This is a genomic window from Ciceribacter sp. L1K22 (assembly GCF_017599385.1).
Lineage (GTDB): Bacteria > Pseudomonadota > Alphaproteobacteria > Rhizobiales > Rhizobiaceae > Allorhizobium.
Genome location: NZ_JAGFPK010000001.1, coordinates 1,295,035 through 1,351,910 on the forward strand (window position 1 = coordinate 1,295,035; position 56,876 = coordinate 1,351,910).

General features: G+C 63.2%; 54 protein-coding genes and 1 riboswitch (1 of these 55 running past the window's edge). Of the genes, 26 read left to right on the top strand and 28 right to left on the bottom strand.

Annotated features, from left to right (window positions below; translation table 11 throughout):
* The 6 genes from J5J09_RS06505 to J5J09_RS06530 form a co-directional block, all read right to left on the bottom strand.
* On the bottom strand, positions 1–579 hold the full coding sequence (locus tag J5J09_RS06505; protein WP_208548864.1) for a hypothetical protein: 579 nt from the start codon (positions 577–579) through the stop codon (positions 1–3).
* A 139-nt stretch (positions 580–718) separates the two neighbouring features.
* Positions 719–2,305: an MBL fold metallo-hydrolase gene (locus tag J5J09_RS06510; protein WP_208553169.1), complete on the bottom strand. Its 1,587-nt coding sequence runs from the start codon at positions 2,303–2,305 to the stop codon at positions 719–721.
* Positions 2,306–2,462: 157 nt separating this feature from the next.
* On the bottom strand, positions 2,463–4,358 hold the full coding sequence (locus J5J09_RS06515) for a peptidoglycan-binding protein (protein ID WP_208548865.1): 1,896 nt from the start codon (positions 4,356–4,358) through the stop codon (positions 2,463–2,465).
* A gap of 15 nt (positions 4,359–4,373) precedes the next feature.
* Entirely contained in the window at positions 4,374–5,282 is a 909-nt protein-coding gene (locus J5J09_RS06520) for a hypothetical protein (RefSeq protein WP_208548866.1), read from the bottom strand.
* A gap of 134 nt (positions 5,283–5,416) precedes the next feature.
* The gene (locus tag J5J09_RS06525; RefSeq protein WP_208548867.1) at positions 5,417–5,758 is read right to left on the bottom strand and encodes a DMT family protein; all 342 of its coding nucleotides are present in this window, start codon (positions 5,756–5,758) and stop codon (positions 5,417–5,419) included.
* 103 nt (positions 5,759–5,861) lie between these two features.
* Positions 5,862–6,875: a DUF2336 domain-containing protein gene (locus J5J09_RS06530; protein WP_208548868.1), complete on the bottom strand. Its 1,014-nt coding sequence runs from the start codon at positions 6,873–6,875 to the stop codon at positions 5,862–5,864.
* A 390-nt stretch (positions 6,876–7,265) separates the two neighbouring features.
* On the opposite strand from J5J09_RS06530, the gene J5J09_RS06535 reads away from it, so the two are divergent.
* Positions 7,266–7,472: a hypothetical protein gene (locus tag J5J09_RS06535; RefSeq protein WP_208553630.1), complete on the top strand. Its 207-nt coding sequence runs from the start codon at positions 7,266–7,268 to the stop codon at positions 7,470–7,472.
* Positions 7,473–7,494: 22 nt separating this feature from the next.
* Here the strand turns inward: J5J09_RS06535 and J5J09_RS06540 are convergent, their stop codons facing one another.
* The 4 genes from J5J09_RS06540 to J5J09_RS06555 all read right to left on the bottom strand — a co-directional run bounded on the left by J5J09_RS06540 (position 7,495) and on the right by J5J09_RS06555 (position 12,244).
* A complete protein-coding gene (locus tag J5J09_RS06540) occupies positions 7,495–8,052 on the bottom strand; it encodes a DUF1254 domain-containing protein (protein ID WP_208548869.1) in 558 nt (185 codons plus the stop codon).
* A complete protein-coding gene (locus J5J09_RS06545; protein WP_208548870.1) occupies positions 8,045–8,632 on the bottom strand; it encodes a DUF1214 domain-containing protein in 588 nt (195 codons plus the stop codon). The genes J5J09_RS06540 and J5J09_RS06545 overlap by 8 nt, the downstream gene beginning before the upstream one ends.
* Positions 8,633–8,715: 83 nt before the next feature.
* Positions 8,716–9,912, bottom strand: a complete 1,197-nt coding sequence (locus tag J5J09_RS06550; RefSeq protein WP_210387942.1) for a GGDEF domain-containing protein — start codon at positions 9,910–9,912, stop codon at positions 8,716–8,718.
* A 148-nt stretch (positions 9,913–10,060) separates the two neighbouring features.
* Entirely contained in the window at positions 10,061–12,244 is a 2,184-nt protein-coding gene (locus tag J5J09_RS06555; RefSeq protein ID WP_210387943.1) for a PBP1A family penicillin-binding protein, read from the bottom strand.
* Positions 12,245–12,387: 143 nt separating this feature from the next.
* Here J5J09_RS06555 and J5J09_RS06560 point away from each other — a divergent pair, with 143 nt between their 5' ends.
* Positions 12,388–12,864: a YcgN family cysteine cluster protein gene (locus J5J09_RS06560; protein WP_208548872.1), complete on the top strand. Its 477-nt coding sequence runs from the start codon at positions 12,388–12,390 to the stop codon at positions 12,862–12,864.
* 197 nt (positions 12,865–13,061) lie between these two features.
* On the top strand, positions 13,062–14,978 hold the full coding sequence (locus J5J09_RS06565) for an EAL domain-containing protein (RefSeq protein WP_208548873.1): 1,917 nt from the start codon (positions 13,062–13,064) through the stop codon (positions 14,976–14,978).
* Positions 14,979–15,198: 220 nt separating this feature from the next.
* Here the strand turns inward: J5J09_RS06565 and J5J09_RS06570 are convergent, their stop codons facing one another.
* A complete protein-coding gene (locus J5J09_RS06570; RefSeq protein ID WP_208548874.1) occupies positions 15,199–15,810 on the bottom strand; it encodes a TetR/AcrR family transcriptional regulator in 612 nt (203 codons plus the stop codon).
* A gap of 160 nt (positions 15,811–15,970) precedes the next feature.
* On the opposite strand from J5J09_RS06570, the gene J5J09_RS06575 reads away from it, so the two are divergent.
* Positions 15,971–16,732 carry an SDR family oxidoreductase gene (locus J5J09_RS06575; protein WP_208548875.1) on the top strand — a complete coding sequence of 254 codons (762 nt, stop codon included), beginning with the start codon at positions 15,971–15,973 and terminating at the stop codon, positions 16,730–16,732.
* A 48-nt stretch (positions 16,733–16,780) separates the two neighbouring features.
* Here the strand turns inward: J5J09_RS06575 and J5J09_RS06580 are convergent, their stop codons facing one another.
* The 5 genes from J5J09_RS06580 to J5J09_RS06600 form a co-directional block, all read right to left on the bottom strand.
* Positions 16,781–17,239 (bottom strand): DoxX family protein, encoded by a 459-nt coding sequence (locus J5J09_RS06580; RefSeq protein WP_246745924.1) that lies wholly within the window; start codon positions 17,237–17,239, stop codon positions 16,781–16,783.
* Between the two features lie 10 nt (positions 17,240–17,249).
* Positions 17,250–18,026, bottom strand: a complete 777-nt coding sequence (locus J5J09_RS06585; protein WP_208548877.1) for a DNA-binding domain-containing protein — start codon at positions 18,024–18,026, stop codon at positions 17,250–17,252.
* Positions 18,027–18,030: 4 nt separating this feature from the next.
* Positions 18,031–18,885: a DUF692 domain-containing protein gene (locus tag J5J09_RS06590; protein WP_208548878.1), complete on the bottom strand. Its 855-nt coding sequence runs from the start codon at positions 18,883–18,885 to the stop codon at positions 18,031–18,033.
* A 235-nt stretch (positions 18,886–19,120) separates the two neighbouring features.
* Positions 19,121–19,390: a DUF2282 domain-containing protein gene (locus J5J09_RS06595; protein WP_208548879.1), complete on the bottom strand. Its 270-nt coding sequence runs from the start codon at positions 19,388–19,390 to the stop codon at positions 19,121–19,123.
* A gap of 59 nt (positions 19,391–19,449) precedes the next feature.
* The gene (locus J5J09_RS06600; RefSeq protein WP_208548880.1) at positions 19,450–19,722 is read right to left on the bottom strand and encodes a DUF2282 domain-containing protein; all 273 of its coding nucleotides are present in this window, start codon (positions 19,720–19,722) and stop codon (positions 19,450–19,452) included.
* A 225-nt stretch (positions 19,723–19,947) separates the two neighbouring features.
* Here J5J09_RS06600 and J5J09_RS06605 point away from each other — a divergent pair, with 225 nt between their 5' ends.
* Together J5J09_RS06605 and J5J09_RS06610 are read left to right on the top strand one after the other, a co-directional pair.
* A complete protein-coding gene (locus tag J5J09_RS06605; RefSeq protein ID WP_208548881.1) occupies positions 19,948–20,499 on the top strand; it encodes a sigma-70 family RNA polymerase sigma factor in 552 nt (183 codons plus the stop codon).
* Positions 20,496–21,131 (top strand): DUF1109 domain-containing protein, encoded by a 636-nt coding sequence (locus tag J5J09_RS06610; protein ID WP_208548882.1) that lies wholly within the window; start codon positions 20,496–20,498, stop codon positions 21,129–21,131. Before J5J09_RS06605 ends, J5J09_RS06610 begins: the two co-directional genes overlap by 4 nt.
* 7 nt (positions 21,132–21,138) lie before the next feature.
* Here J5J09_RS06610 and J5J09_RS06615 read toward each other — a convergent pair whose 3' ends face one another.
* The 4 genes from J5J09_RS06615 to J5J09_RS06630 all read right to left on the bottom strand — a co-directional run bounded on the left by J5J09_RS06615 (position 21,139) and on the right by J5J09_RS06630 (position 25,657).
* The gene (locus tag J5J09_RS06615; protein ID WP_208548883.1) at positions 21,139–22,200 is read right to left on the bottom strand and encodes an iron ABC transporter permease; all 1,062 of its coding nucleotides are present in this window, start codon (positions 22,198–22,200) and stop codon (positions 21,139–21,141) included.
* The gene (locus J5J09_RS06620) at positions 22,200–23,153 is read right to left on the bottom strand and encodes an ABC transporter substrate-binding protein (protein ID WP_208548884.1); all 954 of its coding nucleotides are present in this window, start codon (positions 23,151–23,153) and stop codon (positions 22,200–22,202) included. The genes J5J09_RS06615 and J5J09_RS06620 overlap by 1 nt, the downstream gene beginning before the upstream one ends.
* Positions 23,153–23,983: an ABC transporter ATP-binding protein gene (locus tag J5J09_RS06625; RefSeq protein WP_208548885.1), complete on the bottom strand. Its 831-nt coding sequence runs from the start codon at positions 23,981–23,983 to the stop codon at positions 23,153–23,155. The genes J5J09_RS06620 and J5J09_RS06625 overlap by 1 nt, the downstream gene beginning before the upstream one ends.
* A gap of 108 nt (positions 23,984–24,091) precedes the next feature.
* Positions 24,092–24,311, bottom strand: a riboswitch (cobalamin riboswitch).
* A gap of 137 nt (positions 24,312–24,448) precedes the next feature.
* Positions 24,449–25,657 (bottom strand): flagellin, encoded by a 1,209-nt coding sequence (locus J5J09_RS06630; protein WP_208548886.1) that lies wholly within the window; start codon positions 25,655–25,657, stop codon positions 24,449–24,451.
* Positions 25,658–25,958: 301 nt separating this feature from the next.
* Between J5J09_RS06630 and J5J09_RS06635 the strand changes: the two genes are divergently transcribed.
* On the top strand, positions 25,959–26,540 hold the full coding sequence (locus J5J09_RS06635) for a DUF1349 domain-containing protein (protein WP_208548887.1): 582 nt from the start codon (positions 25,959–25,961) through the stop codon (positions 26,538–26,540).
* Between the two features lie 54 nt (positions 26,541–26,594).
* On the opposite strand, the gene J5J09_RS06640 is transcribed toward J5J09_RS06635, so the two are convergent.
* A complete protein-coding gene (locus tag J5J09_RS06640) occupies positions 26,595–27,593 on the bottom strand; it encodes a GH25 family lysozyme (RefSeq protein WP_208548888.1) in 999 nt (332 codons plus the stop codon).
* A 177-nt stretch (positions 27,594–27,770) separates the two neighbouring features.
* Positions 27,771–27,965, bottom strand: coding sequence for an antitoxin MazE-like protein (locus J5J09_RS06645; RefSeq protein WP_208548889.1), 195 nt, complete (start codon positions 27,963–27,965; stop codon positions 27,771–27,773).
* Positions 27,966–28,118: 153 nt separating this feature from the next.
* Between J5J09_RS06645 and J5J09_RS06650 the strand changes: the two genes are divergently transcribed.
* The 4 genes from J5J09_RS06650 (at position 28,119) to J5J09_RS23000 (ending at position 30,481) form a co-directional block, all read left to right on the top strand.
* On the top strand, positions 28,119–28,367 hold the full coding sequence (locus J5J09_RS06650) for a type II toxin-antitoxin system Phd/YefM family antitoxin (RefSeq protein WP_208548890.1): 249 nt from the start codon (positions 28,119–28,121) through the stop codon (positions 28,365–28,367).
* On the top strand, positions 28,357–28,647 hold the full coding sequence (locus tag J5J09_RS06655) for a type II toxin-antitoxin system RelE/ParE family toxin (protein ID WP_208548891.1): 291 nt from the start codon (positions 28,357–28,359) through the stop codon (positions 28,645–28,647). The genes J5J09_RS06650 and J5J09_RS06655 overlap by 11 nt, the downstream gene beginning before the upstream one ends.
* Positions 28,648–28,895: 248 nt before the next feature.
* Entirely contained in the window at positions 28,896–29,657 is a 762-nt protein-coding gene (locus J5J09_RS06660) for a hypothetical protein (RefSeq protein ID WP_208548892.1), read from the top strand.
* A gap of 50 nt (positions 29,658–29,707) precedes the next feature.
* Positions 29,708–30,481, top strand: coding sequence for an RES family NAD+ phosphorylase (locus J5J09_RS23000; RefSeq protein ID WP_208548893.1), 774 nt, complete (start codon positions 29,708–29,710; stop codon positions 30,479–30,481).
* 302 nt (positions 30,482–30,783) lie between these two features.
* Here the strand turns inward: J5J09_RS23000 and J5J09_RS06670 are convergent, their stop codons facing one another.
* Positions 30,784–31,761, bottom strand: coding sequence for a glycosyltransferase family 2 protein (locus J5J09_RS06670; RefSeq protein ID WP_208548894.1), 978 nt, complete (start codon positions 31,759–31,761; stop codon positions 30,784–30,786).
* A 263-nt stretch (positions 31,762–32,024) separates the two neighbouring features.
* Here J5J09_RS06670 and J5J09_RS06675 point away from each other — a divergent pair, with 263 nt between their 5' ends.
* Entirely contained in the window at positions 32,025–33,503 is a 1,479-nt protein-coding gene (locus J5J09_RS06675) for a hypothetical protein (RefSeq protein WP_208548895.1), read from the top strand.
* 5 nt (positions 33,504–33,508) lie between these two features.
* On the opposite strand, the gene J5J09_RS06680 is transcribed toward J5J09_RS06675, so the two are convergent.
* The 3 genes from J5J09_RS06680 to J5J09_RS06690 all read right to left on the bottom strand — a co-directional run bounded on the left by J5J09_RS06680 (position 33,509) and on the right by J5J09_RS06690 (position 35,544).
* Positions 33,509–34,159 (bottom strand): exopolysaccharide biosynthesis protein, encoded by a 651-nt coding sequence (locus J5J09_RS06680; protein WP_208548896.1) that lies wholly within the window; start codon positions 34,157–34,159, stop codon positions 33,509–33,511.
* Complete coding sequence (locus J5J09_RS06685; protein ID WP_208548897.1) at positions 34,146–34,625, bottom strand: DUF305 domain-containing protein; 480 nt, start codon at positions 34,623–34,625, stop codon at positions 34,146–34,148. The genes J5J09_RS06680 and J5J09_RS06685 overlap by 14 nt, the downstream gene beginning before the upstream one ends.
* A 310-nt stretch (positions 34,626–34,935) precedes the next feature.
* On the bottom strand, positions 34,936–35,544 hold the full coding sequence (locus J5J09_RS06690) for a LysE/ArgO family amino acid transporter (protein ID WP_208548898.1): 609 nt from the start codon (positions 35,542–35,544) through the stop codon (positions 34,936–34,938).
* A 256-nt stretch (positions 35,545–35,800) separates the two neighbouring features.
* On the opposite strand from J5J09_RS06690, the gene J5J09_RS06695 reads away from it, so the two are divergent.
* The 6 genes from J5J09_RS06695 to J5J09_RS06720 all read left to right on the top strand — a co-directional run bounded on the left by J5J09_RS06695 (position 35,801) and on the right by J5J09_RS06720 (position 42,457).
* Positions 35,801–36,697 (top strand): LysR family transcriptional regulator ArgP, encoded by an 897-nt coding sequence (locus J5J09_RS06695; RefSeq protein ID WP_208548899.1) that lies wholly within the window; start codon positions 35,801–35,803, stop codon positions 36,695–36,697.
* Between the two features lie 569 nt (positions 36,698–37,266).
* On the top strand, positions 37,267–37,596 hold the full coding sequence (locus J5J09_RS06700; RefSeq protein ID WP_208548900.1) for a metalloregulator ArsR/SmtB family transcription factor: 330 nt from the start codon (positions 37,267–37,269) through the stop codon (positions 37,594–37,596).
* Complete coding sequence (locus tag J5J09_RS06705) at positions 37,593–38,087, top strand: SRPBCC domain-containing protein (RefSeq protein ID WP_208548901.1); 495 nt, start codon at positions 37,593–37,595, stop codon at positions 38,085–38,087. The genes J5J09_RS06700 and J5J09_RS06705 overlap by 4 nt, the downstream gene beginning before the upstream one ends.
* Before the next feature lie 31 nt (positions 38,088–38,118).
* Positions 38,119–38,535 (top strand): GFA family protein, encoded by a 417-nt coding sequence (locus tag J5J09_RS06710; protein ID WP_208548902.1) that lies wholly within the window; start codon positions 38,119–38,121, stop codon positions 38,533–38,535.
* Positions 38,536–38,665: 130 nt separating this feature from the next.
* Entirely contained in the window at positions 38,666–40,654 is a 1,989-nt protein-coding gene (locus J5J09_RS06715) for a calcium-binding protein (RefSeq protein WP_208548903.1), read from the top strand.
* A 459-nt stretch (positions 40,655–41,113) separates the two neighbouring features.
* Positions 41,114–42,457: a hypothetical protein gene (locus J5J09_RS06720; protein ID WP_208548904.1), complete on the top strand. Its 1,344-nt coding sequence runs from the start codon at positions 41,114–41,116 to the stop codon at positions 42,455–42,457.
* 44 nt (positions 42,458–42,501) lie between these two features.
* Here J5J09_RS06720 and J5J09_RS06725 read toward each other — a convergent pair whose 3' ends face one another.
* Positions 42,502–43,248 carry a hypothetical protein gene (locus J5J09_RS06725; protein WP_208548905.1) on the bottom strand — a complete coding sequence of 249 codons (747 nt, stop codon included), beginning with the start codon at positions 43,246–43,248 and terminating at the stop codon, positions 42,502–42,504.
* A gap of 642 nt (positions 43,249–43,890) precedes the next feature.
* Between J5J09_RS06725 and J5J09_RS22940 the strand changes: the two genes are divergently transcribed.
* A complete protein-coding gene (locus tag J5J09_RS22940; protein WP_208548906.1) occupies positions 43,891–45,249 on the top strand; it encodes a calcium-binding protein in 1,359 nt (452 codons plus the stop codon).
* A gap of 326 nt (positions 45,250–45,575) precedes the next feature.
* Positions 45,576–46,946, top strand: a complete 1,371-nt coding sequence (locus tag J5J09_RS06735; RefSeq protein WP_208548907.1) for a PRC-barrel domain-containing protein — start codon at positions 45,576–45,578, stop codon at positions 46,944–46,946.
* 193 nt (positions 46,947–47,139) lie between these two features.
* Here the strand turns inward: J5J09_RS06735 and J5J09_RS06740 are convergent, their stop codons facing one another.
* The gene (locus tag J5J09_RS06740) at positions 47,140–47,508 is read right to left on the bottom strand and encodes a hypothetical protein (protein WP_208548908.1); all 369 of its coding nucleotides are present in this window, start codon (positions 47,506–47,508) and stop codon (positions 47,140–47,142) included.
* Between the two features lie 222 nt (positions 47,509–47,730).
* On the opposite strand from J5J09_RS06740, the gene J5J09_RS06745 reads away from it, so the two are divergent.
* The 6 genes from J5J09_RS06745 to J5J09_RS06770 form a co-directional block, all read left to right on the top strand.
* Positions 47,731–49,014 carry a calcium-binding protein gene (locus J5J09_RS06745; protein WP_208548909.1) on the top strand — a complete coding sequence of 428 codons (1,284 nt, stop codon included), beginning with the start codon at positions 47,731–47,733 and terminating at the stop codon, positions 49,012–49,014.
* Between the two features lie 147 nt (positions 49,015–49,161).
* A complete protein-coding gene (locus J5J09_RS06750; RefSeq protein WP_208548910.1) occupies positions 49,162–50,907 on the top strand; it encodes a calcium-binding protein in 1,746 nt (581 codons plus the stop codon).
* A 146-nt stretch (positions 50,908–51,053) separates the two neighbouring features.
* Positions 51,054–52,799, top strand: coding sequence for a calcium-binding protein (locus J5J09_RS06755; RefSeq protein WP_246745795.1), 1,746 nt, complete (start codon positions 51,054–51,056; stop codon positions 52,797–52,799).
* 356 nt (positions 52,800–53,155) lie between these two features.
* Positions 53,156–54,682 carry a calcium-binding protein gene (locus J5J09_RS06760; RefSeq protein ID WP_208548911.1) on the top strand — a complete coding sequence of 509 codons (1,527 nt, stop codon included), beginning with the start codon at positions 53,156–53,158 and terminating at the stop codon, positions 54,680–54,682.
* A gap of 133 nt (positions 54,683–54,815) precedes the next feature.
* The gene (locus tag J5J09_RS06765; protein ID WP_208548912.1) at positions 54,816–56,504 is read left to right on the top strand and encodes a calcium-binding protein; all 1,689 of its coding nucleotides are present in this window, start codon (positions 54,816–54,818) and stop codon (positions 56,502–56,504) included.
* 186 nt (positions 56,505–56,690) lie between these two features.
* Positions 56,691–56,876, top strand: the 5' end (the start) of a protein-coding gene (locus J5J09_RS06770) for a calcium-binding protein (RefSeq protein ID WP_208548913.1). 1,824 nt of this gene lie beyond the right edge of the window; only the first 186 of its 2,010 coding nucleotides appear in the window; it begins with the start codon at positions 56,691–56,693; its stop codon lies beyond the right edge, outside the window.

Consider the following 56,876-nt stretch of genomic DNA (forward strand, 5'->3'; position numbering starts at 1 on the left):
TTAGCGGGCCACGACGGCGGTCAGCAGTGCGGTGGGTGTCTTGTCGGCTGAGCACATATCGTTGTCAGCCGGCCGCACGCCGAAGTGAAGCCCCTCGTCGGTCAGGGCGAGGAGGTCGTGATCTTCTCCGCAGTCTGCCACAGGCCGCCATGCGGCACAGCCGGTTTCGGAAATGTCGGCCTCGAGGTTCAAGGTCAGTCCGCAGTCGGCCATACCCATAGCGGCGGCGATCTCGGGCACCGGGGTCAGCAGGGTAAGATGCTTCCAGTCCTCATTGAACACCGTGTGGAAAGCGCCGGGCACGGCCCCGGAGGGGTTTTTCACGGTGTATTCGCCACCGGTTCGGAACTGGAAGGTGCGCTGTGTCATGCCCGGATCAAGCGCATGTATGAAGGTCAGGCTCCACCGACCATCGGCAAAGACGAATTCGCGCGTGCCGTAGCCGCCATACCACTGTTCGACGGCGGGGCTCTGGAAGGTGCCGTTCAGCGCCTGAAGCGCGGCAACGGCGGTTGAGTCAGCCTTGGCCGGCGTGACAACGGCCAAGGCGGATGCGACTGCGAGAACAAGGAATTTCATGGGGTAATACCTTCTCCTGTGCCGACGCCCCCTATGGGCGCCGATACCCCATGACGATTGGCCAACGGCGCATTTCTACATCCAGCCAGTCGGCAATCGCGCTGATGCGGATTTTTTTGCTCCGGTTGGCCGAAGGGCGCTATTCCGACAGCGCCCGGCGCATGCGCCTCAGGATCACGCCGCGCTGCCGGTCGTCGGCCGCCTCCATCAGGTCGTGCTGCAGATCCAGCACCAGCGACTGGAACTCGTTGTGCCAGTCGCGGCTGCCCATCAGCATCGGCTCGATCCGGGGGGCAGGTGCCTCGCTCACCAGAACCGGCTTGCCGTTCTTCGCGAGCCGGTAGCAGGAATCGAGCCTCGGCGGGATCACCTGTCCTTCCATCAGGAAATCCGCGAGCCTGGCGGCAAGCCCCGCGATCTGCGGCTCTTCGCCATGCACCAGAAAAATGCCGCCGCTGATCGGGCTTCGCGCCCGGACCCAGTCGGTCAGCTCCTCCGCATCCGCATGGCCGGAATAGACATCGAGCGTGCGGATGCGGGCCCGCACGTTGATCTCCTCGCCCTGGATGCGCACCGTCGATGCCCCCTCGGCCAGAATGCGCCCCAGCGTACCGGCCGCCTGGTAACCCACCAGCAGAACCGTGCCTTCCTCCCGCCAGAGCCAGTTTTTCAACCGATGCCGGATCCGGCCCGCATCGCACATGCCGCTCGCCGCGATGACGATGTGGAACTCGCGAATATGATCGACCGACTTCGACTGCTCCACCGTCTCCGTGAACCGCAGATTGCGTGAGCGGAAGGCGCGCGCCAGCTGCTCGCCGTTTTCCAGGTCGCGGGCATGCCGCAGGAAGATCTCGCTGGCGCGGGTGGCAAGCGGAGAATCGATGATGACAGGGCAATGCGGGATCTGCCCCTCCTGCATCAGGAACATGAGGTCCGCCACCAGCTCCTGCGTGCGCTCCACCGCGAAGGAGGGGATCAGCAGCGCTCCGCCGGGCCTGTAGGCGCCGTCCACCTCCCGTTTCAGCGCCTTCAGCCGCGCGGCATCGTCCAGTTCCTCGCGCTCGGTATTGCCATAGGTGCTTTCGGTGATCACGTAATCGACCGCGCTCGGCCCTTCCGGCTCATATTGCAGCAGCTTGTGATGCGGGCCGATATCGCCGGAAAACGCAAGCCGCACCGGCGTGCCATGGCCCGCCTCCATCTCGATCGAGGCCGAGCCCAGCAGATGCCCGGCATTCCACAAGCGAAAGCGGATACCGTCGGCCGCCTCCTGCCAGACCTTCAGCTCCACCGGCCGCATCAGCGTCGCGGTCCGCGCCGCGTCCGCCGCGTCGTAGATCGGCTCCACCGTCTTGCGGCCGCGATGGGCGTTGCGCCGGTTGAGCGTTTCCACTTCCATTTCCTGGATATGCGCCGAATCCGGTAGCATTACCGAGCAGAGATCGATCGTACCGCGCGTCGCGAAGATCGGCCCGTCGAACCCGGCCTTGACAAGTTTCGGCAACAGCCCCGAATGGTCGATATGCGCGTGCGTCAGGATGACGGCGTCGATCCGTCGGGGATCGAACGGGAAGGCGCGGTAATTGAGCTCCTTCTCGCTCTTCGACCCTTGGAACATGCCGCAGTCGACAAGCACGCGGCTCTCCCCCAGCGTCACAAGGTGACACGACCCGGTAACGGTCCCCGCCGCTCCGTGGAAACTGATGGACGGCTGTTCCGGCATATGAAGTGTCATGACATCCTCCCGCGATCTTTTTTTAATTCTGGATCACAGGTTTACGCCCGCCGGCGAGTGAGGTCGAGTGCGGCGGGGGATGAGATAGATCGCGTCGGGGTCGGTCGCTTGTCCAGTCGCCGCGCAAGGCTTCGGGAGGCTGCGGTCAGCCGATACGGTCGGCGGCCAGTCCTTTGACGAGCTTTTGCTGTACCTTGGCCGTCGCTTCCGCCTTTGTCACGACGCCGTCCTTGTTGACGTCCAAGCCGTCGTTTTGCGTGTATTGCTTCGTCCCCTGGACAAAGAGCGCGTAGCTTTCCGGTTTGCCGATGGCGGCTGGCCAGAGGACCGCCATATAGACGTCAGACAGCGATGCCAGATTGCGACCGGCGGCGACCCGCCGAAAATACTTCTCGACCCATTTGAGCTGTTCGGTCGCGGTCATTGCCGCCAGGGCGGCCGTCGATGTGCCGAGATCTTCCGCGGTGCTTCCCATGAACTGGATAAGACCCGTCGCTCCGCTTCCGGCAGCGTTTTTCTTGTCCGGCGCAAAGGTTTCGCCCGTCTCGAAGGCCATGACGGCCATGAGGTGATCGGGATCGATGTGAAGCCGTTCGCATAGGTCAAGCACAGTCTCGTTGAAATTGGGGTGCTTCGCCGTCACCTGGCCCCAAGCGATCTGGCGTCCGACCGAGCCTTTGGTAACGCTATAGCCGGGATTTCCGGAAATCGCCGAATCGAACTCGAACTGAGGTAGTTCGAACCCCAGCGCGCCGGCTGTTTCGGCGCCAACAATTCCGTCCACGGAGCCCCGCGTCTTGATCTGGAACTCCTTGATCGCATTGAAAGTCTCGGGTCCGAAATCACCATCGACGCCAACATCGGCGCCCCGAGCCTTGAGACTTGCCTGTAACTTCTTCACCAGAGCCCCCTCGCTACCGAAGCGGAGGATGACGGACTTGCCCTTGCAGCGATTGATGATCATCTGCTGGACTTCGGCGGCGTCGAACAAAACGTACTCGGTACTGCCGTATTCCTGCGAGAGGCCGCGCCTGAAAGGAGCGATGAACTTCTTCCAGGGGCCGCGTTCGCTGCCCTCTGTTCCTTTGGTCACGAGCCCAGCGATCGTCTGGCATCCCGCCGAGGAAAATTTCGCATCCGGAATCTTGCCATCCGGTCCCATGCCGAAGGCGCAGTGGATGTTGTCGCCGGCACCCTCGGTCACCGTCCAGGGGTCGTTCCCGTCATAGTCGAGATCGTCTCCGGTTCGCTGGAGCGTGATGAAGCAGCTCTGCCGCAACGCCCAGTGCCCGCTCGCACCCTCCGAAAACTTGTGCCAGCCGGGGATGTATTTCTTGTATCGCCCGCGCCCCAACTGGTTGACATCCTTACCACCCTTGGAAACAGCGCCTGCCACAACGCTTCGATACGGCACCGTCGAGCCGGGAAAGAGAGCGAGGCCCTTTCCCGGTTTCCACAAGCCAATCGTGCAGTTCATCGTGGTGTAGTTAAGTTCGCGCATTTCCAGCGCGTGGCCGGGGCCGAAATCCGTGCCGGAATAGTCGACGGGACGGCATCCTCGTATTCCGAAGACGACGATCCCCGCCGTCGGCAATGGAAACTGGGATCGCTTCCAAAGCGCGATCAGATGCGCTTCGGTCAGTGTCAGCGGTCCGCCGGCCACGGCGGGAGGCGGAGGAGCGGTGATGTCCTCTGGCGCGACCACCGGTTCAGACGGGACGGGCTCCGTCGCCACCTCTTCTTCCGACGATTGGGCGAGTATGGCCTCGATTTCCTTCTGAAGCGCTTCAGCATCCTCCGCAGGACTGGGCGGCTGACTGGTCCCGCCGTCGATTAGCTTGCGCAACGCCGCAACTTCATCGCTGAGTTCGAACAGTGACAGAAGCGCGAACCGGTCCAATGCCTTGTTAACACGTGCCGCGAGAACCTCGAGTTTCTCCATGGTTTGCGTGTCGTTGGCCGCTCGGGCGCGATTGTACTGGCTCTGGAGGTCGTCGAGCATGGAGTAGAGCTGCCGTTCAAGCGTCAGTTTGTCTGTCATGGCAAGCGACCTTCGTTATTGGGAGCGGGCGATCTCGGCAGTGATGGCGGCTTCGCGCAGCTTGATGGACTGGCTGAGAAGAGCGGTGGCGGAAAGTTGTGTTGGGCTACGGGCAGCCTGAACGGCGGCATCCATCGCCAACAGCGTTTGATCCAGCATCACCACCCATGCGGCCAGTTCCCTGCGAAACTGCAGCAGGTCGTCCCGTGCCGCCGGATTGATCCCAATGCCGGTTGCCAAGGATGTTCCGGAGTTGGCGCGAACGACGATTCGGTAAATGTCCTGGCTTCCTTCGCGCAGCCTCACCAGCAGGGCACGCATATGCGGATATTGCGCGATGAGGCGCGAACGAAATTCGGCGTAGGTTTGCAGCTTGAGAATCTCGTCGAAGGCGGGACTGAGCTGGCGCGCGATCGTCATGGCGGCGCCACAGGCAGCACACAGATCCTTCATCGCCTCGACGAGGTTGGAGCCGGCAGCTCCGGTTGCTGCGAGCGTTGCACTGCTGTCTCGAATAAGGGTTCCCGTGCTGTCAAGCGTAGTTGCGATCTCCGTGACGCGCGCCCGCACGAGGTTGGCGCCTTCGCCATTCGCAAGCCCAAGTAGAACCTTGTTGTAATCCCTGACCGCTCTTAAACTGGAGCGCAGCGAGGCGGTTGCGGGTGCGTCGCCCGTTTCGAGGTAGTAACGGGCAAGGTCGGGATGAAACTCGCGGATATCGAGCTTTTCGGAAAACGCCCGCTGCATGACGGTGCGTTCGGCGGTGGACAGTCGGTCGAGGACCCGTTCACCCTGGGCGTGCTGCGCATCGAATGCTTGATCGTAGAAGCCGAATTCCGTAAATCCCGGCGTGCATGATGCAAGCGATGACAAGCACAGCCACGCGGCCACACATCGAGCGACATTGCCCCATATCGATGCCACGCCCCATCCTCCCGCACGACACCTCACAACGCGAGCATCATGCTCGCAGCAATTCAAGGTAGCATATAGGCCGGCGTTTGTCGCGTGTAAAATTCAAAGCGCCTATTGTTGAGGTTGCGGCTTTTGCCGTCTCCTCACCCCCGAAACACGAAAGCGGCCCCCGCCGCGATCAGGCAGAAGCCGATCACGTGGTTGATGGTCAGCGCTTCCTTCAGCCAGAACACCGAGAAGCCGGCGAACACCACGAGCGTGATCACTTCCTGCATCGTCTTCAGCTGTGCCGTTGTGTAGACCGCGCTGCCCATGCGGTTGGCGGGCACGGCAAGGCAGTATTCGAAGAAGGCGATGCCCCAGCTGACGAGGATGGCGAGCGCGATCGCCGATCCCTTGTGCTTCAGGTGGCCGTACCACGCAAACGTCATGAACACGTTGGAGGCAATCAGCATCAGGGGCGGGAGAATCATGTTGGCGGACATGCGGCGGGATTCCTGGAAGGGGGAGGGAAAACGCCGCATAGCACCGAAGCTTCACGCCGGAAAGATGGCGTTCGTCAAACGCCATCGATAGTCGGCCGCGCCGCTAGCCGCGACGCTGCCGCAGAACCACCCGGGCGTGTTCGTCGCCGGCAAGTCTCGCTGCCGCACGCTTGGCGGGAGACGTGGCCATCGGCTGCGCGTCCTCGGCGGGCAGGGAAGGTGCAGCGCCCTCCTTCGGGAACGTGTAGCTGTCGGCCTTGCGCCAGGCCTCGATCCGTTCCTCGCACTCGACCGGGTCGAGCTCCGCGACCAGGTTGATGGCACGGTTGCGGATGCCCTCGCGGGCGGAGAGTTGCGGATAGAGATCGGTGAGCACCGACACTGTCTCCTCCGGCTCCATGCCGAGACCGACCAGGGTGACGGCCAGCTGCCGGCCGGAAATGTCGAGCAGGATGCGTTCGGCCAGCCACCGGCTGGCGGACAGCGCATCGGAGAGCGTCGAGGCAAAAAGCCCCGTCTCCCGGTTGCGCGCGAAGCGGACGAGAAGCGCCTCCTGCATCGGCGTGACGGTCAGGAGACCGAGGCGGTCGCTGGACGGCCGGGCAAGCTGGTTGGCAAGCGACTTGATCGTCTGCCGCAACACCTCCTCGCGTGCCTGCCGCGCCGTTTCGACGTCGGCGGCAGGCGTCGGCCGCACCTTCACGGACGCGACGGGCGGGATGGCGGCGGCGTCCGCTTGCGGCACAGGTCGCGCCTTTTCCGGCCGACGCTCGTGGCGCAGGTCGACGAGCGCGTCGATCACCTTTGGCGAGAGGTTTTCGCGCCGGACGATGGCGCGCGCATGGGCGAGCCCTTGGGTCTTCGCGACCATGATCAGGAGGTCGTCGGACAGGCACGGAGAAGAGGCGAGAAAGGGTGCGGCCACCGAGATCGGCTGGCTGGCGATGAACAGCGCCACCGCCTCCGGCATGTTGGCGCATTGTGAGAGGGCCGCGACCGCCTGGCGGCGCGCCTCGTCGCTCGAGGCCTGGAACAGCGGGGTAAAGAGCTCCGCGAACTGCCGCAATTCGGATTTGGTCGGATGCGTGAGGCTTTCGAAACCGGTGACGGTCGCCATCAACACCACATCCTTTCTGCGGCCACCCGAGGGCCGTTCAAGTTCACGAAACTCATCACTCACGACTGAACCTGCGTCTACGCGATACACTTGCCGCATCTTGGACCAAATTTATTAGCAAGCTGTTAACTATCCTGTGGCGATATGGTCTTGCCGGTGATTCGTGCGGACTTGCGCGATCATGCCGGCGTTGCGAACGTAGAGTCCGCGTGCCCGGTGTTCATGAGGGCAGCTTTGTTTCCCTCCCCGGTCACGCGTCGAGAAAGGCGCAGATGCCCCCGCCGTGCCATGCCGCCGTCAGGCCGCACGGGGATGTGCCAGCCCCGTTGGAACCGGGGCAGGATGAGATCACTGTCTCTTCATCCGTCTCGCAACAGACAGGAGACGCGTATGGCGGAAGTTGTAATGCTCAAGGACAGGAAACCCCGCTCGGTCAGGCGCGAGCGTGTCGATGGCGCGGGGGCGGATATTCTCTTGTTCACCGGTATCCGATACGAACGAACCGCCGTGGGCGCGCCCGTCGATCGTCGTCTGCCGGCGGTGGCGAAGCTGCCTGCTCAGTTGCCGGCTCCCGGTCAGGATCCCTGGTCGGTCTGATTGTTGTTCTCGCGTGTTGGCGTCAGTCGATCCTGAGCGACACGCAGCCTGCCTCCGCGAGAAAGGCGGCGGCACCCGCCTCCAGGCTGGCCTGGGGTGCCAGCGTGCGAAGCACGGCGTAGCCGGCCTGTGTCGGAAGCTCGACGATGATGGCGCTTGCCAGCCCGTCCGGCGGTGCCTTTCTCAGCCGCGCGACCTGCACCGGCGAGGCCACCACGACATCCAGCACCCCGTCGAGCGAGGTCCTGTCGTTCATCGAGAAAACCTCGTTGGATGACCGGTCGTAGATCGCCAGCGACCAGAAGCCGGCATTGGCAGGCGAAACCAGCCGTGCCGCGCGCTCCGTGGTGTCGAAATGGCAGACCGCCGTCTTCACGAAGGGATCGAGGTTGGAAAGCCCGATGCGGTCCGGGCTGTCGTCCAGCAGGTGAAAGCGGTTCGCCGCACCTTCGGCGCGCACCCGCGTATAAGCGTCCTTGCCGGTAAAGTGCGGCAGCGCCAGAATGATCACGATGTGCAGCACCGCCGCCCCGACAAGGCCGGTCACGATCGCCATCAGGATCTGCGCGAGCCTATTCATCGCCGCACCCGATCGCCGCGACGCTCGGCATCTCGAAACCGATGAGGCCCGAATTGCCCGACGCCGGCGTATCGAACAATGTCATCACCAGCTGGAAACCGCCGGTATCGGGCAGCGCAATCCAGTTCATCGGCTGCGCCGTCGGCGAGATTGTGATGTCGAACAGGCCGTCGCCATCGCGCAGCACGGTGAGCGAATTGATCGCGCCCGGCAGACCCGCCGGCGTCTGCAAGGGCAGGCCACCGGCATCGGCGGCATAGAGCGTCCACAGCCGTGCCGGCGGCGATGCGCCGCGAATTCGGTAGCTGCAGGTGCCGGTCAGCCGCTGGCCGCTGTCATCGGTGCGGGCCGTGAAGATCAGTCCCTCTGCGGACCCGTAAAGCAGTCGCCCGGCGCGCGCGCGGTGCGATTTGGCATAGGGGTCGGCGCTGGCAAGCTGCGCTTCCGGAAAGGCGCTCCAGACCCCGACGCGCACCGCGCCCATGCCCGCCGACGCGTTGAGCGCCGAAAGCGTCACGCCGATGCCGCCGCCAAAGGCGATGGCAAGGGCAAGGGCAACGAGCAGGGGAACACGAAACACGGGTCGATTCGATCCTCGAAAGGCTTTTGTCGAGGCGTAACACTGATTCCGCGATCAGGGGAAGGGGACGCGGCGGCTGTCCCCTACGCCGCGGCCGTCACGCCCTTTGCCATCGGCTCCGCCATCCATGTGCCGTTGCGGCCGCCGGCCTTGACAGAGTAGAGCGCCCGGTCGGCCGCCTCGACGAGTTCACCGAGCGCCTTGTCGTCGGTAGCAGAGCCGCAGGCTATGCCAATCGAGACGGTGACGCGTCCGCGTCCGTCGCGGATGTGGTCGTGCGGGATCGCCAGGTTGAACACCGCCGCGCGCAACCGCTCGGCGATGTAGCGGGCGTGGCCCGGCTCGATCGCCGGCAGGATCGCCAGGAATTCCTCGCCGCCATGGCGTCCGAGATGCAGGTGCCCGTCCAGCTCCGCCCGCATCGTTTCCGCCACGCGCACGAGGCAGTCGTCCCCGGCCGCGTGGCCGTAGCCGTCGTTGTAGCTCTTGAAATGGTCGATATCGATCAACAGCAGTGCACAGCGATCGAGATCGTCTGCTTCCGCGCCGGCTCGCATGCTGGCGATCGAGACGCTGGTGCCGCGGCGGTTCGGCAGGCCTGTCAGCGGGTCGGTGACCGACAACTGCTCAAGTTCGCCGTTGCGGCGCTTCAGTTCGCGCTTCAGCATCTCGTTCTCGTGCATTTGCACGAAGGCGATCAGCCGTTCGGCCTCCAACTGGTGACAGGCGATCAAGGTCAGCATCATCGCCGGCACGTAGACGGTCATGTGGAACACCAGGAACGAGGTGTAGAACCCGTGCAGGAACCAGATGCAGCTATAGTTGACGACGAAGGTCACGAGGCTCGCCGCGAGCGCGGTGACGAAAGGCGGGCGTGCGCCGATCGTCACGACCATCTGGAAGATGACAGCGGCATAATAGTAGTGCAGGGCTGCCTCGCTGTTGCTGTGTATGAGGATCACGCACCAAGCGATGTTGCCGATGATGGAGACCCCGATCGCCGCATACTCCTTGTGGCGTATCGGCCGGTCCTGGTGCAGGAAGGCGAGCAGAACCAGCGCGAGCGGCAGGACGACGCCGAAGCGCAGGAGAAGGGAAAGCTCCGTGACATCCGATAGCAGCAGGGCATCGACGACCGCGTAGCTCATGTAGAACAGGCCGATGATCACGACGTTGGCGATCAGCACCTGCGTTCGCACGGGGTTTCGGTACCGGTCGAAGGCGGCAGCCTGTTCGGGGCTGAGCGTCGGACGGGCATCGAGGCCAAACCAGTTCTTCATGGATCATCCCTGGGATCGCGTGCGTCGGGGGCGTGATGCCCGTGCGGTTCTTGTGCGGCGCCAGAAGTTAAGTTTGGATTAATAAAACGGGTCGATTCACCCCAAAATTGGGGTGAACACTAAAATTGTATATTGGGGAGCGGTCGCCTCAGGGTTTCGCGAGGCTGGCGGTCGTCTGAAGATCGACGGCGAGCGGCGCGGCATCTTTCAGCATGCGCTGGATGTCACGCAGGATCCGGGTCGATTCGGCCGAGAGCGATCGCGGACGCACGAGCTCGGGAATGGTCTTCGCGTCCGTCTTTCCCTTCTCCGCCTTGGCGATCGCCTGCGGGCGGGTGCCGGTCGGCAGAGGGTTTTCGATGCCGGGGATGGCCCGAAGCTCGATGCCCTGGTGGGCGTAGTCCATCAGCGTCTTGAAGGTCATCGCCGGCAGCGATCCGCCTGTCATGTTGGCGGTCGAGGTGTAGTCGTCATTGCCGAACCAGACGGCGGTCGTGTAGTTGCCGGTGAAACCGACGAACCAGGCGTCGCGATAGGCCTGTGTCGTGCCGGTCTTGCCGCCGGTGACGATGCCGTTGTCGAGCGCGGCACGGCGCGCCGTGCCGTTGACCGGAATGGTCACCAGGATGCGGTTCATCGACGACATCGCCTGCTCGGACAACACACGCTCCGCCGGCGGCTCGTCCCGCTCGAAATCGTAGAGCACCTTGCCGGAATAGTTCATTATCTGCGCGATGCCATGGCGTCGCGACTGCATGCCGCCGGCCGGAAACACCGCATAGCCCGTCGCCTGGTCGAGAACGGTCAGCTCGGACGTGCCGAGCGGGATCGTCTTGTCCTTGCGGATCGGGGTCTCCACGCCCATGCGTTTGGTCATGTCGACGATCGCGTCGAGACCCAGCTCATCCTTGGCTAGCCGCACCGGCACGGTGTTGATCGACTTGGCGAGCGCCGTCATCAGCGTCACACGGCCGGAATAGGAGCGGCCGTAGTTCTGTGGCGACCAGCCGCGCCAGGTCACGGGTCCATCGACGACGGTTGTTTCCGGCGTCATGCCCTTTTCCATGGCGGCGGCATAGGTGTAGACCTTGAACGACGAGCCCGGCTGACGCAGCGCCTTCGTTGCGCGGTTGAACTGGCTCTCGCCATAGTCGCGGCCACCGACCATGGCGCGCACAGCCCCGCCATTCTCGATCATCACGAGCGCGCCCTGGCGCACCTTGTAGCCTTCGCCATATTCCCGAAGGCTGGATTCGACGGCCGCTTCGGCCGCGTGTTGCAGTCCCATGTCGATCGTTGTGCGCACGACCAGCGTGTGGTCCGGAAAGCGGTAGGCCAGCCGCTGAACCTCGTCGAAGGCCCAGTCGAGGAAGAAGTCCGGCGCCTCCGCCTCGTCGCGGTCGATGACGGTTGCCGGGTTGCGCCTGGCGGCGATCACCTGGCCCTCGGTCATCAGCCCGCCCTGCACCATGTTGGTCAGCACCACGTTGGCGCGGGCACGCGCGGCCGGCAGGTTGACGTGCGGCGCATATTTGGCCGGCGCCTTGAAGAGGCCGGCGAGGATCGCCGATTCCGCCAGCGTCACCTCGGTGAGCGGCTTGCCGAAATAAAATTGCGAGGCGGCCGCCGCGCCGAACGTGCCGCCGCCCATATAGGCGCGGTCGAGATAAAGGGTGAGGATTTCCTTCTTCGACAGATTGGCTTCCAGCCAGAGCGAGAGGAAGGCTTCCTTGATCTTGCGCTCCAGCGAACGTTCGTTGGTCAGGAACAGGTTCTTGGCAAGCTGCTGCGAAATCGTCGAGCCGCCCTGCACGACGCCGCCGGCTCTCGCGTTTTCGCTCATGGCGCGCGCAAGGCCCATGAAGTCGATCCCGAAATGCTCGAAGAAGCGCCGGTCCTCGGTCGCCAGGACCGCCTTGATGAAATGATCGGGCAATTCGTCGATCGGAACGGAGTTCTCGTGGATGATGCCGCGATGGCCGATGACGTTCCCCTGGCGGTCGAGGAAGGTAACGGCGAAGTCGCCGCGGTTGCGCCAGTCCTTTTTCGTTTCCTCAAAGGCCGGCAGGGCGAGCGCCAGCAGCAGGACAGCACCGGCGGTGCCGAGCGTCATGCCTTCGCCGAGAACCTCGAAGAACAGCTTCTTCCAGCCGCGCACGCGGAAGCGGCGGAAGAAAATGGTGATGTCCTCCCACATGTCGACCGCCCGGAAACCCGCGTTCCACAACGTCGAGTCGATCCAGCTGTCGATCCGCAGCAGGTAATGGCGTTTCAGCCTCGGCTTCTCTTCCGGCTTGTCGGTATTCTGCACGCTAAAACCAGCCCTGCCCAACGCTGTGCTTGACGCCGGGCCTTCGAGAGGCCAGTTGTGGCCTGCGCTGCGAGGATCGGCATTTGCTGATAAATGGTCGATTTGCGCTTAGGAAACAAGGAAAAACCGGTGCGAAGCTTGCGTTCCGTGCCGAAAGGTAAACGATGACGGGCGAACCGTTCTGGAAGACCAAGGCTTTGGCCGAGATGAGCGACACCGAATGGGAGTCGCTGTGCGACGGCTGCGGCCTCTGCTGCCTCAACAAGCTTGAGGACTGGGACACCGGCGATGTCGTCTTCACCTCTGTCGCCTGCAAGCTGCTCGACGGGGAAAGCTGTCGTTGCAAGGACTACGACAACCGCATGGCGACAGTTCCGGACTGCATCCGTCTCACGATAGAGAGCGTCGAGACCATCCACTGGCTTCCGCCCACCTGCGCCTACCGCCTCATCCGCGACGGCGAGGATCTCTACTGGTGGCACTATCTGGTCTCTGGCGACCGCGACACGGTGCATCAGGCCGGCATCTCCGCCCAGGGGCGGACGGTGTCGGAGGAAGAGGTCGACGTCGAGGACTTCGAGGACTATGTCGTCGACTGGCCCCTGACCGTCGGCCTCGACCCGAAAGCGGCCCGCGGGTGATGACATGACGCGGCCTCTCGCGTTGAATATTGTCAAGTAAAACACCCCGTAAAGCGTCCTCCCCGATTAAGCCCCCATTAATCGCGAGCATTTAAAACGTTTCAGTACATTGTATCCGGTGCGGGGGCTCGGTTTCGTTGACCAATTTTTACTTCGTTCCCTCGGTTTCATCTTGGTAAGGTCGGGAGGGACGGAACGTGCTGCGATTTATCGAGACCTACGGCAAGGCCTGGCGCGATCCGGTGCGCCGGCAGGCTCTTGCCGACGCCTACGTGCCGATCGTCCGCGGCTTCCTCCTGCCGGGCTGCGCCTACTACGTCTTCGTCACCTGGGGGCATTGGCGCGATGAAACCGGACGCGAACTTGCGATCCTGGGCGGCATCAGCGCGCTGACCGCGCTTGCCTACTGGCTGATGCGCCAGTCCGTCCTGGGTCGTCCGAAGGTCAGCCTCGGCGTGCTGGAGGCCTGCGGCGTCCTCACCAACGTCCTCATGTATTCCAATGTGCTCGCCTACATGCTGCTGCATTTCGAGCCGTCCAAGCTCATCTACTTTGTCCTGATGGCGGTGGTGTTCTCGACCTCTGGTGTCACCTTGCGGGGAACGCTCTTCAGCATCGTGCTGTCGATCGGCTCGCTGTTCTGGTTTGCCGGCGGTGCGGATCAGGAAACGCGCGAGCAATTTGTCTTCATCGGCATCGCCACCTCGTTCGCCGCTTTCGGCATGGCCTCGCTGCTGCGCAAGGCGATCCTGAAGCAGATCGAGGCACGTCTTGCCGCCGACGAAATGGCGGCCAGGGCCCAGGCGCTCGCCCGTACCGACATGCTGACCGCTCTGCCCAATCGCCGCTCCATGTTCGCCGAGCTCGATGGTCTGGTCGCGTCCGGCAAGCCGCTCTGGCTCGGCATCGTCGATCTCGACGGCTTCAAGTCGATCAACGACGTCTATGGCCACCTGATCGGTGACCGCCTGCTTGGCGCCGTCGTCGAGCGGCTGGCGGAGGAAGCCTCGAAGGGCGACATCCTGCTTGGCCGCATCGGCGGCGACGAGTTCGCGATCATCGTTCCCGGCGACCGTCCGGCGGCCGAGATCGAGGCGCTCGGCGACGCCATGATCGGACGTCTGGCGCTGCCGTTCCAGATTTCGCTGCTGTCGCTGTCCGTCGGCGCCTCCGCCGGCTTTGCCCATTTCCCCTCGATGGGAGCCTCCGGCGCCCAGCTCTACGAGCGCGCCGATTATGCGCTCTACAAGGCAAAGGCGCATCGTCGCGGCCGCACCGTGCTGTTCGACAGCGACGAGGACGAGGAGATGAAGGAGAACGTGGCGATGGAGCGGGCGCTGCGCGAGCATGATCTGAACGCCGAGCTCTACCTTCTCCTGCAGCCGCAATACTCCCTGCGGGAAAACGCCATCACCGGCTTCGAGGCGCTGGCCCGCTGGCGGTGCGACGGCCTTGGCGAGGTCCAGCCGGACAAGTTCATCCGCATCGCCGAGCGCTCCGGCCTCATGCGTCGGGTCACCGACATCCTGTTTGCCAAGGGGCTCGATACGCTCGCCAGGCTGCCTGCCGACATGAGCCTGTCGTTCAATCTTTCAGCCCGCGATCTCGTCGATCGCTCTGTGGCCGCAGGTCTCCTGCGCATGATCGCGGCGCGCGGCATCGCCGCCGATCGGGTGGAGTTCGAGATCACCGAAACCGCCGTGATGGCCGACCTGCCGCTCGCCCGCCTGATCCTCGAAGACCTGAGCGCCGCCGGCTGCCGGATCGCGCTTGACGATTTCGGTTCCGGCTATTCGAGTTTCCGCTATATCGACCAGTTGCCGCTCAACAAGGTGAAGGTCGACAAGAGCTTCGTCCGCCAGGTCGCCCACAGCGTCACCTCGCGCGAGATCGTTGCGGGCGTCATCGCGCTCTGCCAGCGCCTCGGCCTGCGCAGCGTGCTGGAAGGGGTGGAGACCGACGCCGAACTCGCCGTCGTCCTGCCGCTCGAACCGGATCTCATCCAGGGCTACTATTTCGGCCGCCCGATGACCGCCGACGAAGCCGTCGCCGTCTCCGCGACGCAAGGGGTGCGCAACGCGGATAACCGGTCGGCGAGCGCGGCTGCGGTTTGACTGTCGACCGACTTCCGCTAGACTTCAGGTCGATCTTTTGTGGGGTCAAAGATTTGGAGGAAGCGCAATGATCGATTTCACGACGACGACTGGCTTCTACAATCAGGTCGGGTTTGTCTTCCTGGCGATCTCGGTGGTCGTTTTCGTTGTCTACTACGCTCGCCGCCGACACAACTGACGGTCATCGCGGAGCAGTCTCCCGCCTGTCCCCCTGAGAAGTTCAGCCCCTCCCTGACCCGTCACCCGGCCCGCCACCCGGCCATGTCGCCAGCGCCTGCTCGGCGACGGCCTGCAGCTTTTCCCGGCTGAAACCGGCCTTGGCCTGAACGGCCAGCCCATGCACCATCGCCAGCAGGAAGGCTGCCAGCGCCTCCGGATCGGCGCTGTCAGGCAGATCGCCCTCCGCCTTCGCCCGTTCGAACCGCTGCCGCAATTCCGCCTCGCCGACCGCGCGGGCATCGATCAGCGCCTGCCGCACCGGCTCCGCCTCGTCCGATCCGGCGAGCAGCCCGTTGATGCCGAGGCATCCCGGATGCGTCTGGAAACGGGTGTGCAGGTCGATCGCGCTGTGCAGGATGAAGGACGCCACCTCGCGGGAGGTCTTCTGTGCATGCGCCTTCGGAATGAAGTCGAGATAGCGTTCGTAGTAATGGTCAAGCGCCCGGCGGAACATCGCTTCCTTGTTGCCGAACGCCGAATAAAGGGCAGGGCGCTCCACGCCGGTCGCCTCCGTGAGGTCGGCATAGGACGCGCCCTCGTAGCCCTTGCGCCAGAAGACACACGTCACCGCGTCGAGTGCCTTGTCCACGTCGAATTCCCTGGGACGCCCCATCAGTCCGCTCCGATCAATTTCATAACGACCATTAATAAACCGCTTGACAGCCTTTGTCCACATTCCGTAACACTCATTACGTAATGACCGTTATGAAATTGAAGCGCGACTGCCGACGTCCCGTCCGGCGGCGCTGAACGGTCTCTCTGAAAGGATACCCATGTCTCAGCAGTTCAAGGGCAAGGTCGCCCTCGTCACAGGCGGCTCGCGTGGCCTTGGCGCCACCATCGCCGAAACGCTGGCCGGCTATGGTGCGGATGTTGCGATCAGCTACGCCGCCTCCGCCGAAAAGGCCCAGGCGGTGGTCGAAAAACTCAAGGCGAAAGGCGTGCGCGCCATCGCGATCAAGAGCGACCAGTCCGATCCCGCATCCGCCCGACCGCTGATCGATGCCGTCATCGCGGAGTTCGGCCGCCTCGACATCCTCGTCAATAATGCTGGCGTCGCCATCCAGGGCCATATGGTCGACGACCCCGACCTTGACTGGCAGGCCTATGATCGCAACTGGCAGGTCAATGTCACGGGCACGATCGCCAACACCCGTGCGGCGGCGTCGAAGCTTTCCGATGGCGGCCGCGTCATCTTCATCGGCTCGCGGCTCGGCTCCGTCGTCCCATTCCCCGGTGTCGCCGACTATGCGGCCACCAAGACCGCGCTCGTCGGTTATGCCCGCGGCATCGCTCGCGAACTCGGGCCCCGCAACATCACCGTCAACGTCGTGCAGCCGGGCATCATGCCGACCGACATGGCGGCGGAGGTGGCGGGCGAACTGCCGAACCGCGACGCCATCCTCGACATGCATCCGATCCGCCGCATCGCCACGCTGGAGGAAGTCGCCGAAACCGTCGCCTTCCTCGCCGGTCCGCACGCCGGCTACATCACCGGCTCCACCATCGACATCGCCGGGGGCATTGGAACCTGAGGCTTGAAACAAGACGGCGCGATCGTTTTCCGATCGCGCCGCACACTCTCAAACCCCCATCCGCTTCCAGATCAGATGATCCAGCGACAGCCGCCCCGGTCCCTTGGCGATGACGATCAGCAGGCAGGCGGCCCAGGTGCCGTGGGTGGGCCAGGCATCGGGATAGACGAAGATCTGGATCACCAGCGTCATCCCGAGCAGCGCCAGCGCCGAAAGCCGGCTGGCGAAGCCGATGACGAGCAGCATCGGGAACAGATGTTCCGCTATCGTCGCGAGATGCGCCGACAGCCAGGGCGAGAGCAGCGGCAGCCGGTATTCGTTTTCGAACAGGAAAAGCGCGCTGTCGGATACAGACCAGCCGTCGAGCTTGGTCTGGCCGGAGCGCCAGAACACGCCGGCGATCGAAAGCCGCGCCACGAGCGCCACAAGATCGTGCGGGATACGCTCGAGCAGTGCCCGTCCCGATGCGAGATTGCGGGTAAGCGGGCGGTCGGGCAGGGCGCCCATGGTGTGGTCGTCATGCATCATGGTCGTCCTCCGGGAGTATGGCGGTAAAGGCGCCGGTGGTCAGCAGACCGGCAAGGTTTCGGGTCAGATCGAATTGTTCGGTCTCGGCCATCGCTAGCGTCGCCGCCATGCCGAGCGGTTCCCCCTCGGCAAGCGCCGACAGAAAGGTCGCCCCGCCCGGCGGCAGGCGGTGAACCTCGACCAGCATGGCCGGGCGGACGACGAGGGCGTCCTCGCCGATCCATGTCTCGACCGTGTGCGGCGTGCCGCCTTCGGCGTTCATCGCCCAGATCGTCACGACCGGGTGGGGCGAGCGCAGGACGGCGGTGGAGGGATGCGGCTGAAGCCTTATGTCGCCCAGCCTTTCCGGCGGGATCGCGGCCAGCCGTTCCGGAACAAGCGGCGCGGCATCGGTGGCGTGGTAGGCGCGGCTTCGCGCTGCCTCCAGCCGGATCACGTCAGGCAGATAAGGCAAGCCCGCGACCGGCTCGAACCCGGCGACGAAGTCCGCGAAGCCGTCGCCATAGGTCAGAAGCAGCGGCGAGCGCGGCGGATCGGCTGCCACGTATTCGCCGGCCATGGCGGCGAAGAAGTCCGCGCCGACGATCCGCTCCGTTGCGGGAAAGCGCGAGGCGAGCGCGCCGGTCAGCCCGACGCGCACATTGTTGCGATAGACGCCGAACCGGCGCTCGGGGCGGGGCGCGGTCCAGCTTGTCAGGCCCTCGGGCACCGGGCTTTCCCGGTCGGTGAGGGCGGCGGCGAAACGCTCTTGCGTGGCGGTCGACATGGCGTCACGCGGCCCGGCTTTGCGCGGCGCGGGCAAGGATCGCGCCGGCGGCTTCCGCTTCGGATCTTAGAATTGGCCAGTCCGGAACGTCATTGTCCCATTCGATCAGCGTCGCCACCGGTCCGGTTCGGGCGATCACCTCGTCATAGAGCGCCCAGACAGGGTCCTTGACCGGCGTGTCATGGCTGTCGATCAAAAGCGGCGCGCCGGCATCGTCCACCGTCTCGGAATGGCCGCTCAGATGGATTTCGCGCACCGCCTCCAGCGGGAATTGCGCCAGATAGGCGCGCGGGTCGAGATTGTGGTTGGTCGAGGCGACGAACACGTTGTTGACGTCGAGCAGCAGCCCGCAGCCGGTGCGGCCCACGATCTCGCGCAGGAACGCGGTTTCCTCGATCGTGCTTTCCTCGAACACCAGATAGGTGGCGGGATTTTCAAGCAGCATCTGCCGCCCGAGTGTGTCTTGCACCTCGCTGACATGCGCGGCGACGCGGGCAAGCGTCTCCTCGGTATAGGGCAACGGCAGGAGGTCGTTGAGAAACACCTCGCCATGGCTGGACCAGGCCAGATGTTCCGAAAAGCTTTCCGGCTCGTAGCGGTCGCAGAGTGTCTTCAGCCGAAGAAGATGGTCACGGTCGAGCGGCTGCATCGCCCCGATCGACAGGCCGACGCCGTGGACGGACAGCGCATAGTCTTCCCGTAGTCGGGCAAGCTTGCCATGCGGTGGGCCGCCGGCCCCCATGTAGTTTTCCGCATGCACCTCGAAGAAGCCGACCGGCTGCGGGCCGGCGTCGATGCTCGTAAAATGCTCCGGCTTGAAGCCGACGCCCGGTCGGGCGGGAAGGCGGGACGGTTTCATGGAGGTCTCCTATCGGAACGGTGCTGTCTGGCCGGGAGAGGAGGGCGCCCCTCATCCCCCTGCCGGGACCTTCTCCCCGCGGGCGGGGAGAAGGGGCTTGTCGCGCCGCTAGCCTCCATCTTGCTTCAGCATCAGAAGGGGCTCTTGGCCCGGCTGGCGCTCCATCTCCCTTCTCCCCGTCAGAACGGGGAGAAGGTGGCGGCAGCCGGATGAGGGGCATGCCTCGCTTCGTGCCTTACGCCGGCGTCAGCGAGCCCTTGCCATTAGGCGTTTCCATGGTTTCGCAGGTGCCGGCCGGAACGAGCTTCCAGGCATTCTTCTGGTAGTCCATGGTGGAGGTACCGGCGCAGGTCGTGCCGGGGCCTGCGGCGCAATCGTTCTGGCCCTTCAGCGCCACGCCGTAGCACTTCTCCTTGGTGGCATCCTGGGCCATGGCGGGCAGGCCGCCGGCGAGAACGAGGGCGGCGGCAAGCGAGGCTGCGAGCGCGTTGCGGTTGGTGGTCATGTCTGGTGTCCTTGCTATCTGTCTTGTCTGGATTTGGCGGTGGATCGGTTTTCAGGCAATCAGGCCGGCGTCAGCGAGCCGTGGGCGCCATCAGGCGTCATCATCGTGGTGCAGGTGCCGGCGGGCACGAGCTTGAAGGACTGCTTGTCGTAGTCCATGGCCGAATGGCCGGCGCAATCATGGCTGCCGGCGGCGCAATCGTTCTGACCTTTAAGGGCGATGCCGTAGCACTTTTCCTTCTCGGCATCCTGCGCGGCGGCCGGGACGGCGATCGTGGCGAGAGCGGAAGCGAGCGAGCCGGCCAGCGCCAGCGTGACAAAACCGTTTTTCATCGTTAGTTCTCCTCAGAGTGCCGAGCCGTGATTGGCTTGGTCATCGGGAGCTACGGACCGCTGCGGCGAAACGTTACGCGGCCTGATCGGAAAAAATTCGCGATCGGATCGTGTCGTGGAGCGGCAGTGAAAAGAAATCGAAGGCTGTTCAAAGGCTTGTCCGAAAAATCAGCCTTTCGATGACATCTCGGTAACGAAAGCGTGTGGCGACGCGTAGAGGGTAATGTGAGGCGGCCTGAGCGTGAGGTGCAATGGGCGGAATGGATGCGAAGCGCGCTGGATGGCGACGCGGCGTCCTACGACCGTTTCCTGCGCGCCGTGACGCCGCACCTGCGCGCCATGGCAAGGCGCCGTTGCGACCAGTTCGGGGCTTCGGCCGGAGAGGCCGAGGATATCGTCCAGGAGGTCCTGATCGCCGTTCATCTGAAACGCGGCACCTGGGATCCGGAACGCCCCATCGGCCCGTGGCTGTCGACGATCGTGCGCAACAAGCTGATCGACGCGCTGCGCCGTCGCGGCCGCAGGGTCGATGTGCCGCTGGAAGACGTCGTGGCGACGCTGGAGGCGGAAGACGCGAACGTCGCCGACAGGCTCGATGCCGAGAGCGTGCTCTCGCGCCTGAAGGAGCCGCAACGCGACATCGTCCGCTCCATATCTCTCGAGGGAGCGGGTGTGAAGGAAACGGCCGAACGGCTGAAGATGAGTGAAGTGGCGGTCAGGGTGACGCTGCACCGGGCGCTGAAGGCGCTGTCCACCCTTTACCGGAGTGAAGCATGAAGACGGATGAACTGATCAGGCTTTTGTCGGAAGATGCGCCGGTGCGGATGCGCTACCGTCGTGTGCTGGCGGCTGCCATCGTCTTCGGCGCTGTCGCCGCCATCTCCCTGCTGCTGTCGACCTATGGCCTTCGCCCCGATCTCGCCGACCAGATCGACACGCTGCGGGTCGCTTTCAAGATCGGCGCCAGCCTTCTGGCCGCGGTGCTCGCCTGCCGTCTCGTCCTGCTGATCGGCCGGCCGGGTCTGTCTTTGCGAGGTGCGGCGCTCTCCCTGTTGGTGCCGCTCGGCCTGCTTGTCGTTGCCGTCGCCGCCGAACTCGTCGTCCTGCCGCAAGCCGACTGGATGCCGAAACTGCTCGGCCGCAACGCCACCTTTTGCCTCGTCCTGGTGCCGACGCTGTCTTTCCTGCCGCTGGTCGCGCTGCTCTGGGCCATGAGGAGTGGCGCGCCGGACAACCCCGGCCTGGCCGGTGCCGCCGCCGGCATTGCCGCCGGCGCCATCGGCGCCACGGTCTACGCGCTGCATTGCCCCGACGACAGCCCGCTCTTCGTTGCCACCTGGTATCCGCTGGCGATTGCGATCGTCACGATCGCCGGCTACGGCGCCGGTCGCCGCGCCCTGCGCTGGTAGCCGTCGCTCAGCCGGTCGCCCGGTCGCCGCGCATCATCCAGATAAAGAAGATCCCGCCGACAAGCCCGGTGATGATGCCGAGCGGCATGTCCTGCGGCGGGATCAGCGTGCGCGCGACGATGTCGGCCGCGACAAGGAAGATCGCCCCACCAAGCGCCGAAAGCGGCAGCACCCGTCGGTAGTCGCCGCCGACCACGAACCGCACCAGATGCGGGATCATCAGCCCGATGAACGAGATCACCCCGGAAAAGGCGACCGCCGCGCCGGTCAGCAGCGCGCAGACGATGAACACCGTCAGCCGGAACCGCTCCGCCGGAATGCCGAGCGTCGTGGCGGTCTCGTCGCCGAGCGTCATGGCATTGAAGCTGCGGGCCTTGGCGATCAGGTAGGTGCCGCAGCCGAGAAGCACCGCCAGCGGGTAGGGCAGGTAGTCCCATTGTGCCAGCCCCAGTCCGCCCAGCATCCAGAACACCACCGTATGCGTGGCGCGCGGATCGCCGAGCAGAATGGCGAGGCTGCCGAGCGAGGTGATGACGAAGGAGATCGCCACCCCGGTCAGCACCAGCCGGCTGGCATTGCCGGCCCGGTTGAGCCTCGCGATGCCGACCACCAGCGCTGTGCTCGCGATCGCGCCGCCGAAGGCGAAGAGCGGTACGGTGACCAGACCGAGAAACGTGCCGGTGTGCAACAGTACGATGATCGCCCCGAAGGCCGCGCCCGAGGAAATGCCGAGCAGATGCGGATCGGCGAGCGTGTTGCGGGTTACCGCCTGCAGCGCCGCGCCGACCAGCGCCAGACCGGCGCCGACCATGGCGCCGAGCAGCACGCGGGGAAGCCGCACCTGCCAGACGATGTTGTCCCGGCCGGCCGACCAGTCCTGCTCCATTCCTGTCACGCCGAGATGGCTGGCGATGATCTTCCACACCTCCGACAGCGGAATATTGGTCGATCCCACCGAGACGGCGAGCATGATCATGGCGGCGAGACCCACCGTTAGCCCCGCCACCAGCACCGGGGTGAGGTGAATGAGGGCATGGCGCGGCCCGCTGACGTATCCGCGATGGCTCATTACTGGGTCGAGCGCTGGAAGGCGTCGGCGAGCGTCTTGACCGCGTTGATGTTGCGCGGACCGGGCGTCGCCTCGACATAGGGCAGCACGACGAAGCGGTTGTTCTTCACCGCCGGAATATCCTTGAAGGCCGGATTGTCGCGCATGTAGGCGATCTTCTGCTCCGCCGTCACCTCGCCGTAGTCGACGATGACGACCACCTCCGGATTGCGCTCGATCACCGGCTCCCAGCCGACCTCGGTCCAGCTGGTCTCGACATCCTCCATGATGTTGACGCCGCCGGCCGCCTCGATCAGCGCCGTCGGCATGCCGAAGCGGCCGGCCGTGAACGGCTTTTCCTCGCCGCTGTCATAGACGAACACATTGAGCGGCTGCGTTCCCTCCGGCACGGACGCGGTGGCCTCGGCGATCTCCTTGCGGTAGCCCTCGACCAGCGCCTCGGCCTTTTCCGAAACGCCGAAGATCCGGCCCAGATTCAGGATGTCTGTATACATGTCCTCCATCGAGGACTTGTCCTTTTTCATGATGTGAATGCAGCTCTCGGTCAGCTCGTAGACCTTGATGCCGAACGGCTCCAGCGTCTCAGGCGTCACCTCGCCGCCGACCTTCATGCCGTAGTTCCAGCCGGCGAAGAACAGGTCGGCATCGGCCTCCAGCAGCACTTCCTTGGTTGGGTATTGCGGCGCGATCTCCGGCAGGTCGCCGAGCTTCGCTTTCATCTCCTCGTCCATCTTGTACCAGCCGGAAATGCCGGAGACGCCGGCCATGCTGCCGGTGAGATCGAGCGCCAGCATCATGTCGGTGAGGTTCACGTCCTGAGAGATCGCCCGCTTCGGTGCCGCCTCGAAGGTCACCTCGCGGTCGCAGCTCTTCACGGTGACTGGAAAGCCGGAGGCAAGCGCGGTGGAGGCCGAAAGGGCGATAAAGGCGGAAAGGGCAATGGTGAAGCGCATCAAGGTCTCCCTGAAATGGTCTGGTCGAGATGAAAGGAAAAGCGGGGCCGGCCGGTGGCCGGATGGGCGTCGATCACAGCTTCGACCGAAAAGGTCTCGCGGATCGCATGCGGGGTCAGCACATCGAGCGCCGGGCCGTACTGCACCTGCCGCCCGCGCGCCATGACAAGCACGGCATCGGCATGCGCCGAAGCGAGCGCCAGGTCGTGCAGCGACACGATCACGGTCGCCGGCAGTCGCGAGAGCAGCGCCAGCACTTCGAGCTGGTGGCGGATGTCGAGATGATTGGTCGGTTCGTCGAGGATCAGGATGTCGGGTTTTTGCAGGAGCGCGCGGGCGATCATCACCCGCTGCTTTTCGCCGCCCGAGAGCGACGCAAAATTGCGCGGCGCCAGATGCTCGAGCGCCATCAATTGCAGCGCATCGCCGATCGCCGCGTAGGCCTCGTGCCTGTTCATGCGCCCCTGGTGCGGTGTCAGTCCGAGCTCCACGATCTCCGCGACTGTGAGGCCGAAATCGGTCGCCGGCTCCTGCAGCACGGTGGCGATGCGCCGCGCCACGGCCTGCGGCTTCATCTGCCAGATATCCTCGCCATCGATGGTGATCCGGCCGGCATCCGGCCTGTGATAGCGGTACAGGCAGCGCAGCAGGCTCGATTTGCCGGCCCCGTTCGGACCGACGATCGCCAGCATCTCGCCGGGCAGCACGGTAAAGGAAATGTCTGAAATGATCGGTTCGTCTGGAGAGCCGCGTACGGCGCCGCCCCAGGAAACACTTTCCACGCGAAGCCCGGCGGGCTTCACGCCGCTCAGCGTCGACGGCAATTGCATCCTTCAGCCTCCACGACGGACCTCGGGTCGCGGAAGGGCTGCGGCTGGCGGGAATCGGAAAAGGATCTCTCGAATGCCATCGTCGCTCTCCTCGGCACACCCCGGCCGGGTTTCGTTACACGTCGAGGCAGGTCTCCTGGCTTGCGGGTCAATGCGCTCCCGGACCTTCCCGGCCTTTTGGGCCAGTGGTTTATCCCGGTCGAACTCGCCGCTCACAGTTGCGGGGGCAGCCACGGTCTTGCGCCCTGTTGGGTACGTCGCACCGTGTTCCCTTTTAATCCCCTCGGGCTTTCGCGACCCTTGGAGAACCTTCAACGGAAGAAGGTGTAACAATGTAACGCGGGGGCGTCAATGGGCGATGGGGAGCGAAAGAGGGGAGGGGCGTGACATAGCTTTCGGCACTGGCGGCGGTGACCGGACAGGGCGGCTTCCGGTCAGGTGGACGATATCACGTACGGCCGAGTGTTACCTGAACAGCGTCAGCACACTATCGGCACTCGTATTCGCGATGCTGAGCGACTGTATCGCCAACTGCTCCTGCGTTTGCAGCGCCTTCAGACGCGTGGAAGCCTCGTTCATATCGGCGTCCACGAGGCGACCGATTCCGCTGTCGATGCTGTCTGTGAGCTTCGCAACGAAATCCGACTGCATCGAAATGCGTGATTGAAGTGCCCCCAGGTCTGCGGCCGCATCGATTGTCATCTCCAGCCAACCGTCGATCCGGGATAGCAGAAGACCCAGGTCGCTTCCGTCCGTGACATCCACATCCATAATCGTGTACTCAGGAACGCCTGTTACACGGAAGTTGGAAAACAGCACGGGATTGGGGGCGTCTTGGCCGAACGCTTGGTTGTTGACTCCGTAGAAACCGGGACCAGAGTCGGCGGCTGATTGGGCCAAGAGGTCCCAAAATTCGAAGTCCCCGTCTACAACTCCATTCGGTCCGGCCCATTGGTCGAAAACCGCTTTCGTCACAGTTGCCGTATAGAGAAGTGCCCCGTCTTGGATGTCGAATTTGAATTCGTCTCCGTCATCCATCGTGAATGGCTCGGTAAAGGCAAATGTGTCAGTGGGGCTCGTGAAGTTCTCAAAACCACCATATGTTCTGCCATTTCCTCCAGTCGACGGGATCGTCTGCAAGAGGCCATTACCCATCGTAGTGAAAAGTGCAATTTCGCTTAGATTTACAGAGATTTTCTTGACGCCGAAGTTACCGCTCGCATCTCGCGTCGCAGACGCGACGACGGAGGCGCTATTGCTGCCATCGGTGGAAAGCCAGTTCTCCCCGCTGAAAGTGGCGGAAGAAACGATACTGGTGAGTTGCTCCTTGAGCTGTTCGATCTCAGCCTGAACCTTGTAGCGATCAACACCGTCTTCTGTTGCCACGACAATTTTCGACTTCATCTCACTGATGACATCGACGACGGCCGTCATCCCGGCATAGGCGGTATCGACCTTCGCGCCACCCAACCCCAGCGCGTCTTCCACCGCCGCTAGCGCCATGTTGTCGGAATGCATTGTCGTGGAAATCGACCAGTACGCGGCATTGTCGGAAGCCTGCTCCACCCTCATTCCGGTCGACACCTGGCGTTGCGTGTCCTGCATTTGACCAGCGATAGTACGGAGAGTTTGGAGCGCACTCATCGCCCCGATATTCGTGAGAATACTGGTCATGAAAACTCAAAAATGAAGAGATTCGCGCGGTCATCGCGCTGGAGAGAAGAGCGCCACTAAAGAGGCCGCATGGTAAACGAAGGGTTAACTCTCGGGTAGCATGCGAACTATTTCTGGTGCCTGGCCGTTCACGGATATGTGAAGCGCCGGCGCTTCATTTTTCGAGTCCTTGGAGCCGTGACCAGCTATCGGCCGGAAGACCTCCGTCACCGCTTGTTTGTCGGCAATCAATCGCTCTAGGATTGGCGACCGAACGAAAGATGCGGGTCGGAAAATCCGCGAGTTGTCATGGGAGCCGCTGTTGCAGACCCTCAAAGACGGACGTTGGCTCAACGAGCCCACAAAGGCGAAAATATCGGATGGCGAACTGTTCGTGGTGACGGACGCCAACACCGATTTTTGGCGAAAGACACACTACGGCTTCGTCCGCGACAACGGCCACTTCTATGCATTCGAGACCGAAGGCGATTTCACCGCCGAGGTTCGGGTCAGGGCGCATTTCGATCATCTCTACGACCAGGCCGGCCTCATGGTCAGGCTTGATGGAAGACGCTGGGTCAAGACCGGTATCGAGTTCTCTGACGGACATGGCCTGCTCGGCAGTGTTCTGACGGATGAAGTCTCCGATTGGGCCACCGGGCGATATGACGGTGACCCCTCGGATTTCCGGATAAGGGTGACCGTAGAGAGCGGCGTTCTGAGGATACAGGCGTCAGACGACGGGCGGACCTGGCCACTGGTCCGCCTTTGCCCTTTCCCGAAAGCGGATCGCTATCTGGTCGGCCCCATGTGCTGCACGCCCGAACGGGCAGGCCTGGAAGTGCGATTCAGTGAGTGGCGACTGGGGCCGGCCCTGGGAAAGGACATTCACGACCTGTCCTAGCCGCCGGAGCGCGTCGTCTGGACGTCTCAACGTCCGCTTCCGGCGTGGATCACCCTACCGCGAAGCAACCCGTCTTCCGCCCTCGGCAAAGTCGTGCCACTGCTCGACCGTGCCGCGGAACACGTTGAGGTCGATCTTCTCGCTCACCCCGTGGGAGAGGCCGGAGCCGGAATACTGCCAGAACACCCAGTCGCGGTTCGGATAGACCTTGGACGGGTGCTGGGCGACGGCGCGCAGCCAGAAGGGGTAGGTCTTGAAGTGGCCGGCGAGGTTGTCGGCGTAGAAATCGGGCGCGGTGTAGATCACCGGGCGCTTGCCGTAGTGGCGCTCCAGCATGTCCATGAACACCTGCATCTTCTCGCGCGCCTTTTCCGCCGAAATCTTGAAGCGGCAGTCGGACTGGTGGTTGTACTCCACGTCGATGACGGGCGGCAGCGCGTCGGGATCGTTCGGCACGTTCTTGATGAACCATTCGGCCTGCTGGCTCGCCACGCGGCACCAGTAGAAGAAGTGGTAGGCGCCGCGCTTCAGCCCGGCTTCCTTGGCCTCGCGCCAGTTCTTGGCAAACATCGGGTCGATGTGGTCGCCGCCGTCGGTCGCCTTGATATAGGCGAAGTTGGCGCCCTGGGTGCGGAGCTTCGGCCAGTCGATGTCGCCCTGCCAGCGCGACACGTCGACGCCGTGCACCGCATAGTGCTTCGGCTGCACCTTGCCGAAATTGATCGGCTTGGCATCGCGGAACTGCTGGGCATAGACCTTCAGCCGCCCGCCCTTCACGACCGGCGCCATCACCGTGTTCGGCCGGTCGGTCGGCGCGGCATAGCCCGACGCGCTCACGGCCGAAAGCGCGGGCGATTGCGCGGATCCGCCAGCCCAGGCGAGCTCATGCATCTCCTCGCCACCTGACACCTTCGCCGGCGGCGTCGGCGCGATCGAGGCCGTCGTCTCGTTCGAGGTCTTCACCGAAAGCGCCGCCGTCGGGTCCGACGTCGAGCTGCAGCCGACAAGAAGCGTGGAGGCCAGAAGAAGGGCCGGAAGACAATTGAGACGCATCACTCACTCAACGGTTGGAGAAGGCGCCACCCCGCAAAACCAGCGGCTGGCGGCAGCACAGGCCGAATCCTAACGAGACCTTACCGCCAAAAGATAAATGCAATCTTTATGGGCAGGGTTAACGGCGGGGCGGGGAGAGCGGTGAAGGGGCGGGCTCGCGGGATTGTGAATGGGGCGTTATTCGAGCAGGTCGTCGAGCACCGCCTCGAGAAACCGCTGGAACTCGCCATCTCGCGCATCGCTCTCCGCTGCCGCCTTTGCCTGACGCCGGCATTCTTCCGCGAAGTCCGGCGAGCCCGTGTCGAGCGCGGGCAAATGCGCTGGCTTTGCAGCAGTTGGCTGTTCGGAGGAATTCCCGCTTGTCCTGGACATGGCGAAGCACCCGATTGCATCACGATCTATAGCACGGATCAGGACCCGCGCCAAAACCCCCGCCCATGGTCGCTCGCCTCGGTTTCACCTTGAAGACCACGCTCAAAAGAGCTATTTAAAGACCTGATAAAAGCACCATCAAGGATACTCTTCATGGCTCACCAGATCCTTGCCTCCACCACCGCCAGCGTCTCCGAGCTGAAGAGGAACCCGATGGGCACCGTCGCCGCCGGGGAGGGGTTTCCTGTCGCGATCCTCAATCGCAACGAGCCCGCCTTCTATTGCGTACCGGCAAAGGCCTACGAGGCCATGCTGGAACGGCTGGAGGATCTGGAGCTGAACGCCATCGCCGATGCCCGCGAGGGCCAGGAGATCCACAAGGTCACGCTGGATGACCTATGAGCTCGCCTTTCTGGACGAGGCCCTGAAGGAGTGGAAGAAGCTCGACAGCCAGACCCGCGACCAGTTCAAGGCAAAACTCGCCGAACGTCTGCTAAACCCGAAAATCCCCTCCGCCCGCCTGCATGGCGCGAAGGAACGCTACAAGATCAAGCTCCGCAACGCCGGCTACCGGCTCGTTTACGAGGTGCGGGATCGGGAGGTGTTGGTGCTTGTCGTGGCGGTGGGCAAGCGGGAGCGGAACGAGGTGTATAACGCGGCGGCGCGACGGACGGGGGAGTGAGGGGGCGTCTCGTTTGACTGCTCTTTCGTCATTCGGATTTTGAGGATCGAGAGTAAGGCGGCTTTGGGCCTTCACACCTGCTATTAGTAGTATTTAGGCGAATACTTAAGTAGAGTTGCTTGGTCGCCAGCGCCGCCAGAATGGCTGGATTTACTACGGTCTGCTTTTGGCCAAGACAGCGTGGACATCAGACATTTCAGTGGCGGAAGCAGTTGTGGCGTCCTAAAATTCACCCCGTTGAGGTTCCCGTGCCTTTCTCCCCTAAAGAAAAAGCGGCATTCACAATTGCTTTGCAAACGATTGATCAGGCTGTTGCACGCATGGAGAATCTGGTGCCTCATCCAACGTGGACAGATTTGCCGGGAGGTTATCGTGCACATCGGTATGTCGAGCATCAGGCGCATCAGGCCCTAGTTCTAAAGTCGGTGCGATTGTCGAGCGCGTTGAGAGCTGGCTGGGTATTGCTCCAGAACGGGTTAGTTCTAGATGCTGGCGCCACTATGAGAGTTCTGGACGAACTCGACACCGACATCATGTTTATTGCTGGGCCGCTGGTATTCCAACACCCGTGCGAACCTCGTCACGATCAGTATCTTGCCGAATTCTTTCAGGAGGAATTTGATCACCCGGATCCTCTGCAGGCGACCCAGAGACGAAATCGTGTCTCCCGCCGCGATATTAGAGCCTATGTGGCCCGCACCTACAATGCGGGATTGCCGGTAAGCCAGGTGGTAGCGGCAACTGAGACCATCGACGCTACGTTTTCCGGTTATGTGCACGGTGCGGCGGTGCACATCATGGATTTATACGATGGTCACAAGTTCGCATTACCACTCCAAACCACAGATCGTCGGCTATCTGACATGAAGGGGCAGTACGTCCTGTACATCCATCGTGCAATGATGGCCGTCGCCGTCGCAGCGAAGGCCTTTGGCGACAACGGACCGTTTGAACTAGTGTATGGGGCAGTTCGCTCTGTCTTCACAGACGATGGCGACGTCCGCTTTTGACAGGTGCGTGCAGAACTGACCTATTGGTTGTCGACTTTGGGACTACATTCGTGACGGAGAAAATTTTGCCTCCCACTTTCAAATCGCGCCATGATTACCATGCTTTTCGAGGCGAGGTCTTAAAGTCACGCCGTTTCATCCGGTCTCCCGAGGCGGAAGCATTTTTGCAAGCCGTTGCTGTTACGTGTCATGCTCGGGAGCGTTTTGTCAAAGTAGGGGCGGGGTTTAGGCGAGCCCAAGTAGCCCATAACTGGAGATCGATGTATCAAACCGGCGATGACGGTGAAGAAATCTACATCGCCGATATCGAGTGCGCGGCCAGCAAGACCCGCATGATCCCGTTGCGTGACCGCGCCGGCGACGGACGCGTGAACCCCCGCGGAATACCGTGTCTCTATATGGCGACAAACGACGCGACGGCAGTATCGGAAGTCAGGCCTGCCATCGGCGCCTACGTGACAGTTGCCAGTATGAAATGCTTGCGCGAACTCAAACTGATTGACTGCAGCGTTCTCGCTAAAAGGCAATTTATATATTTCGAAGAGCCAGAGCGCGATGAGATGGAGAAAGCCGTTTGGTCCGATATAGACCGAGCATTTTCGGCGCCGGCCGATAGATCTGATGATGCAGCGGAATACGCTCCGACACAGATACTTGCAGAATTGTTCCGTTCCCTTGGTTATGACGGCGTGGCGTACAAAAGCGCGTTCGGCGAGGACGGCTACAATGTCGCGATTTTCAATATTGACGATTTTGAAGTTGGGCGGTGTCGGCTATTTCAAGTGAAGAACATTACACACAAAATCGAGCCGCAACCCGGTTGATCTTCACTAACGTGCGCATAGCTGCGTCCTCAACGAGACGGCGACAGGTAGCTTTTATAATCCACGCTTTATCTCTTGGTAATCGACATCGGGTCTGAAGCGGCTATGAAAGCTCCGACGCTCTATAGCAGCTATATCGCGCCAGTCTTCTAAGTCTGGACTGTTTCCTTCCCGCCCCCAAGTCGTCGCTAGCCCCTTGCAAGGCACCGTCCGCTCTTGGCTTGAAATCAACCCTCGACGCGTTCCGCCCCCTGATGGCGTTTCTAGCCGAACGGCCTGCCCGAAGCTGGGAAGCTTCGCCTTCACCCCCTCAACGAAATCGCCAGATACGCCATGCGCTTCATCTCCTGCCGGGACTTCGTCACGACATCGAGAATGAGCCCGGTGAAGATCGACAGGAAGCCGGTGATGACCATGCCGACGGAGAGGACGGCGGTGGGCAGGCGGGGGACGAGGCCGGTTTCGAGCCAGGTGATAACAACGGGGATCGAGATGCCGATGGCGAGCGCGACAAGCACGAGGCCGATGGTCGAGAAGAATTTCAGCGGCCGCTCGTCCTTGATCAGGCGGGCGATCAGCATCAGGATTCGCCAGCCGTCGCGGAAGGTGTTGAGCTTGGAGACAGAGCCCGGCGGGCGTTCCTTGTAGGGCGCGGAAATCTCCGCCATCGGCATGCGCATTTCGAGCGCGTGTACGGTGAGTTCCGTTTCGGTCTCGAAGCCGCTCGACATCGCCGGGAAGGATTTCACGAAGCGGCGCGACAGCACCTTGTAGCCCGACAGCATGTCGCTCGTCTGGCGGCCGAAGAACATGCGCACCATCTCGGTCAACATCACGTTTCCGAGCCTGTGGCCGGGGCGATAGGCCTCCACCGCGGTGGAAACGCGGGCGATGTTGACGAAGTCGACACCCTCGGCCAGCACGCTCTCGATCGCCTGTGCCGCCGCCGGGGCCGCATAGGTGTCGTCGCCATCGACCAGCACATAGACGTCGGCGTCGATGTCGGCGAACATGCGCCGGACGACCTGACCCTTGCCCTGTCGCGTTTCGGAGCGCACGACAGCACCCGCCTCGCGGGCGATCTCGGCCGTGTCGTCCTTGGAATTGTTGTCGTAGACGTAGATCGTCGCCTGCGGCAGCGCCAGGCGGAAATCGGTCACCACGGATGCGATCGTCGTCGCCTCGTTGTAGCAGGGCACCAGTACCGCGATCTTCGGCTGCACCTGCTGCGCCGTCTTGCGGCCGCCGGAAGAGCGATTGACGTCGTACAAAGCAACCATGCGCGATCTGTCCCAGATTTATTTGAAGTGACGGCAGGAATCCCCGGAAGCCTGCTTCTGTCAAACGGTTCTGACTGTTAATGTTAAGATCGCCGGAGTTTAGATTGGGTTGATGATCGCAGTTTTTCTTTGCTTCCAATTTTAATTAAGTTTTTCGCGCCGTTTTTTACCATATATTTACGAATTTGGCCCCGTCACTTATCTCGGGGGCGGCTATGGAGTAAGGGATGCGTCGAGATATCCCGACCGCTCCGGAGTCCCGCGTGTCCATGTCCCGCCTGAACCATCGCCTTCTCATCCTCGTCCTTGGCCTCGTCGGCTGGGTCGGCTTCATCCTTGTCCGCTTTCCGGGCGAGATGAACCCCGACAGCCAGAGCCAGCTGGAACAGGCGATGACGGGGACCTACAACGACTGGCACCCGCCGATCATGGCGCGCCTCTGGTCGCTGTTCCTGTCGGTGAGCGACGGTGTGTGGACCATGTTCGTCTTCCAGATGGTCTGCTGGGCGCTCGCCTTCGTCCTCCTGGCGCTGACGCTCGCCCGCCTCGGCCATCGCGTCGGCGCCTGGGCGGTCTTCCTCGTCGGCTTCTTCCCGCCCTTCCTCATGCAGATCGTCAACATCCACAAGGATGTGGGCCTCGCCGCCACAGTCATGCTGGCGGTGGCGCTCGTCGCCCGCACGCGCCTTGCCGGCGAGAAGACGCCGCTCTGGGCGGCCGTCATCGCCGGTCTGCTGCTTCTCTATGCCGGTCTGGTGCGCACCAATGGCTGGTTCGTCGTTCTGCCGGTGGCGCTCTGGATGCTCTGGCCGGCCGGCCTGCGCCGCCCTCTGCGTTCCGGTCTGCTCATGGGCCTTGCCGCGCTCGTCCTGGTGCTGCCGAGCGGCATCATCAATCACGGCCTGCTCGGCGCCCGCGATGCCGGTGCGCTGCGCACGCTGCAGATCTTCGACATGGCCGGCATCGCCCATTTTTCCCGCGACGTCTCGGTGCTCCAGGACAAGATCACGCTGGAGGAGATCGACGAGTGCTATACGCCCGTCATCGCCGACACTTTCTATCACGCCCGCCGCTGCGGCTTCCTCTGGGATCGCATCGCCGGCTCGCCGGATACGCCGACCGGGCTTGCGACCGACATTCCGGGTGCGGTGGCGACCGAACCCGCAAGCCTTGGCGGCATGTGGGTCTCCGCCATCGCCCGCCATCCGCTGGCCTGGGCCGAACATCGCCTGCGCCATTTCAATGCCGCCATGCAGTTCCTGATCCCCGGCCACCAGGCCGCATTGCCGGCGATCCACGCGATCGTCGATGGCCAGCCGGCGGCACTGCCGCCGCTGGAGGGTGCCGCACGGATCATGGATCTGGTCCGCTACGGCCCCTGGGCCACGCCGGCGCTCTGGCTGGCGCTCGGTCTCGGCGTGCTGATCATCACCCACGACGCCCGCCGCCGCGGCGATCCGCTCGCCACGCTGTCCCTGGCGCTGACGCTCGCCGGCTGTTCCTATATGGGCGCCTTCCTGTTCATCGGCGTTGCCAACGACCCGCGCTACGGCCTGGTGGGCGGCGCCACGATCCTCACCGCCGTCGCGCTTCTGATCCCCGGCTTCACCGATTACGTCCGCCGTTTCTCCGACCGCCTGTCGCTGGCGACCCTGATCGCGGTGGCCACCGTCATCGCCATGCTGGCTTACCGCGCCAGCGTGCCGGATGCGCTCTACGTGGCGCTGCGCGGAACGCTTTAAGGTTCTCAGCCGGCAAGCCAGCTCTGGATCAGATACCAGCCGCCGGCGATCATCGCGATCGAGAACAGCACCGAGAGCACGGCGAGCAGCAGTCCGGCGCCCACCGCCATGCCGTCGCGTTCTGCGAGACCGAGCGCGATCATCAGCACCGACAGGCCGGGAAGCACGTTGCCGAACGGGATCGGCAGTGCGATCAGCACACCCATCAGGAACACCACGAGCCCGAGCGGGCGCAACGCGCCGGCATCGGCCAGGCCCCGCCAGCGCGGCTTCAGCCAGCCGTCGATGCGCGCCAGCGTCCGCGCGCCGCCGGATGCCATGCCGAGCACCAGATTGCGCGGCACGCCGACGCGCGAAAGCCGCCCCGGCAGCGCAAATTCCGGCGACCCCGCCACCATCTGCAGCGACAGGATTGCGAGCGCCGTGCCGAAGATCATGCCGGCCGGAATGCCGGGCGTCGGAATGATCGCCGGCAGCGAAAAGACCGCCAGCACCAGCGCCGTCTGGTGATCGCCGAGACCTGTCAGCAACTGCCCGAGCGTCGCGCGTCCCTTCGGCAGCAGGCCGGGCAGGGCGGCAAGCTTCGCACGGAGTCCGCCCGGTCGCCTGGCTCCTGTTGTCTCATCCATTCCGTCTGTGGCGTTACTGTCCTGCATGGGCCTCGGTTCGTGTCGCGCCTGAACCGTCCAGTTCGGCGATCAGGTCCTTCATCTCGGCGATTTCCTCGCGCTGGGTCTCGATGATGCCGTCCGCCAGCGAGCGCACGCGCGGATCGTCGATATGGGCGCGCGACGAGGTCAGGATGGCGATCGAGTGGTGCGGTATCATCGCCTTCATATAGGCGACGTCACCGACGGTTTCCTGGCTGCGCAGCAGAAAAAGCGACAGGCCGAACACGATGGCCGCGCCGGCGAGGATCGCCATGTTGGCGGTCCGGTTCGGATACATGCCCCACATGAAGACCAGCATGACGATCGCCATCGAGGCGCCCATGTAGAGCGCGGCGAAGACCCGGGACTCGCTGAAGAACACGTGGTCCAGCGCATAGGTGTTGAGATACATCAGCGCGAACATCAGCGCCGTCGAGACGCCGATCATCGCGGCAAAACGCAGGTAGGCCATGGCTTTTCTCCGATCTTGAGGTGTACCGGAGCAAAACGTCTGGGCAGCGGAGAGGTTCGCGGGAGGGGTTTCGCCCCGCGGGGCAGAGGGACGTTCTGCACCCGCAGGGCTTCCAGACCCCGTCCATTTGCCGTCCGGTCGAGGGGATGACCGTCTGATAGGCAGCCGGGGGGCGGCATGTCTGTCCGTGGCGAGGCGGTGGCGTGCGTCGGCGGACCCAATGAAATTATGTTTTATAACTATTTATTTTGCAATGGTTAGATTGTGTCATAATGCTGTCACGAAATCAATTTGTGTTACAATCACACGCCTACATCCCAATGACGAGTTTCGCGGCAATACCCCACATCACCAGCGCGATGACGCCCTCCAGAACGCGCCAGGCGGCGGGGCGCGCAAACAGCGGCGCCAGAAACCGCGCGCCATAGGCAAGGGCGAAGAAGAAGGCGAACGATGCCGCCGTCGCTCCCAGCGCGAAGGCCATCCGCTCGCCCGGAAACTGCGTCGAGATCGATCCCAGCAGCACCACGGTATCGAGCCACACATGCGGGTTCAGCCAGGTGAGCGCGAGGCAGGTGATAAGCGTCGCCTTCAGGCTCGGCACTGCCGCACCGTCCGCCGTCAGCGCTGCCTTGCCCGTGAAGGCCGAGATCAGGCTGCGCGCCCCATACCAGATCAGGAACGCCGCTCCGCCATAGCGCATTGCCGGCTCGAGCCACGGCAGCACCGCCGTCACCACGCCGAGGCTGGTGACCCCGAGCGTGATCAGGATCGCATCCGACAGCGCGCAGGTGAGAAACACCGCAAACACATGCTCGCGCCTCAACCCCTGTTTCAGCACAAACGCATTCTGCGCCCCGATCGCGACGATGAGCGTGAGCCCCATGGAAAATCCGGTGGCGAAAACGGTGGGTGACATGAAGGGCTCCTGTTTCAAACGACGAAGGCGGCGCGGAAACTGCCCCTCATCCCCCTGCCGGGACCTTCTCCCCGTGGACACGGGGAGAAGGGACTTGGGGCAAGGCCGGCGCTCCATCTCCCTTCTCCCCGTCAAAACGGGGAGAAGGTGGCGGCAGCCGGATGAGGGGCAAACCCCCGACAGTTCGACCCCAACTACCCCTCCCACACAATTTAGTCTAATTAACTCTCCTAACCTCAGATTAGGAGTGCTAATCATGCTCGACTACCAGGCCCTCCGGGCGCTCGCAGCCGTCGTCCGCACCGGAAGCTTCGAAAAGGCCGCCCGCACGCTCGCGGTCACCCCCTCCGCCGTCTCCCAGCGCATCAAGCAGCTGGAGGAGCGGGTGGGCGCGGTGCTGGTGGCGCGCGGCAATCCGTGTCTGGCGACGGAGCAGGGCGCCTGGCTCTGCCGTCATGTGGAGCAGGTGGAGATGCTGGAGGGCAATCTGATGGAGCACCTGCCGGCGCTGAAGCCCGAGACCGGCGCCATGCCCGTCACCGTGTCCGTCGCCACCAATGCCGACAGCCTGGGCACATGGTTCGTCGCTGCCGCCTCCGATTTCGCCAAATCATCAGGCATGCTGCTCGACATCGCCGTCGACGACCAGGACCACACGGCCGACTGGCTGAAGGCCGGCCGCGTGCTCGCCGCCGTCACCGGGCTCGACAAACCCGTCACCGGCTGCCGCCGCCATCCGCTCGGCAAGCTGCGCTACCACGCCACCGCCTCGCCGGATTTCGTCGCCCGCCATTTCCCCGATGGCGTCACGCCGGAGGCGCTCGCCCGAGCGCCGGCGCTCACCTACAACCAGAAGGACCGCCTGCAGGCCCGCTTCCTCGAAAAGGCCTTCGGCCGCGAAATCGCCGTCCCCACCCATCTGCTCCCCTCCACCCACGCCTTCGTCGAGGCGGCGCTCTCGGGCATGGGCTGGGGCATGAACCCGGCGATCCTCGTCGACCGCCACTTGCAATCCGGCCACCTCGTCGACCTCGTCCCCGGCATCGTCATCGACGTCCCCCTCGACTGGCAGGTCAACCGCCTCGTGGCGGGGGAACTGGAGGGGCTGACGAAGGCGGTGGTGGCTGCGGGGAGAAGGGGACTGGTGGGGTAGTACGGAGTGCGGCGCGAAACCGGGTTGGGGAAAATCCATCGCCGTGAACGACGCTACCACGGATTGTGTTTTTTGTTACGCTGGGCGTGTAGCGCCGAGTATCATGGCCACGAGAAAAAACTCGTCCGATAAACATGTAGCCTTGCAACGGGTGAGCTCGTCGGTTCCGCGGGAATATCGAGGCTCTACCGGACCGACAGCACAGACATGTGCTGAAACAACTGCGATGAGATTTAGCGGGAAGGCGTGCAATCCGGATCCGCCAGGTCTCCGGCCACACATTTGCTAAGTACCGAGAAGATTTTGATCGAAGCCAGGAGACGGCAATGCGACATCTCGGAATTCCACTGTCCGTTGTGCTCGGTTCTGTCGTTCTCGCTTGGGCGATAAGAACGACGGAAACGTCGTTTGAAAGCTGTGTCCGACTTTACAAGGAAGCCGTTTCATCGGACCTGACGGCGCCGCTTGAACCTGTAGTCCTCCGAGAATGCGCTGGTCAACAGCGCGAGTTTATCCCTTTAAATAAAATAGAATTGACTAATGAATTAGTATCAGCTATTGATTTTGCCATGACCCAACCAGAAACCGTCACTGCCGTCATGCGCGCGCTCGCCGACCCCACCCGCCGTGGGCTCTTCGAACGTATCGCCGAAACGGACGAGATCACCGTCGTCGAGCTCACCCGCGCCGGCACCGTCACACAGGGTGCCGTCTCGCAGCATCTGAAGACTTTGAAGGAGGCCGGGCTTGTCAGCGAGCGGCCGGAGGGGCGCAAGGTCTATTATCGCGCCCGGCCGGAAGGGCTGGAGCCGCTGGCCACCTGGATGACGCATTACGGCATCTTCTGGCGCGAACGCTTCGCCGACCTGAAGACCCTCCTTAAGGATATCGATCCATGAAACAGAGCATCCGCCCGGAGAGACAGTCCCCGGAGACGCAGGCGATCGTCCTCGACGACGTTTTTCCTCATGAACGGGGAATTCTCTGGAAGGCGCTGACGAACAGCGCGCTCATCGCTCGCTGGCTGATGCCGCCCATCGGCTTCGAGCCCGTCGTCGGCACCCGCTTCACCTTCCAGACCAAGCCCGCCGGCGAATGGGACGGCACCATCCGCTGCGAGGTGCTGGAGGTCATCGAAAACGAGCGGCTTTCCTTTTCCTGGGCCGGCGGTCACGAGGCCAATGAGGGCTATGGCTCCAAGCTCGATACGGTCGTGACCTTCACCCTGTCGGAGGCTGAGAGCGGCACGCGCCTGCGCCTCGTCCATTCGGGCTTCGTCCTGCCGGTCAACGACAGCGCCTATCGCACCATGGGCGAGGGCTGGAAGGTCGTCGTCGGCCGGCTCGATACTCTCGCCGGCGAGGAGACTCCCGGCAAGACCGAACACTGAACCTCTCGCAACCGAGAAATGGAGAAACGGGATGAGCACGTCCTATACCGGCGGCTGCGCCTGCGGCGCGATCCGCTACGAGATCAAAGGCGAGCCCGCCGCCATGCTCGATTGCCAGTGCCGCCAGTGCCAGCGCGACAGCGGCACAGGCCACCAGTCGCATCTGGTCTTTGCCGCCGCCGAGGTGGCGACGAAGGGCGAACCCTCGCGCTGGCAGTCGACCGGCGACGGCGGGACGGTCAAGCAACGCGCTTTCTGCCCAACCTGCGGTTCGCCGGTCTATATGACCTTCCCGGTCGTGCCCGATATCTTCATCGTCACGCCTGCCAGCCTCGACGACCCCGCCCGTTTCCGCCCGCAACTGGTCTCCTGGACCGCCGCCGGCTTCCCCTGGGATCACATCGACCCTGCGCTGCCCGCCTTCGAGAAAATGCCGCCGGGGCCCTGACTGGCATTTCCCCCCGACCCACTTAAGCCAAGCCGAACATATACCATGATCATGGCGTTCACGGCGCCATCGCCCGGACCTACGGTCGCCTCTCCGTTCGCGTCGGCGAACGCATGAGGAGAGTGCGGCGATGACTCTTTATACCTATTCCGGCATCAACACCGGGGGCATCTCGGTGGCCGACCTGTCGGAGGGCGATGATCTTCTGGTGAACCAGGCGGCCATCTGCTACGGCGAAACCGGCTGGGCCTTCGCGCTCGCCGGTTCCGACCACGACATCGAGATCAACGGCACGGTCTGGGGCTATCTTGTGTCGCTTCTGCTGGGCAGCGGCGAGACCAGCTTCGGCATCAACCTGACCATCGGCGCATCCGGCGTCATCGGGTCGGCGGCCGACGCCATCCTGCTCGATGCCTATGGTTCGACGGTCACCAATGCCGGGCACATCTCCGGCGATTACGGCATTCGTGTTCAGGGTCACAACACCGCCACCACCACGACGATCGTCAATTCGGGCTCGATTCTCGGTTACGGATCCGGCAGCAGCGATGCGGCCATCGTCCAGTCTGGCGCCGAGCGCCTGGAGATCGTCAACACGGGGCTCATCAAGGGCGTCAGCTCGGCCTTCAGGGGCGATAGCGGTTCCCGGGCCACCGGCGTCACGGAGATCACCAACAATGGCACGATCATCGGCGCGGTCTGGCTCGGCGGCGGTGCCGATCTCTATGATGGGCGGCATGGCACCATCGACGGCGTTGTCTATGGCGGCCGCCAGAACGACGTCATCCGCGGCGGCGATGGCGACGAGACCTTCGACGGCGGCGCCGAAGACGATACGCTGGAGGGCAATCGCGGCGACGACACGCTGATCGGCGGCGACGGCAACGACACACTCGACGGCGGCGAGGGTGCCGACGCCATGACCGGCGGGAACGGCGACGATCTCTATTATGTCGACGACGCCGGCGACACGGTGACGGAAGCCTCCGACGCCGGCACCGATACGGTCCGCGCCGCGATCTCCTTCGCGCTCGTGGACAACGTCGAACACCTCGTGCTGACCGGCGCCGGCAATATCGCCGGAACCGGCAATGGACTCGCCAATACGCTGACCGGCAATGATGGCAATAATAGTCTTTCGGGACTTGCCGGCGACGATACGCTGGATGGTGGCAATGGCGACGACACGCTCGATGGCGGCGAGGGTGCCGATGCCATGACCGGCGGCGCCGGCAACGATACCTTTATCGTCGACAACACCGGCGACACCGTGACCGAAGCCTCCGGCGGCGGCACCGATCTCGTCAAGGCCTCGATAAGCTACACCCTGGCGGCCGAGGTGGAGAAACTGACGCTGACAGGCACGGCTGCGATCACCGGCATTGGCAACGCGCTCGCCAACACACTGACCGGCAACGCCGCGGCCAACACGCTGAACGGCGGCGCCGGGGCTGACGCCATGGCGGGCGGCGCCGGCAACGACACCTATATCGTCGACAACAGCGGCGACAGGGTAACCGAAGTCTCCGGCGGCGGAACCGATCTCGTTCAGGCTTCGGTGAGCTACACGCTGGCGGCCGAAGTGGAGAAGCTGACGCTGACAGGCACGGCGGCCATCAACGGCACTGGCAACGCGCTCGCCAACACCATCACGGGCAATTCCTCCGCCAACACGCTGAAGGGGCTTGCCGGCAACGACACGCTGAATGGCGGCTCGGGCAATGACCGGCTGGAAGGCGGCGACGCCAACGACCGCCTTACCGGCGGAGCCGGCGCCGACGCGCTTTATGGCGGCGCCGGGGCCGACCGCTTCGTCTTCACCGCCCTCGGCGATACAAAGACGTCTGCGAGCGGCCGCGACACGATCGTCGACTTTTCCGGGTCCCAGGGTGACCGCATCGAGCTGTCGGCCCTCGATGCCGACACCAAGGCCTCCGGCAACCAGGCTTTCGGCTTCATCGGCAAGTCGGCCTTCTCCCACGATGCCGGCGAGCTTCGCTACAAGTTCTCCGGCTCCAGCACCGTCGTCGAGGGCGATGTCAACGGAGATGGAAAGGCTGATTTCGCCATTCTCCTGTCCGGCAAGATCGATCTGGTGAAGGGCGATTTCATCCTGTAGTCGCCTCGCTGGCAGGTCAAAACCGCAGCCGTAGAAACGTCACGGCAACGACCGGGCCTCCGCCCCGCGCCGCCACTTCCTGAGCCGGACAGTCGAGAAACCTCTTCTCCGCAACCTCCGGGAGGAGGTGGCATCTCGTCGCCTCTTCCCTCCGCTCGCTCCGTCGAAGCCGGCGTCTTTGTCCTCCTCTCGTTCCTGTGCCGGCCTGCATCCGCCGATGCTTCGGCGGATCGATAAACGTCGGATCCATCACCCGCACGGGGGAAGACGCCCCCCTCGCATGCCCGATAGATGACCGTGTCTTCGCCCGGTGCCGATCGATCGCGACTGGTGACGGGTCGATACGAGGCGGCTGCCTTCGCTTGCGCGACCGGGTTCCCGGGCGAGGACGCCTGTTGGCCGCCGATGACGTGCCGGGAAGACAGGGATTAAACGCCTGCGAAAACAGAGGTAAGGGCAATGCAGATCATAGGATCAAACTCGATCGGAACGGGCATTCGTGCCGATCTCGGTACGGCGGACGACATCATCGTCCTCTCTGGCTCGGCGATTGGCTCGACGAATAGCAGTGCCATTGTCGGCTCGGGAATTTATCAGCGGGCGGAGATCTACGGCTCCGCCGTTGGCGCTGCTTACGCGATCGAGCTCGGCGACAATCCGCTACTGGACTACGGTAACGCGGTCTGGGTTCACGAGGACGCACTTGTGTACTCGTCTTATGTCGGCATCTGGATGAATTCCTATGCTGGCACGGTGGTGAACGAAGGGAGCATCAAAGGGTATTATGCCGTGCTGGTGGGCGGTCGCGGTGCCTCTTTGACGATCATCACCAACTCGGGTGTGCTGCACGGCGACAACGTCGCGATCACCCGATATACCGACAGCACGGAAAAGATGGTCGTCAACAACAGCGGACTGATCGAGGGCTCCTTTTCCATCAGCGCGAACGGCTACACTGCGGTTGAGGAAATCAACAACACCGGAACGATCCGTGGGAGCATTTACCTCTACGGTGGGGACGACCTCTACAACGGCGCCGCTGGCAGGCTGTCGAGCGGTATCAATGCCGGCGACGGTAACGACCGGTTGTATGGCGGCATCGACAATGACTTATTCTATGGCGACGCTGGCGCCGACATGTTGAAGGGCAATGCCGGCAACGATACGTTAAACGGCGGCGCCGGTGCAGACCGCATGGAGGGCGGCACGGGCAACGACACGTTCTACGTCGACGACGACCACGACGTGGTCGTCGAACTGTCGGGCCAGGGCACCGACACGGTACAAGCGGCGGGTAACTACACGCTTGGCGCCAATGTCGAGAATCTGATCCTCCTCTACAAAACCGACGCGATCGGCGGCACTGGCAATTCGCTTGCCAACACGATTACGGGCAATACCGCCAACAACACGCTGAAGGGTCTGTCCGGCAACGATAAACTGATCGGCGATCTCGGAGCCGACAAGCTCTATGGCGGAACCGGCACCGACCAGTTCATCTTCAAGACCGTGACCGACAGCACCGTCGCCTCGTCGGGACGAGATACGATCTATGACTTCAGCCATGCGCAAAAGGACAGGATCGTACTTTCGTCGATCGATGCCGACACCAAGGCCTCCGGCAACCAGACCTTCACCTTCATCGGCAAGTCGGCCTTCTCCCACGATGCCGGCGAGCTTCGCTACAAGTTCTCCGGCTCCAGCACCATCGTCGAGGGCGATGTCAACGGAGATGGAAAGGCTGATTTCGCCATTCTCCTGTCCACCAAGATCGATCTGGTGAAGGGCGATTTCATCCTGTGACCGAAGCAGTCCGGAACCGCCATTTCCATCGGGGCGGCGGGCGATCAAGCCGTGCCGGCCCCCATCAGGAAACCCTGGATTTCGTAAAGGTTCGCCTGCCACTGCTCGTGCCAGGCCTTGACGCTGTCGAGATGCGCCGTCGCGTCGGCGAGCGCATCCTGGTAGATTTCGTCGGCGTCGTAGCCTTGGTACCAGGATTGTGCGAACTCCCGGATCGTCGGCGCGGTCTCGGCGTCGAAGCGCTCGACGCTAAGTTCGGGAAAGCGCTCCTCCAGGATGGCCTTCACCCGCGCGGCGAGATGATCGACCAGCGCCTCGCCGGACAGCCCGTTCCGCCGCGCCTCCTCCTCCAGCCCCTCAAGGTATCGTTCCGTCCCGTTCGAGGTCACCAGCGTGCCGTCGTCGTTGATATAGGCGTAGAGCGTACCCTCCTTGGAGAAGGTGGCGTGTACGGCGGAACTGTTGTCCGGGTTCATCGCCTCGACATCGGCCACCCGCTTCTCAGCCTGGGCGAGATTGGTGGAGGTGTCGTCGAAGCGCTCGGCCATGAAGGAGATCCACTGATCGAAGCTGACGAAGGATTTTTCCGCCATCTCGGCGGTGAAAAGGTTCGGCCCGAGCGTTCTGGTCTCGCCATCGGGCATGGTGATCGTCGCTCCGGCAAACCCGTCCGGAAATTCCGCCTCCCGCTGGCGCAGGGCATCGAGTGTCTCGCTCTTCTTGTTCCCGTAAAAGGCTTCCAACTGAGAACGCATGGCCGGATCGGTGAGCATCGAGGCGGTGAGTTGCATGGCGAACGACTCCGTGTGGACTTATTGGCAGTATGCTTCGTTTTGCCTTGCCCGGGGCTGACATCTCCATTGCCCGCGCGTCACCGCGCATACCACGAAGAGGGTGCTCTCCTGGCCAGCTCCATTCGGCATTTCAGCAACAGTTTACATTTCTTTCGCGGCCCGCATTCCACGCTGTCGGGCCGGACTCCCGCATGCCGTGAAACTGTGCTTGATTGCAATTCGATGAGGAGCAGCCGGATTTTTACCCCCACGGGACGTGTGGGGGATGGCATTCCGGATCATTGGATGCGTGTCGACCGGCCCCGGCATACCCGCCGGCCCGCCCCGGCGAGCGGCATCGTTGCGATCGCCACCCGCTCTCTTCAGGCCCGCGTACGGCATGCTCCGGTGCGCCCGCCGCGCCGGATATCCCGCTCAGCATCAATGCATGCCCGACGTCTCCATCCCGACGTCGGCAAAATCGGTCTCGTGAAGTCGAATTCCATGCTCTGAACGGTGGCGCGACGACCGCGGCGGGTCGGCTCGCGCTTTCTGCAGAGGACAGAGCCTGGTGCCGGTCCCCATGGGGCCGGCAAGGACGTGCATGCCTGTAAATTCAAGAGCAAACAAACCCAGTTCAGTTGTAGGGGAGTAAGGGTCATGGCATTGCAGATCGCATCATCAACCTCAAGCGGAAGCGGCGTCCGGTTCAATCTCGGCACCACCGACGATATGTTCGTCCTCGCAGGCATCGCCGTCGGCTCGACCGACGGTATCGCCATACAGGGGACCGGAAATTCGCATCAGGCCGATATCTACGGCACCGTCATCGCCCTCTCGACGGCGATCCAGCTCGGGGATTCGTCCTCCCTCGATTATGACAACAGGGCCATCATTCATGCGGGCGCGCTGGTCTATTCGGCAAACTATGTCGGCGTCTGGGCCCAGGGCTACGCGTCTTATGTCATCAACGAGGGCACGATAACGGGTCAGTACGGCGTCGCGGTTGGCGGGATTGCCGGCGGCACGACGACGACGGTCCAGAATTCCGGATCGATCCTGGGCGGGGCTTCGGGCTTCGGCATCATCCGGTTCACCGGCGCCACCGAGAAGATGGTGATCACAAATACCGGACTGATCGAAGGGCAATACGCCTTCTACAGCAATGCCATTGTCGCGGTGGATGAAATTACCAATACCGGAACGATGCGTGGTAACATCTATCTCGATTCCGGCGATGATCTCTACGACGGCCGGAACGGCAGGCTGACAGGCACCGTTGTCGGAGGCTTCGGCGACGACCGCCTTTACGGTGGCGTCGACAATGATACGTTCTACGGCAATGACGGGGCCGACACGCTGAAGGGCAACAACGGCAACGACACGCTGGATGGCGGCGCCGATGCCGACAGGATGGAAGGCGGCGCGGGCAACGACAAGTTCTTTGTCGACAATGTCGGCGATGTCGTCGTCGAACTCTCCGGCAAGGGCACCGACACGGTCGAGTCGACCATTACCTGGACGCTCGGAGCCAATGTCGAAAACCTGATCCTCGCCGGCGCCACGGCGATCAACGGCACGGGCAATTCTCTGGCCAATTCCATGACGGGCAATTCCGCCGCCAACACGCTGAAGGCACTTGAAGGCAACGACAAGCTGACCGGCGACGATGGCGCCGACAAGCTCACCGGCGGCACAGGTGCCGACCAGTTCATCTACAAGGCGCTGACCGACAGCGATGTCGCATCCTCCGGCCGTGACACGATCTACGATTTCAGCCATGCGCAGGGCGACAAGATCAACCTCTCGGCCATCGACGCCCAGGCGAGCACCGGCGGCAACCAGGCCTTCACCTTCATCGGCAAGTCGACCTTCTCTGGCGACGAAGGTCAGCTTCGCTACAAGTTCTCCGGCTCCAACACGATCGTCGAGGGCGATGTCGACGGCAACGGCTCCGCCGATTTCGCCATCCTGCTTGCTGGCAAGCTCACGCTGGTGAAGGGCGATTTCGTCTTGTGACGGCATTGGTCCGCTGCCACCGCTCTGATGGGTGGCCCTCCGGCGCATGGAGACTCCGGTAACATTGCAGTGCCCCAGGATGGGTAGCGGTCGCCTCCGGCTTCGTCCGGGGGCGGCGCGCCACATGACGCAGCCGGACCCGACCTTTGCCGCCTCGCGGCTCCATGCTCTCGCTGCCAAGTCATTGATGTACATGAAGAAGAAGCAAAATTTTTCTGGAACGAATGGCCGTGGCAAGGCTTTGACCTATGCATGCCCGGCGCGGACACCAGTCCGGAGAAGACCGGCGCAAGGAGACCCACACACGACACAGAGAGGAAACACCCATGAAGATGATTTACGTCGCAGCCCTGATGGCGGGTACAGCCCTGGCCCCTGCCGCCGCTGTCGCCCAGCAGACCCCGGACGCGGGAACGACCCAGAACAATGACAGCCGCTATCCCTCGCAGACCGGGCAGGTCGACGCCGGGATGAACGAAGTTCAGAGGAACATCCAGCGCGCGCTTCAGGCATTCGACAACAACGACCTGGAGAGTGCCCGACAGGCCGTCCGCGAGGCGCGTCGCGGACTGAGCCAGCAGGCACAGAACGGCGCCGACGCCGGCAACAATGCGATGAACGGCATCCGCCAGCCTCTGCGACAGGCCGAGCAGGCTCTGGCGCAGCGCGATCCTGAGCGCGCTGAGCAGGCGCTTGAACGCGTCGAGCGGCAGATGGCCAACATGGATCGCCAGCGCCAGGGGAGCAACCAGAGCAACGGTCAGACAGGCTCCGATGTCGTTATCGAGGACGAAGCCTCCATTCGCGTCGACGTGCCGGAACCGGATGTGACGGTGCGCCAGTCGAGCCCGCAGGTCGCCGTGCAGCAACAGCAGCCTGAGATCATCATCCATCAGCCCGCCCCTGTCGTGACGGTCGAGATCCCGCAGCCGCAGGTCACCGTACGCATGCGGGAGCCGGATGTGAATGTCAGTCGCTCGCAGCCCCAGGTCGAGGTCGAACAGGGCCAGCCCGAGGTTCGCGTCAGCGACAGCGAGCCGCAGGTCCGCACGCAGGATGGCCAGCAGGAGCAGGCCAATGTCGAGCTTCAGCGCTCCGGCGAGCCGGTCGTGCGGATGCAGGGCACCGAACAGCAGCCCAATGTTCGCTACACCACGGAGCAGGCCGAGGTTCGGGTGAACCGCGCCGAGGGCGAGCCGCAGATCCGCTACGAGCAGCAGAACCAGCAGCAGGCGAACGCGAACGCCGCCGCAAACCGGCAGGCTGCGGCCGATCGTCTGGCGCGGAATCAAGCTGGCGACGAGATCGACGGCCAGAACACCGCGGCGGTTCGTCAGAGTGACACGAGGGAAGACGCCAACACGGCCGTCGGCCGTGGTTCGACCCGCGACGTGCGTCTGACGGTGGCCGACATCAAGGACTATGACATCGTCGGTGCCAACGGCAACGAACTCGGCGACATCGAAGACGTCGTCTATGTCGACAACCGCCTTTACGCGGTGGTGACATCGGGTGGCTTCCTGGGCCTTGGTGAAGACCGTGCGGCGGTCGCGCTGTCGGCTCTCAACGTCACCGATGAGGAGACGCTGGAGGCCCCGAATGTCACCGAGCGCCAGATCGACGGCATGGCCAACTTCGACAGCAGCCGCTATTCGGCCCTGCCGGACGACCACCCGGTCATCCTCGGCGCCCGGTAAGACGCGGCTGACAAAAGTCACTGAGGATTCCAAGGCGGCAGGCGCACCTGCCGCCTTTTTTATGTCCGCAAACGAGTGCGATGCCCTCTTGGGAAGGGCGGAGGTGCTCGCAAAACCTCCAACACAAAAAAAACGGTGCGGCCTGGGCCGCACCGTCTCCGTGAGAGGAGCTCACGTTGTGTCCGCTGCCGGACTAGTTGCTGTCAGAGGTTCCGGAAGACCCGGAAGTCCCCGACGTGTCCGAGCCGGACGTTCCCATGCCGCGCATCGGCGGGTCGATCACCATGAGCACGGTATTGCCGTCCTCGGTCTGCGCACGCACGAGATAGGAAGCGTCGAGAATTTCGACCTGCTGAAAACCGGCTTCGTTCAGCCGGTCGCGAACATTGTTCTGCGCCGTGGTCGGATCGATTCCGCCGGTGCCGCTCTGGCTGGAGCCGGTCGACGTCGTCGACGACGTGCCGGTATCGGTCGTATCCGCGGATTGTGCCAGCGCCGGAGCCGCAAGCAGCGAAAGGGCAAAGGCCGGCGCGAAGATCCGGTTGGTCCTGGTGGAAAGCATGGTGTCTCCTTTTCTGTTTCTCCTTCTGGGTGAACGAGCCTCGGTAAAGAGCACTCGAGAACCGAACAGAGCAGGCGCGCCATTGTTTCGAAAAAAGATCGGAAAAATCCGGGCGGACAGGGCAGGGCTCGAACTCGCCCGGCAAGCCTCGCCGCGCGGCGATCCCCAAATCTTTACATTTTTCCTGCATGATGACGTCGAACACGACATCGGGTCCCGCGTATGGCGAAGAACTACAGCGATTTCCTGAAGGCGCTCGGCGATCGCGAATCCGGCGGCAATTACAGCGCCGTCAACCGCTACGGCTATCTCGGCAAATACCAGATGGGCGAGCTGGCGATGATCGATCTCGGCTATTATCGCCGCGACGGAACGTCGACCAACGACTGGAAATCGTCCTACTTCACCGGCAAGGACGGCATCCTCTCCAAGGCCGATTTCCTGGCGAGCCCCGCCGTGCAGGAAAAGGCGGTGAAGGCCTACATGGTGCTGCAATGGCGCTACATGGCCTCCGTCCAGCAATACGAGGGCCAGACGGTCAACGGCACGAAGATCACGCTGTCGGGCATGCTGGCCGGTGCCCATCTGGTCGGCGCCGGCTCGGTCGCCAAATATCTGAAATCCGGCGGCGACAGCGCCAGCTATGACGGCAACGGCGTCTCCGTCCTGAACTACGTCAAGCTCTTCGCCGGTTACGCCACGCCGTTTTCCTACGATCATGACAAGGCCGCGACGCTGACCGGCGGCAAGGGCGTCGATCTCTTCGATGCCGGCGGCGGTGACGACACGCTCTACGGCTATGGCGGCAACGACACGCTGAAGGGCGGTTCCGGCCATGACCGGCTCTACGGCGGCACCGGAAACGACCTGATGAACGGCGGCTCCGGCGCCGACCGCATGGAAGGCGGCACCGGCAACGACACCTATTATGTCAACCACATCGGCGACGTGGTCATCGAGGCCTCCGGCGCAGGCACCGACACGATACGGTCGTCGATATCGCTGACGCTTCCCGCCAATGTCGAACACCTCGTGCTGACAGGATCGAAGCCGCTTTCCGCCACCGGCAATTCGCTCTCCAACACGCTATCAGGCAATGCCGGAGACAACCTGCTGAAAGGGCAGGGCGGCAACGATACGCTGGTCGGCGGCGCCGGTGCCGACCGGCTCTACGGCGGCTCCGGCGCCGATCGGTTCGTCTTCAAGGCGCTGTCCGACAGCACGGTGGCCTCCGCCGGCCGCGACATGATCCACGATTTTTCGCGCAGCCAGGGCGACAAGATCGACCTTTCGGCCATCGACGCCTCGACCAGGTCCTCCGGCAACCAGGCCTTCTCCTTCATCGGCGAAAAATCGGCCTTCACCGGCACCGCCGGCGAGCTCCGCTATGTGAATTCCGGCGGCGATACCTTCGTCTACGGTGACGTCGACGGCGACCGCAAGGCCGATTTCGCGATACGCATCGATGCCGACATCAATCTCGTAAAGGGCGATTTCATCCTCTGAGCCGCCCGCCGGGTCCTCCGCAGCCGCGCCGGTCCAAAGGTTGCATGCATCGTATTTTCCCTCGTCAGACCTGACCTTTTATGGTTCTAGTCGCCGAACGAGCCCCGATGGCGGTGGGGTGCCGAGGCGTCACGAGGGAGAACGCGCATGGTTGTGCAGATCATAGACAACACCTTCAGCGGCAGCATCGATCTGTCAACGACCGACGACCTCCTGCTGACCGACTACACGGTGATCCAGTCGAGCGGCAATGCCGTCACCGGCTCCGGCTCCGGTCATCGCGTCGATGTCTACGGCAACATCACCTCGGGCTCCCACGCCATCGCCTTCTCGGAGTTCGGTCAATCCGACAACGGCGTCACCGTGCGCGAGAGCGGCATCGTCTACGGGCGTATCTCGGCGATCCGGATGTTCTCGGCCAACGGCTTCATCGACAATGACGGCGAACTGATCGGCAAGAATTTCGGCATCTCCCTGCGCGGCGACAACAACGTCATCAATAATGGCGGATCGATCCGCTCCAACAGTGTCGGCATCAACGACGATGGCGGCCGCGTGACCATCGACAATTCCGGCGACATCACGGGAAAGGACGCTGCCGTCTCCCTGGTGAACGGGGTCGGCGGCACGTCGGTGATTACCAATAGCGGCACCATCGTGGCGACCGCCGCCTCCAACGCCGCCATCTACCACTTCTCGTCGGTGACGGCGCGGGTGGAAATGACCAATACCGGCACCGTCACCAGTTCCGGCCTCTCCTACAGGTCGAACGGCGCCCTGGTGGTCGATATCCTCACCAATAGCGGGACCATGACCGGCGGCATACAGCTCGGTGGCGGTGACGACACCTATGACGGGCGTCTCGGAACGGTGGCGGGCACGGTCTACGGCGAGGACGGCAACGATACGCTTAAGGGTGGGTCGGGCGCGGAGACCTTCAACGGTGGCGCGGGCAACGACATCCTCGACGGCGGGGCCGGTGCGGATACGCTGATCGGCGGTACTGGAGACGACACCTATTACGTCGACAACGCCGGCGACGTGGTGACGGAGGATGCTGATGCCGGAACAGACACCGTCAACGCCTCGGTGAGCTACACGCTCGCCGCCAATGTCGAGCACCTCGTTCTGACCGGCAGCGGCAATATCAACGCCACCGGCAACGCGCTCGACAACACGCTCACGGGAAACAGCGGCAACAACGTCCTGAACGGCGGGGCAGGGGCCGACACCATGACCGGCGGCTCGGGCAACGACACCTACTATATCGATAATGCCGGCGACGTGATCGTCGAGGCCGCCAACGGCGGCACGGATACGGTGCGCACCACTCTTTCGCACCGCCTTGCTGCCAATATCGAGAATCTGGTGCTCACGGGTTCGGGCAATACCGAGGGGATCGGCAATACCGGCAACAACACGCTATCAGGCAATTCCGGCGCCAACATCCTGAAGGGCAGCGCCGGAAACGACACGCTGAACGGCGGCGCCGGCAATGACCGGCTGGAGGGCGGTTCGGGCAACGACGTCCTTTACGGCGGCGCCGGCGCGGACAAGCTCTACGGCAGTTCGGGCGCCGATCGCTTCGTCTTCAAGGCGCTTTCGGATTCGACCGTCTCCTCTTCCGGCCGCGACACGATCTACGATTTCACCCAGAGCCATGGCGACCGCATAGACCTCTCGGCCATCGACGCCTCGACCAAATCCTCCGGCAACCAGGCCTTCTCTTTCATCGGCGAGAAGGCCTATTCCGGCAAGGCGGGCGAGCTGCGCTACGTCAACAAGGACGGCGATACTTTCCTCTACGGCGACGTCAACGGCGACAAGAAGTCCGACTTCATGATCGCCTTCGACAAGACCATCGATTTCGTGAAGGGCGATTTCATCCTGTAACGCGCCGGCGACACCGGATCGTCCGGTCCGGTCCAAAGGTTGCATGCATCGTAATATCTCTCGTCAGACCTGACCTTTTATGGTTCTAGTCGCCGAAGGCGGGCCGCTGGCGGGGCGGCGCCACGGTTTGACGAGGAGACCCCTGCATGGCCACGATAACCCTGTCGGAACTGGACGGCGACGGCATCGATCTGGCGACGGATGACACCCTTGTCATCACGCGCTTCGGCAGCATTGCGATGGCGGACGGCGGGAGCGCGGTCTACGTCACCGGCTCCGGAAACAGCATCGATGTCGCCGGCAGCATTGTCGCCTACAGCGTCTGTATCGCATTTCAACCGGGCCAGACCGGCAACACCGTGACAATCGGAGAGCATGGCTATCTCTACTCTGCCGGAAGTGCGATCCAGCTTCGGTCAGACAACAGCGTCGTCGAGAATGACGGCGTGATCAGGGCGTTGAACTACGGCTTTATGATGGAAGGCGAGGGCGTCAGTTTGACAAACCGGGGCATTATCTCGTCGAACGCCGTGGGCATCACCACTGCCATCGGGTCTATGACGGTCGACAATTCCGGAGAACTCTACGGCACCCGCTGGGCCATGGCGATCGGGGGCACGGGAACGAAGACCATCGGCAACAGCGGTGTCATCGAGGGTGGCTACAGCGGCACCAACGCGGCCACGTTCTGGGTCACGGGCGCGATCGAGCGGGTGGAACTGACCAATACCGGCCGCATTTACAGCCCGGACAAGGCTTACCTGTCGGACGGTGTGGCCGCGGTCGACATCATCACCAATTCCGGCACGATCGAAGGCACGATCCGGCTCGGCGCCTTGGCCGACACCTATGACGGCCGCCTCGGCACGGTGACAGGCACGGTCTATGGCGAGGACGGCAACGACACGCTTAAGGGCGGGTCGGGTGCGGAGACGCTGGACGGCGGCGCGGGCGACGATATCCTGAACGGCGGCGGCGGCGCCGATATCCTGATCGGCGGCACAGGCGACGATATCTATTATGTCGACACGGCAGGCGACGGGGTTTTGGAGAATACCGGCGAAGGCACCGACACCATCAATGCCTCGATCAGCTACACGCTGACGGCCAATGTCGAGCACCTCGTTCTGACCGGCAGCGGCAACCTCAACGGCACCGGCAACGCGCTCGACAACACGATCACGGGGAACAGCGGCAACAACGTGCTCAACGGCGGGGCAGGGGCCGACACCATGACCGGCGGCTCGGGCAACGACACCTACTATATCGACAATGCCGGCGACGTGATCGTCGAGGCGGCGAACGGCGGCACGGATACCGTCCGCTCCACTCTCACCCACACTCTGTCGGCCAATTTCGAAAACCTGGCCCTGCTCGGCAGCGGCAACCTCAACGGCACCGGCAACACCGGCAACAACACGCTATCAGGCAATTCAGGCGCCAACATCCTGAAGGGCAGCGCCGGCAATGACACGCTGAGCGGCGGCGCCGGCAATGACCGGCTGGAGGGCGGTTCGGGCAACGACGTCCTTTACGGCGGGACCGGCGCGGACAAGCTCTACGGCAGTTCGGGCGCCGATCGCTTCGTCTTCAAGGCGCTCGCCGACAGCACCGTCTCCTCTTCCGGCCGCGACATGATCTACGACTTCACCCACAGCCACGGCGACCGCATCGACCTCTCGGCTATCGACGCCTCGACCAAATCGTCCGGCAACCAGGCCTTCTCCTTCATCGGCGAAAAGGCCTACTCCGGCAAGGCCGGCGAACTGCGCTACGTCAACTCGAACGGCGACACCTTCCTCTACGGCGACGTCAACGGCGACAAGAAATCCGATTTCATGATCGCCTTCGACAAGACCATCGACTTCGTCAAGGGCGATTTCATCCTCTGAAGCCGCTTGCCATCCGCCGACGGCTGGCCCGGTTGGCCGCGTGGTTGGATATCCCTGGCCCGGCACCTCGACCCCTTTTTGGTCGGCCCGACCTGTGACGGACGACACTCGTCCCCTCCCGAGATCGTGACAGCATCAGCGCAGGTCGTTTCTTTCCGGCAGGTGTCGCCGGGCCGCATGTCTTCCTCTGGCGTCGCCCCGCCGGAAAAGACGGTTGCCTTTCGAGACCTCAGGCAGGGGAACCACCAAAACTAGTCGCCGCGATGTCAGGAAATCTGTCGTTCGCGGGCATTGAAAGCCCTTAGATGGGGCGTTGCATTGATTTCGTTTCAGAACGCAGGGAATAGGGGAAGAAAATGGTGTTTCGCATCATCAACTCAGACACGGTTCCGGCGAGCGGGATCGCAGCCAACCTGTCGACCACGGACAGCATCATCGTCCTTTCGGGTGTCACGCTTGGAACCACTGCCGCCGTCGCCATCGACGGCGCCGGTGACAACCACCTCGTGGAGGTCTTCGGCAATGTCGTCTCGACCGCCAACCTTACGTTCACGTTTGCTGCCATCATTCTGGGCAGTACCGGATCGGTCAATTTCGGCCAGGTTGTGAACCTCTACGAAGGAGCGATGGTCTATTCGGCCACGACCGCCGTCTCGCTCTTCTCCTTCGATAATGCGATCGACAATGCCGGCCGGATACAGGCCGGGACCGTCGGTATCTCCCTGACCAATGTCTCCACCACGACCACCACGACCATCGACAACAGCGGCTCGATCCTCGCCACCGCCGACGCAGGCATCGGCATCCGCCGTCTAAACGCTTCCACCGAGCGCGTGGTGCTCACCAATACCGGGCTGATCGAGGCCGGCAGCTTCGCCTATACCTCCAACGTCACCCCCGTCGCCATCGACGAGATCACCAATAGCGGCCGCATCGTCGGCGACATCAGCCTGTTCGGCGGAGACGACGTCTATGACGGCCGGTCCGGCCGGCTCTCAGGCGATGTGGACGCCGGTGACGGCGCCGACCGCATCCTGGGCGGGATCGACAACGACACCTTCGTCGGCGGTGCCGGCAACGATACGCTCGATGGCGGGGGTGGCAACGACAATCTGTCGGGCGGCACAGGGGCCGACACGCTCGTTGGCGGCGATGGCAATGACAGCCTGTCGGGGGGTGCCGACAACGATACGCTGAAGGGGGGATCCGGCAATGATACGCTGGATGGCGGCACGGGCGCCGACCGCATGGAAGGCGGGACCGGCAACGACATCTTCGTCGTCGACACTATCGGCGATGTGGTGGTCGAGGCGGCGAACGGCGGCACTGACACGGTCCAGTCCTCCATCGCCTTTACGCTTTCGACCCATTTCGAGAAGCTGACATTGACCGGCAGCGGCAACATCGCCGGCACCGGCAACGCCGCCGCCAACACGCTCACAGGCAATACCGGCAACAACGCCCTGAAGGGGCTCGCCGGCAACGATACGATCAATGGCGGAGCCGGCAACGATCTCCTCACCGGCGGCACAGGCGCCGACAAGCTGACCGGCGGCATCGGCGCGGACCGCTTCATCTTCACCGCGCTCTCCGACTCGACCGTCTCCTCCTCCGGCCGCGACATGATCCTCGATTTCTCGCACAGCCAGGGCGACCGGATCGATCTCTCGGCTATCGACGCCTCGACCAAATCCTCCGGCAACCAGGCCTTCACCTTCATCGGCGAAAAGACCGCCTTCACCGGCAAGGCGGGCGAACTGCGCTATACCAATTCCGGCGGCGACACCTTCATCCATGGCGATGTCAACGGCGACAAGGTCTCCGACTTCTCCATCCGCCTCGACGCCGACATCAATCTCGTGAAGGGCGATTTCATCCTGTGACGGTCATCTGAACGCCAGTTCCGCAACGCGCCCAGTTTTGGACGTTTTGCGGGCCGATCCGCCCAATTTTGACTTTTGACTCGGCAAGGCCGCTGGCGACATCTCCCGTTCAACGCAACAGGAGATTTTGGCCATGGCCACCCAGACATTTACCGGCATCACCGCCCAGTCAGGCTTCCCCGCTTTCCTTGGCCAAACGGACAACGCCGAGATTGCCGCCGATGCCTTCCTCGCCAGCACCAGCCTGTTTGACTCGGCGGTCTGGTCCACCGGATCCAACCAGACCATCGATGTTTACGGGACGGTGTATGGGCGCACCTATTCGATCCAGGCGGGTACGAGCGGCACCTCGACCAACCAGACGATCAACGTCTACGCCGGTGCCTCGGTGCTCGCCGGTGGCGGCATATCGATCTCCGCGTCCAACTCCACGCTCACCAATGCCGGCAAGATCGCCGGCGCCTACGGTCTCTATTACAATGGAGCCGCAAGCGGCGATGGCGGCACGATCACCAACAGCGGCATCATCGCCGCCTCCGGCAACGACGATTATTATGCCGCGATCTACAATTCCGGCGAGGAGAAGCTGACGACCGTCAACACCGGGGTGCTCCAGGGCAGCATCTACGCCTATATCGGATCGGAATATGAGGAGGCGGTCGACGACCTGACCAACAGCGGCCGCATCGCCGGTGCCGTCAAGTTCGGCGGCGGCGACGACCGTTACGATGGCCGCCTCGGCACCATCAGCGGCGCCATCTACGGCGAGGCCGGCAACGACACGCTGCTCGGTGGCACCGGCAACGAAACCCTCGACGGCGGCGATGGCAACGACACGCTCGATGGCGGCGCTGGCGCGGACACTTTGGTGGGTGGTGCGGGCGATGACAGCCTTGACGGCGGCACGGGCGCCGACGCCATGGCCGGTGGTGCCGGCGACGACACCTATTACGTCGACAATGCCGCCGACACCGTCACGGAAGCGGCGGGCGAGGGCACCGATCTCGTGATCGCAAGCCGCAGCTGGACGCTTGGCGCCAATATCGAGAACCTGACCTTGACCGGCAGCGGCAATCTCTCCGGCACCGGCAATACGCTCGCCAATGTCATCACCGGCAATGACGGGGACAACGCCCTCTCCGGTGGTGCCGGTAACGACACGCTTTATGGCAATGCCGGCTACGACACGCTTGACGGTGGCGCAGGCGCCGACCGCATGGAAGGCGGCGCCGGCAATGACACCTATTACGTCGACAATTCCGGCGACGTGGTCGTCGAGGCCTCGGGCGCCGGCACCGACACGGTGAGCTCGAGCATCTCCTACACCCTGACGACCAATGTCGAGACCCTGGTTCTCACCGGCTCCGGCAATCTGAGTGGCAAGGGCAACGCCTCGGCCAACACGATTACCGGCAATACCGGCAACAACACGCTGCGCGGCGAGGCCGGAAACGATATCCTGACCGGCGGCAAGGGCGCCGACAAGCTCTACGGCGGCACCGGCGCCGACCGCTTCGTCTTCAAGGCGCTCTCCGACTCGACGGTGTCCTCCTCCGGCCGCGACATGATCTACGATTTCAGCCACAGCCAGGGCGACCGGATCGATCTCTCCGCCATCGACGCCAGCACCAAAAGCTCCGGGAACCAGGCCTTCTCCTTCATCGGCGAGAAGGCCTATTCCGGCAAGGCCGGCGAACTCCGCTACGTCAATTCCGGCGGCGACACCTTCATCTATGGCGACGTCAACGGCGACAAGAAATCCGATTTCGCGATCAAGATCGATGCCAATATCGACCTCGTGAAGGGCGATTTCATCCTCTGATACGAACGGAATCCGCCTCGGTCTCGTCCATGGGAGAGAGCGAGGCGGACCGCTCCGGCCCTCGCGCCGGTGCGATCCCCCATGTTCATGGCATGTTGCAAATCGCGGGTCTGTGGTTGTGTCAGGCTCGGACAGCCGGCGCATGCGACCGGCAAAAGCGATTTTTGATCACGGGGAGCGAATACAGTGGCCGATCGGACCTTCTCTGGAGTGACCGTCGAGGACAGCTACGCCGCATTTATCGACAGCGGCGATAACGTGACAGTCGCAGCCGGCGCTCTGCTCGCCGGCACGGGCTTCATCGGCACCGGTCTTACACTGCTCAGCAACAGTGAAGCCGATATCTACGGCACCGTCTTCGGCACCTTCCAG

Excerpts from the sequence above, each read along its gene's own strand:
- J5J09_RS06600 (WP_208548880.1), bottom strand. The coding sequence starts at position 19,722 with ATGAAAAACGGTTTTGTCACGCTGGCGCTGGCCGGCTCGCTCGCTTCC.
- J5J09_RS06525 (WP_208548867.1), bottom strand. The coding sequence starts at position 5,758 with ATGTCCGCCAACATGATTCTCCCGCCCCTGATGCTGATTGCCTCCAAC.
- J5J09_RS06640 (WP_208548888.1), bottom strand. The coding sequence starts at position 27,593 with ATGCGTCTCAATTGTCTTCCGGCCCTTCTTCTGGCCTCCACGCTTCTT.
- J5J09_RS06695 (WP_208548899.1), top strand. The coding sequence starts at position 35,801 with ATGCTCGACTACCAGGCCCTCCGGGCGCTCGCAGCCGTCGTCCGCACC.
- J5J09_RS06755 (WP_246745795.1), top strand. The coding sequence starts at position 51,054 with ATGGCCACGATAACCCTGTCGGAACTGGACGGCGACGGCATCGATCTG.
- J5J09_RS06735 (WP_208548907.1), top strand. The coding sequence starts at position 45,576 with ATGAAGATGATTTACGTCGCAGCCCTGATGGCGGGTACAGCCCTGGCC.
- J5J09_RS06510 (WP_208553169.1), bottom strand. The coding sequence starts at position 2,305 with ATGCCGGAACAGCCGTCCATCAGTTTCCACGGAGCGGCGGGGACCGTT.
- J5J09_RS06670 (WP_208548894.1), bottom strand. The coding sequence starts at position 31,761 with ATGGTTGCTTTGTACGACGTCAATCGCTCTTCCGGCGGCCGCAAGACG.
- J5J09_RS06540 (WP_208548869.1), bottom strand. The coding sequence starts at position 8,052 with ATGAATAGGCTCGCGCAGATCCTGATGGCGATCGTGACCGGCCTTGTC.
- J5J09_RS06650 (WP_208548890.1), top strand. The coding sequence starts at position 28,119 with ATGGCTCACCAGATCCTTGCCTCCACCACCGCCAGCGTCTCCGAGCTG.
- J5J09_RS06515 (WP_208548865.1), bottom strand. The coding sequence starts at position 4,358 with ATGACAGACAAACTGACGCTTGAACGGCAGCTCTACTCCATGCTCGAC.
- J5J09_RS06690 (WP_208548898.1), bottom strand. The coding sequence starts at position 35,544 with ATGTCACCCACCGTTTTCGCCACCGGATTTTCCATGGGGCTCACGCTC.
- J5J09_RS06610 (WP_208548882.1), top strand. The coding sequence starts at position 20,496 with ATGAAGACGGATGAACTGATCAGGCTTTTGTCGGAAGATGCGCCGGTG.
- J5J09_RS06615 (WP_208548883.1), bottom strand. The coding sequence starts at position 22,200 with ATGAGCCATCGCGGATACGTCAGCGGGCCGCGCCATGCCCTCATTCAC.
- J5J09_RS06630 (WP_208548886.1), bottom strand. The coding sequence starts at position 25,657 with ATGACCAGTATTCTCACGAATATCGGGGCGATGAGTGCGCTCCAAACT.
- J5J09_RS06720 (WP_208548904.1), top strand. The coding sequence starts at position 41,114 with ATGCAGATCATAGGATCAAACTCGATCGGAACGGGCATTCGTGCCGAT.
- J5J09_RS06750 (WP_208548910.1), top strand. The coding sequence starts at position 49,162 with ATGGTTGTGCAGATCATAGACAACACCTTCAGCGGCAGCATCGATCTG.
- J5J09_RS06505 (WP_208548864.1), bottom strand. The coding sequence starts at position 579 with ATGAAATTCCTTGTTCTCGCAGTCGCATCCGCCTTGGCCGTTGTCACG.
- J5J09_RS06685 (WP_208548897.1), bottom strand. The coding sequence starts at position 34,625 with ATGGCCTACCTGCGTTTTGCCGCGATGATCGGCGTCTCGACGGCGCTG.
- J5J09_RS06700 (WP_208548900.1), top strand. The coding sequence starts at position 37,267 with ATGACCCAACCAGAAACCGTCACTGCCGTCATGCGCGCGCTCGCCGAC.
- J5J09_RS06590 (WP_208548878.1), bottom strand. The coding sequence starts at position 18,885 with ATGAAACCGTCCCGCCTTCCCGCCCGACCGGGCGTCGGCTTCAAGCCG.
- J5J09_RS06680 (WP_208548896.1), bottom strand. The coding sequence starts at position 34,159 with ATGCAGGACAGTAACGCCACAGACGGAATGGATGAGACAACAGGAGCC.
- J5J09_RS06575 (WP_208548875.1), top strand. The coding sequence starts at position 15,971 with ATGTCTCAGCAGTTCAAGGGCAAGGTCGCCCTCGTCACAGGCGGCTCG.
- J5J09_RS22940 (WP_208548906.1), top strand. The coding sequence starts at position 43,891 with ATGGCATTGCAGATCGCATCATCAACCTCAAGCGGAAGCGGCGTCCGG.
- J5J09_RS06625 (WP_208548885.1), bottom strand. The coding sequence starts at position 23,983 with ATGCAATTGCCGTCGACGCTGAGCGGCGTGAAGCCCGCCGGGCTTCGC.
- J5J09_RS06620 (WP_208548884.1), bottom strand. The coding sequence starts at position 23,153 with ATGCGCTTCACCATTGCCCTTTCCGCCTTTATCGCCCTTTCGGCCTCC.
- J5J09_RS06745 (WP_208548909.1), top strand. The coding sequence starts at position 47,731 with ATGGCGAAGAACTACAGCGATTTCCTGAAGGCGCTCGGCGATCGCGAA.
- J5J09_RS06530 (WP_208548868.1), bottom strand. The coding sequence starts at position 6,875 with ATGGCGACCGTCACCGGTTTCGAAAGCCTCACGCATCCGACCAAATCC.
- J5J09_RS06560 (WP_208548872.1), top strand. The coding sequence starts at position 12,388 with ATGACGGGCGAACCGTTCTGGAAGACCAAGGCTTTGGCCGAGATGAGC.
- J5J09_RS06765 (WP_208548912.1), top strand. The coding sequence starts at position 54,816 with ATGGCCACCCAGACATTTACCGGCATCACCGCCCAGTCAGGCTTCCCC.
- J5J09_RS06580 (WP_246745924.1), bottom strand. The coding sequence starts at position 17,239 with ATGGGCGCCCTGCCCGACCGCCCGCTTACCCGCAATCTCGCATCGGGA.
- J5J09_RS06570 (WP_208548874.1), bottom strand. The coding sequence starts at position 15,810 with ATGGGGCGTCCCAGGGAATTCGACGTGGACAAGGCACTCGACGCGGTG.
- J5J09_RS06655 (WP_208548891.1), top strand. The coding sequence starts at position 28,357 with ATGACCTATGAGCTCGCCTTTCTGGACGAGGCCCTGAAGGAGTGGAAG.
- J5J09_RS06760 (WP_208548911.1), top strand. The coding sequence starts at position 53,156 with ATGGTGTTTCGCATCATCAACTCAGACACGGTTCCGGCGAGCGGGATC.
- J5J09_RS06535 (WP_208553630.1), top strand. The coding sequence starts at position 7,266 with ATGGCGGAAGTTGTAATGCTCAAGGACAGGAAACCCCGCTCGGTCAGG.
- J5J09_RS06705 (WP_208548901.1), top strand. The coding sequence starts at position 37,593 with ATGAAACAGAGCATCCGCCCGGAGAGACAGTCCCCGGAGACGCAGGCG.
- J5J09_RS06595 (WP_208548879.1), bottom strand. The coding sequence starts at position 19,390 with ATGACCACCAACCGCAACGCGCTCGCAGCCTCGCTTGCCGCCGCCCTC.
- J5J09_RS06550 (WP_210387942.1), bottom strand. The coding sequence starts at position 9,912 with ATGAAGAACTGGTTTGGCCTCGATGCCCGTCCGACGCTCAGCCCCGAA.
- J5J09_RS06585 (WP_208548877.1), bottom strand. The coding sequence starts at position 18,026 with ATGTCGACCGCCACGCAAGAGCGTTTCGCCGCCGCCCTCACCGACCGG.
- J5J09_RS06740 (WP_208548908.1), bottom strand. The coding sequence starts at position 47,508 with ATGCTTTCCACCAGGACCAACCGGATCTTCGCGCCGGCCTTTGCCCTT.
- J5J09_RS06725 (WP_208548905.1), bottom strand. The coding sequence starts at position 43,248 with ATGCAACTCACCGCCTCGATGCTCACCGATCCGGCCATGCGTTCTCAG.
- J5J09_RS06715 (WP_208548903.1), top strand. The coding sequence starts at position 38,666 with ATGACTCTTTATACCTATTCCGGCATCAACACCGGGGGCATCTCGGTG.
- J5J09_RS06710 (WP_208548902.1), top strand. The coding sequence starts at position 38,119 with ATGAGCACGTCCTATACCGGCGGCTGCGCCTGCGGCGCGATCCGCTAC.
- J5J09_RS06645 (WP_208548889.1), bottom strand. The coding sequence starts at position 27,965 with ATGTCCAGGACAAGCGGGAATTCCTCCGAACAGCCAACTGCTGCAAAG.